Annotated in this window: 50 protein-coding genes, 1 tRNA gene and 3 pseudogenes (1 of these 54 only partly in view); 38 read left to right on the top strand and 16 right to left on the bottom strand. The window is 67.5% G+C overall.

The window, feature by feature from the left end; genetic code table 11:
• Together E3T28_RS05275 and E3T28_RS05270 are read right to left on the bottom strand one after the other, a co-directional pair.
• A protein-coding gene (locus tag E3T28_RS05275) for an ABC transporter ATP-binding protein (RefSeq protein WP_134428618.1) crosses the window boundary here: on the bottom strand, positions 1–789 show its 5' portion. It extends 132 nt beyond the left edge of the window; the window shows 789 of its 921 coding nt (coding positions 1–789); its start codon is at positions 787–789; the stop codon falls past the left edge of the window.
• 338 nt (positions 790–1,127) lie between these two features.
• Entirely contained in the window at positions 1,128–2,330 is a 1,203-nt protein-coding gene (locus E3T28_RS05270; RefSeq protein ID WP_166786928.1) for a pyridoxal phosphate-dependent aminotransferase, read from the bottom strand.
• Positions 2,331–2,501: 171 nt separating this feature from the next.
• Between E3T28_RS05270 and E3T28_RS05265 the strand changes: the two genes are divergently transcribed.
• The 8 genes from E3T28_RS05265 (at position 2,502) to E3T28_RS05230 (ending at position 8,770) form a co-directional block, all read left to right on the top strand.
• Positions 2,502–2,574, top strand: a tRNA-Trp gene (locus tag E3T28_RS05265).
• Between the two features lie 42 nt (positions 2,575–2,616).
• A complete protein-coding gene (gene secE, locus E3T28_RS05260; RefSeq protein ID WP_134428614.1) occupies positions 2,617–2,892 on the top strand; it encodes a preprotein translocase subunit SecE in 276 nt (91 codons plus the stop codon).
• A gap of 134 nt (positions 2,893–3,026) precedes the next feature.
• Complete coding sequence (gene nusG / locus E3T28_RS05255; protein WP_134428612.1) at positions 3,027–4,010, top strand: transcription termination/antitermination protein NusG; 984 nt, start codon at positions 3,027–3,029, stop codon at positions 4,008–4,010.
• Between the two features lie 105 nt (positions 4,011–4,115).
• The gene (gene rplK, locus E3T28_RS05250) at positions 4,116–4,547 is read left to right on the top strand and encodes a 50S ribosomal protein L11 (RefSeq protein WP_134424703.1); all 432 of its coding nucleotides are present in this window, start codon (positions 4,116–4,118) and stop codon (positions 4,545–4,547) included.
• A 93-nt stretch (positions 4,548–4,640) separates the two neighbouring features.
• A complete protein-coding gene (gene rplA, locus E3T28_RS05245; RefSeq protein WP_134428611.1) occupies positions 4,641–5,330 on the top strand; it encodes a 50S ribosomal protein L1 in 690 nt (229 codons plus the stop codon).
• Positions 5,331–5,621: 291 nt separating this feature from the next.
• Complete coding sequence (locus E3T28_RS05240) at positions 5,622–6,842, top strand: CaiB/BaiF CoA transferase family protein (RefSeq protein WP_241979178.1); 1,221 nt, start codon at positions 5,622–5,624, stop codon at positions 6,840–6,842.
• Between the two features lie 26 nt (positions 6,843–6,868).
• Positions 6,869–8,035, top strand: coding sequence for an acyl-CoA dehydrogenase family protein (locus tag E3T28_RS05235; protein ID WP_134428638.1), 1,167 nt, complete (start codon positions 6,869–6,871; stop codon positions 8,033–8,035).
• Between the two features lie 69 nt (positions 8,036–8,104).
• Entirely contained in the window at positions 8,105–8,770 is a 666-nt protein-coding gene (locus E3T28_RS05230; RefSeq protein WP_134428609.1) for a GntR family transcriptional regulator, read from the top strand.
• Here the strand turns inward: E3T28_RS05230 and E3T28_RS05225 are convergent.
• Positions 8,767–9,681 carry an ATP-binding cassette domain-containing protein gene (locus E3T28_RS05225; protein ID WP_134428607.1) on the bottom strand — a complete coding sequence of 305 codons (915 nt, stop codon included), beginning with the start codon at positions 9,679–9,681 and terminating at the stop codon, positions 8,767–8,769. The genes E3T28_RS05230 and E3T28_RS05225 overlap by 4 nt on opposite strands.
• Positions 9,682–9,862: 181 nt before the next feature.
• Between E3T28_RS05225 and E3T28_RS05220 the strand changes: the two genes are divergently transcribed.
• From E3T28_RS05220 to E3T28_RS05210, 3 genes and pseudogenes are all read left to right on the top strand, one after another.
• Positions 9,863–11,545: a circularly permuted type 2 ATP-grasp protein gene (locus tag E3T28_RS05220; RefSeq protein ID WP_134428605.1), complete on the top strand. Its 1,683-nt coding sequence runs from the start codon at positions 9,863–9,865 to the stop codon at positions 11,543–11,545.
• The gene (locus tag E3T28_RS05215; RefSeq protein ID WP_134428603.1) at positions 11,539–12,468 is read left to right on the top strand and encodes an alpha-E domain-containing protein; all 930 of its coding nucleotides are present in this window, start codon (positions 11,539–11,541) and stop codon (positions 12,466–12,468) included. The genes E3T28_RS05220 and E3T28_RS05215 overlap by 7 nt, the downstream gene beginning before the upstream one ends.
• Positions 12,465–13,357: pseudogene (locus E3T28_RS05210) on the top strand (transglutaminase family protein). Before E3T28_RS05215 ends, E3T28_RS05210 begins: the two are co-directional and overlap by 4 nt.
• 242 nt (positions 13,358–13,599) lie before the next feature.
• On the opposite strand, the gene E3T28_RS05205 reads toward E3T28_RS05210, so the two are convergent.
• Positions 13,600–15,030 (bottom strand): NAD(P)/FAD-dependent oxidoreductase, encoded by a 1,431-nt coding sequence (locus tag E3T28_RS05205; protein ID WP_134428601.1) that lies wholly within the window; start codon positions 15,028–15,030, stop codon positions 13,600–13,602.
• A gap of 84 nt (positions 15,031–15,114) precedes the next feature.
• Complete coding sequence (locus tag E3T28_RS05200) at positions 15,115–16,605, bottom strand: helix-turn-helix transcriptional regulator (protein ID WP_134428599.1); 1,491 nt, start codon at positions 16,603–16,605, stop codon at positions 15,115–15,117.
• A gap of 186 nt (positions 16,606–16,791) precedes the next feature.
• Between E3T28_RS05200 and aceB the strand changes: the two genes are divergently transcribed.
• Together aceB and E3T28_RS05190 are read left to right on the top strand one after the other, a co-directional pair.
• A complete protein-coding gene (aceB, locus tag E3T28_RS05195) occupies positions 16,792–18,474 on the top strand; it encodes a malate synthase A (RefSeq protein WP_134428597.1) in 1,683 nt (560 codons plus the stop codon).
• A 123-nt stretch (positions 18,475–18,597) separates the two neighbouring features.
• Positions 18,598–19,125: a GNAT family N-acetyltransferase gene (locus tag E3T28_RS05190; RefSeq protein WP_134428595.1), complete on the top strand. Its 528-nt coding sequence runs from the start codon at positions 18,598–18,600 to the stop codon at positions 19,123–19,125.
• 34 nt (positions 19,126–19,159) lie between these two features.
• Here the strand turns inward: E3T28_RS05190 and E3T28_RS05185 are convergent, their stop codons facing one another.
• From E3T28_RS05185 to E3T28_RS05175, 3 genes are all read right to left on the bottom strand, one after another.
• Entirely contained in the window at positions 19,160–20,614 is a 1,455-nt protein-coding gene (locus E3T28_RS05185; protein WP_134428593.1) for a cryptochrome/photolyase family protein, read from the bottom strand.
• The gene (locus E3T28_RS05180; RefSeq protein WP_241979172.1) at positions 20,611–21,624 is read right to left on the bottom strand and encodes an NADP-dependent oxidoreductase; all 1,014 of its coding nucleotides are present in this window, start codon (positions 21,622–21,624) and stop codon (positions 20,611–20,613) included. Before E3T28_RS05180 ends, E3T28_RS05185 begins: the two co-directional genes overlap by 4 nt.
• A gap of 431 nt (positions 21,625–22,055) precedes the next feature.
• Complete coding sequence (locus tag E3T28_RS05175; RefSeq protein WP_370260536.1) at positions 22,056–22,736, bottom strand: YqaJ viral recombinase family protein; 681 nt, start codon at positions 22,734–22,736, stop codon at positions 22,056–22,058.
• Positions 22,737–22,857: 121 nt separating this feature from the next.
• On the opposite strand from E3T28_RS05175, the pseudogene E3T28_RS05170 reads away from it, so the two are divergent.
• The 6 genes and pseudogenes from E3T28_RS05170 to E3T28_RS05150 all read left to right on the top strand — a co-directional run.
• Positions 22,858–23,069, top strand: a pseudogene (locus E3T28_RS05170) (winged helix-turn-helix domain-containing protein); the annotation flags it as partial.
• A gap of 392 nt (positions 23,070–23,461) precedes the next feature.
• On the top strand, positions 23,462–23,977 hold the full coding sequence (gene rplJ, locus E3T28_RS05165) for a 50S ribosomal protein L10 (RefSeq protein WP_104100771.1): 516 nt from the start codon (positions 23,462–23,464) through the stop codon (positions 23,975–23,977).
• Positions 23,978–24,029: 52 nt separating this feature from the next.
• The gene (gene rplL, locus E3T28_RS05160; protein ID WP_134363492.1) at positions 24,030–24,413 is read left to right on the top strand and encodes a 50S ribosomal protein L7/L12; all 384 of its coding nucleotides are present in this window, start codon (positions 24,030–24,032) and stop codon (positions 24,411–24,413) included.
• Positions 24,414–24,691: 278 nt separating this feature from the next.
• Positions 24,692–24,796: pseudogene (locus E3T28_RS17290) on the top strand (hypothetical protein); the annotation flags it as partial.
• 51 nt (positions 24,797–24,847) lie between these two features.
• Positions 24,848–25,039 (top strand): hypothetical protein, encoded by a 192-nt coding sequence (locus tag E3T28_RS17285; RefSeq protein WP_241979171.1) that lies wholly within the window; start codon positions 24,848–24,850, stop codon positions 25,037–25,039.
• Positions 25,036–25,242 (top strand): hypothetical protein, encoded by a 207-nt coding sequence (locus E3T28_RS05150; protein ID WP_134428591.1) that lies wholly within the window; start codon positions 25,036–25,038, stop codon positions 25,240–25,242. Before E3T28_RS17285 ends, E3T28_RS05150 begins: the two co-directional genes overlap by 4 nt.
• A gap of 17 nt (positions 25,243–25,259) precedes the next feature.
• Here the strand turns inward: E3T28_RS05150 and E3T28_RS05145 are convergent, their stop codons facing one another.
• Positions 25,260–26,309 (bottom strand): LacI family DNA-binding transcriptional regulator, encoded by a 1,050-nt coding sequence (locus tag E3T28_RS05145; protein ID WP_134428589.1) that lies wholly within the window; start codon positions 26,307–26,309, stop codon positions 25,260–25,262.
• Between the two features lie 319 nt (positions 26,310–26,628).
• On the opposite strand from E3T28_RS05145, the gene E3T28_RS05140 reads away from it, so the two are divergent.
• From E3T28_RS05140 to nrdF, 14 genes are all read left to right on the top strand, one after another.
• Positions 26,629–27,945 (top strand): ABC transporter substrate-binding protein, encoded by a 1,317-nt coding sequence (locus E3T28_RS05140; RefSeq protein ID WP_134428587.1) that lies wholly within the window; start codon positions 26,629–26,631, stop codon positions 27,943–27,945.
• A 156-nt stretch (positions 27,946–28,101) separates the two neighbouring features.
• Positions 28,102–29,235 carry a carbohydrate ABC transporter permease gene (locus E3T28_RS05135; RefSeq protein WP_134428585.1) on the top strand — a complete coding sequence of 378 codons (1,134 nt, stop codon included), beginning with the start codon at positions 28,102–28,104 and terminating at the stop codon, positions 29,233–29,235.
• Complete coding sequence (locus E3T28_RS05130) at positions 29,232–30,206, top strand: carbohydrate ABC transporter permease (protein WP_134428583.1); 975 nt, start codon at positions 29,232–29,234, stop codon at positions 30,204–30,206. Before E3T28_RS05135 ends, E3T28_RS05130 begins: the two co-directional genes overlap by 4 nt.
• A 122-nt stretch (positions 30,207–30,328) precedes the next feature.
• The gene (locus E3T28_RS05125; RefSeq protein WP_134428581.1) at positions 30,329–32,299 is read left to right on the top strand and encodes an ABC transporter ATP-binding protein; all 1,971 of its coding nucleotides are present in this window, start codon (positions 30,329–30,331) and stop codon (positions 32,297–32,299) included.
• A 10-nt stretch (positions 32,300–32,309) separates the two neighbouring features.
• Positions 32,310–33,674 carry a cystathionine beta-synthase gene (locus tag E3T28_RS05120; protein ID WP_134428579.1) on the top strand — a complete coding sequence of 455 codons (1,365 nt, stop codon included), beginning with the start codon at positions 32,310–32,312 and terminating at the stop codon, positions 33,672–33,674.
• A gap of 23 nt (positions 33,675–33,697) precedes the next feature.
• On the top strand, positions 33,698–34,852 hold the full coding sequence (locus E3T28_RS05115; protein ID WP_241979170.1) for a cystathionine gamma-synthase: 1,155 nt from the start codon (positions 33,698–33,700) through the stop codon (positions 34,850–34,852).
• A gap of 552 nt (positions 34,853–35,404) precedes the next feature.
• Positions 35,405–36,421 carry a LacI family DNA-binding transcriptional regulator gene (locus E3T28_RS05110; RefSeq protein WP_134428575.1) on the top strand — a complete coding sequence of 339 codons (1,017 nt, stop codon included), beginning with the start codon at positions 35,405–35,407 and terminating at the stop codon, positions 36,419–36,421.
• 476 nt (positions 36,422–36,897) lie between these two features.
• Positions 36,898–38,448: a multiple monosaccharide ABC transporter ATP-binding protein gene (gene mmsA, locus E3T28_RS05105; protein WP_134428573.1), complete on the top strand. Its 1,551-nt coding sequence runs from the start codon at positions 36,898–36,900 to the stop codon at positions 38,446–38,448.
• Positions 38,445–39,779: a multiple monosaccharide ABC transporter permease gene (gene mmsB / locus E3T28_RS05100; RefSeq protein WP_134428571.1), complete on the top strand. Its 1,335-nt coding sequence runs from the start codon at positions 38,445–38,447 to the stop codon at positions 39,777–39,779. The genes mmsA and mmsB overlap by 4 nt, the downstream gene beginning before the upstream one ends.
• Before the next feature lie 49 nt (positions 39,780–39,828).
• The gene (locus E3T28_RS05095) at positions 39,829–40,917 is read left to right on the top strand and encodes a substrate-binding domain-containing protein (protein WP_134428569.1); all 1,089 of its coding nucleotides are present in this window, start codon (positions 39,829–39,831) and stop codon (positions 40,915–40,917) included.
• Between the two features lie 438 nt (positions 40,918–41,355).
• Positions 41,356–41,589: a glutaredoxin-like protein NrdH gene (gene nrdH / locus E3T28_RS05090; protein WP_134363478.1), complete on the top strand. Its 234-nt coding sequence runs from the start codon at positions 41,356–41,358 to the stop codon at positions 41,587–41,589.
• A gap of 85 nt (positions 41,590–41,674) precedes the next feature.
• Positions 41,675–42,079, top strand: coding sequence for a class Ib ribonucleoside-diphosphate reductase assembly flavoprotein NrdI (gene nrdI, locus E3T28_RS05085; protein ID WP_134428567.1), 405 nt, complete (start codon positions 41,675–41,677; stop codon positions 42,077–42,079).
• A gap of 5 nt (positions 42,080–42,084) precedes the next feature.
• A complete protein-coding gene (nrdE, locus tag E3T28_RS05080; RefSeq protein ID WP_134428632.1) occupies positions 42,085–44,217 on the top strand; it encodes a class 1b ribonucleoside-diphosphate reductase subunit alpha in 2,133 nt (710 codons plus the stop codon).
• A 64-nt stretch (positions 44,218–44,281) separates the two neighbouring features.
• Positions 44,282–45,256 carry a class 1b ribonucleoside-diphosphate reductase subunit beta gene (gene nrdF / locus E3T28_RS05075; RefSeq protein WP_134428565.1) on the top strand — a complete coding sequence of 325 codons (975 nt, stop codon included), beginning with the start codon at positions 44,282–44,284 and terminating at the stop codon, positions 45,254–45,256.
• A 502-nt stretch (positions 45,257–45,758) separates the two neighbouring features.
• On the opposite strand, the gene E3T28_RS05070 is transcribed toward nrdF, so the two are convergent.
• Positions 45,759–46,679, bottom strand: coding sequence for a hypothetical protein (locus E3T28_RS05070; RefSeq protein WP_134428563.1), 921 nt, complete (start codon positions 46,677–46,679; stop codon positions 45,759–45,761).
• Positions 46,680–46,998: 319 nt separating this feature from the next.
• The gene (locus tag E3T28_RS05065; protein ID WP_134428561.1) at positions 46,999–47,889 is read right to left on the bottom strand and encodes a hypothetical protein; all 891 of its coding nucleotides are present in this window, start codon (positions 47,887–47,889) and stop codon (positions 46,999–47,001) included.
• Between the two features lie 104 nt (positions 47,890–47,993).
• Here E3T28_RS05065 and E3T28_RS05060 point away from each other — a divergent pair, with 104 nt between their 5' ends.
• Positions 47,994–48,464, top strand: a complete 471-nt coding sequence (locus E3T28_RS05060) for a universal stress protein (RefSeq protein WP_134428559.1) — start codon at positions 47,994–47,996, stop codon at positions 48,462–48,464.
• Positions 48,465–48,507: 43 nt separating this feature from the next.
• Here the strand turns inward: E3T28_RS05060 and E3T28_RS05055 are convergent, their stop codons facing one another.
• On the bottom strand, positions 48,508–48,951 hold the full coding sequence (locus tag E3T28_RS05055; protein WP_134428630.1) for an organic hydroperoxide resistance protein: 444 nt from the start codon (positions 48,949–48,951) through the stop codon (positions 48,508–48,510).
• 90 nt (positions 48,952–49,041) lie between these two features.
• Here E3T28_RS05055 and E3T28_RS05050 point away from each other — a divergent pair, with 90 nt between their 5' ends.
• Positions 49,042–49,563 carry a MarR family winged helix-turn-helix transcriptional regulator gene (locus E3T28_RS05050; RefSeq protein ID WP_134428557.1) on the top strand — a complete coding sequence of 174 codons (522 nt, stop codon included), beginning with the start codon at positions 49,042–49,044 and terminating at the stop codon, positions 49,561–49,563.
• Here E3T28_RS05050 and E3T28_RS05045 read toward each other — a convergent pair.
• On the bottom strand, positions 49,490–49,855 hold the full coding sequence (locus tag E3T28_RS05045; protein WP_134428555.1) for a TIGR02611 family protein: 366 nt from the start codon (positions 49,853–49,855) through the stop codon (positions 49,490–49,492). The two genes, E3T28_RS05050 and E3T28_RS05045, sit on opposite strands and share 74 nt — an antisense overlap.
• Before the next feature lie 316 nt (positions 49,856–50,171).
• Between E3T28_RS05045 and E3T28_RS05040 the strand changes: the two genes are divergently transcribed.
• Positions 50,172–52,295, top strand: coding sequence for a hypothetical protein (locus E3T28_RS05040; protein ID WP_134428553.1), 2,124 nt, complete (start codon positions 50,172–50,174; stop codon positions 52,293–52,295).
• Positions 52,296–52,431: 136 nt separating this feature from the next.
• Here E3T28_RS05040 and E3T28_RS05035 read toward each other — a convergent pair whose 3' ends face one another.
• From E3T28_RS05035 to arsB, 3 genes are read right to left on the bottom strand one after another with little or no spacing between them, the layout of a single operon-like run.
• Positions 52,432–53,115: an arsenate reductase/protein-tyrosine-phosphatase family protein gene (locus E3T28_RS05035; RefSeq protein WP_134428551.1), complete on the bottom strand. Its 684-nt coding sequence runs from the start codon at positions 53,113–53,115 to the stop codon at positions 52,432–52,434.
• Positions 53,116–53,127: 12 nt separating this feature from the next.
• The gene (locus E3T28_RS05030) at positions 53,128–53,538 is read right to left on the bottom strand and encodes an arsenate reductase ArsC (RefSeq protein WP_134428628.1); all 411 of its coding nucleotides are present in this window, start codon (positions 53,536–53,538) and stop codon (positions 53,128–53,130) included.
• Positions 53,539–53,594: 56 nt separating this feature from the next.
• A complete protein-coding gene (arsB, locus tag E3T28_RS05025) occupies positions 53,595–54,791 on the bottom strand; it encodes an ACR3 family arsenite efflux transporter (RefSeq protein ID WP_134428549.1) in 1,197 nt (398 codons plus the stop codon).
• Between the two features lie 161 nt (positions 54,792–54,952).
• Between arsB and E3T28_RS05020 the strand changes: the two genes are divergently transcribed.
• Both E3T28_RS05020 and E3T28_RS05015 read left to right on the top strand, forming a co-directional pair.
• Entirely contained in the window at positions 54,953–55,366 is a 414-nt protein-coding gene (locus E3T28_RS05020; protein ID WP_134428626.1) for an ArsR/SmtB family transcription factor, read from the top strand.
• Positions 55,367–55,816: 450 nt separating this feature from the next.
• Positions 55,817–56,656 (top strand): M23 family metallopeptidase, encoded by an 840-nt coding sequence (locus E3T28_RS05015; RefSeq protein ID WP_166786927.1) that lies wholly within the window; start codon positions 55,817–55,819, stop codon positions 56,654–56,656.
• Positions 56,657–57,009: the final 353 nt, after the last annotated feature.

Here is a 57,009-nt window from a genome sequence, read left to right as displayed (position 1 = left end):
GGCGGGTTCGGCACCGGATGCCGCCACGAGCTCGGCCACGAGTCGCGCCGGTTCCGGTGTGCGTTTTTCCCTGAGTACCCCGGACGGTTCCCGCCAGCGCACGAGCGGCACCCGCGCATCCGCCCCGCCGATCTCACCGATGGCGCCGATGTCGATCAGGAGCCCGTCGTTGATCACGCCGGCCCGGTCACCCAGTTGGGCGGCCTCGTCGAGGTAGTGGGTGGTGAGCAGGATGGTGGTGCCCTCGGCCTTCAGCCGGCGCACGAGGCCCCAGAACTGGTGCCGAGCCTCGGGGTCGAAGCCCGTGGTCGGCTCGTCCAGAAACAGGAGTTCGGGCCGGCCGATGATGCCCAGCGCCACGTCGACGCGGCGGCGCTGCCCGCCGGAGAGTTTGCTGATGCGGGTCTTGGCCTGTGATTCCAGGCCCACGGCCTCGATCACCTCGGCCACGCGACGGGGCCGCGGGTAGAGGCCGGCGAAGTGGGTGAGCTGCTCGGTGACGGTGACGTTGCCGCTCTCCCCGGTGGACTGCAGCACGATGCCGAGGCGCGACTTCCAGGCCAGGCCGCCGCGCTGCGGGTCGACGCCGAGCACGCTCACCTCGCCGGAGGAACGGTCGCGGTAGCCCTCGAGGATCTCGATCGCGGTGCTTTTCCCGGCCCCGTTCGGACCCAGCAGGGCGAAGGTCTCCCCGGCCTCGATATCGAAGCTGATCCCGCGAATCGCCTCGAAGGCTCCGTAGGACTTGTGCAGGTCGCGCACGCGCACGACCGGGAAAGAAAGTTCCATGAGAAAAGAGTCCCATGCCCGGCCCCTCGGAGGAAGCGTCGACGACGAAACGACACCCGTGAGGGGTGCGGATGCACCTGCGCGAACCTGACCTGTCCAGCCTCGACGGCGCAGGGTGGCGGCGAAGCAGAGCGTGACCTCGCCGGCCGGCGAGGGGTTCGACGGCCTGCGTGGGTTCGTGCATGGTGACGCGCGGCATCCGCCAACGAATCAAGTAGTCACCGGCTGCCACCGGTTGGCGCAGGGTCAGGACCGTCGACAGGGCGCACCACGTACGGGCCGGGCTGGTGAACGGCAGGCCGTGCCGGCGCGGCAAGGCGCGGAAAAGCGCCGCCGGGCTACGCGAAGAGTCGCTGGAGGCGCTGCACTCCCTCGAGCAGTGCGGCGTCGCCGAGCGCGTAGGAGAAACGCAGGTAGCCGCTGGGGCCGAATGCCTCGCCGGGCACGACGGCGACCTCGGCCTGGTCCAGGATGAGGTCGGCCAGCTCCAGGGACGTGGTCGGGGTGACGCCGCCCCAGGTGCGTCCGAGCAGGCCGGTGACGTCGGGGTAGACGTAGAACGCGCCCTGCGGCGTCGGCGCGACGATGCCGGGGATCTTGTTCAGCTCGGCGACGATGATCTGGCGGCGGCGGTCGAAGGCGTCCCGCATGGCGATTGCGGCATCCTGAGGCCCAGTGAGGGCGGCGATCCCGGCGCGCTGGGAGATGTTCGACACGTTCGACGACAGGTGCGACTGCAGGTTGGCTGCGGCCTTCATCGCGTCCTGCGGGCCGACCATCCAGCCGAGCCGCCAGCCGGTCATCGCGTAGGTCTTGGCGACGCCGTTGACCAGGATGGTGCGGTCGGCCAGCGCGGGGACGGCCTCCACGATCGAGGTGGCGCGCACTCCGTCATAGGTGAGGTTCTGGTAGATCTCATCGCTGATGATCCAGAGGCCGTGCTCCTCGGCCCACTCGCCGATGGCCTTCGTCTGCTCGGGGGAGTAGACGGCCCCGGTGGGGTTGGACGGCGACACGAACAGCAGCACCTTGGTGCGCGGCGTGCGTGCCGCCTCGAGCTGCTCCACGGTGACGAGGTAGTTCTGGTCGCTGCCGGCGAAGACGTCGACCTGCACGCCGCCGGCCAGCCGGATCGACTCCGGGTAAGTGGTCCAGTAGGGCGTGGGCACGAGAACCTCGTCGCCCGGGTCGAGCAGCGTGGCGAAGGCCTGGTAGACGGCCTGCTTGCCACCGTTGGTGACGACCACCTGGCTGGGTGAGATCGCCAGGCCGCTGTCGCGGAGCGTCTTGGCCGCGATGGCGTCCCGCAGGTCGGGCAGTCCGGCCGCGGGGGTGTATCGGTGGTTCTTCGGGTCGCGGACGGCCAACAGGGCCGCCTCGACGATGTGCTCCGGGGTGGGGAAATCGGGCTCGCCCGCGGCGAAACTGATGACCGGCCGGCCGGCGGCCTGCAGGGCCTTCGCCTTGCCGTCCACCTTGAGGGTCGCGGACTCCGCAATGGAGTCGATTCGGGTAGAGATGCGCTTCGATTCGTTGGCCACGCTTCGAGCATACGGGGATGCCTCGCCCGGGTGGAGCTGTCTCGGCTTTACAGTCGCCGCCGCGTGACCTAGACTCCTTGAGGTAATTGAATTCTGCCATGCTTTTTTGCGCCCGCTTTTTGGTTCATTTCGGGGACTGAGTGCAACGAGGTAGTCTAGATTTCGTTCCATAGGGTGGTGGCTCAATTGGTAGAGCAGCGGTCTCCAAAACCGCAGGTTGCAGGTTCGAGTCCTGTCCGCCCTGCAAGTCGGTGGCATTCCGTCGGCACACGAAAGGTGTAATCAGGTGGCCCGAAAAGTTGTCGACGAACCCAGCGAGGAAATCGTCGCGAACGCGAAACTAGCGCGCGATTCCAAGCGCGGTCCTTTCGCTCGGATGTCCCTGTTCATCAAGCAGGTCATGGCGGAACTCCGCAAGGTTGTCACTCCCACCCGCAAGGAACTCCTGAGCTACACGGGTGTCGTGCTGGTATTCGTCGTCATCATGATGGCGATCGTTTCCGCCTTCGACTGGGTGTTCGCGCTCGCCGTCACGTACGTGTTCGGAACGCCGGGCGGATAGGCAGCTTCCGGTGCCGCGTCCGCTCCCAGCGGTCGCAGCCACGCACCAGTGAAGAAGAGTCACTGCAAAATTCAAGGCAAACGCTGTTTGGGTCACGGTTTCGTGCCCATGCAATAGAAAAGGATTGAAATTTAGTGACTGACACGAATCGCGACGACGTCGACTGGGCCACCGCCGCCGAGCAGTCCTCCACCGAGGACGAGGCGCAGGAGGGCAACACCCTCTCCGCCGAAGAAGACTCCGTAGAGGCCGCCGAGCAGGTCGCCGTGCACGTGTTCGACCCGAGCGTGGGCGTCGAAGTCAACTTGGACGCCGCGCTCGACGCGCTGGCGGAGTCCGCTGACCCGGACGCCGACGCTCTCGTCGACGACGCCCTCGACATCGACTCCGCCGACGAGGCCGAGGCCGCCGTCGAAGCTGTTGAAGACGAAGAGGAAGTCGTCGCCGAAGAGGCAACGGATGCCGCTGCCGACGCTGACCCCGCCGAGGACGAGACCCCCGAAGACCCCTACGAGGAATTCCGCAAGGAACTGCGCTTCCAGCCCGGCAAATGGTTCGTCATCCACTCCTACGCCGGCTTCGAACGCCGCGTGAAGTCGAACATCGAGAACCGTAAGCAGTCGATGGCCATGGAAGATTTCATCTACCAGGTCGAGGTTCCGATGGAAGACGTCGTCGAGATCAAGAACGGCCAGCGCAAGATGGTCACCCGCGTGCGCATCCCCGGCTACGTCCTGGTTCGCATGGATCTCAACGAGGACAGCTGGTCCGTGGTGCGTCACACGCCCGGCGTCACCGGCTTCGTCGGCAACGCGCACAACCCCACGCCGCTCCGTTTCGAGGAGGCCTTCGGCATGTTGAAGAGCCTCGTCGAGATTCAGGATGTCCCCACGGCCAAGACCGGCGGACACGGCGGCAAGGTTCCGACCCGCGCCCTCCCGGCCGAGATCGACTACGAGATCGGCGAGACGATCACGATCAAGGAAGGTTCGTTCGCGGGCCTTCCCGGCTCGATCAGCGAGATCAAGGCGGAGAGCGGCAAGCTCATCGTGCTGGTTTCCCTCTTCGAGCGCGAGACCCCGGTCGAGCTCAGCTTCGATCAGGTCACCAAGCTCTGATCCGCTCCGCACCACACTCCCCACAGTTTTAAGTTCACCGGGGCCCGTCCGGGCCACCGGGAGAGCGGCCCTCGGCTGCTCGTCATTACAAAGTAAGGAAGAACAATGGCACCGAAGAAGAAGGTAACCGGTCTGATCAAGCTTCAGATCAAGGCCGGCGCCGCCAACCCCGCACCGCCCATCGGGCCGGCGCTGGGTCAGCACGGCGTCAACATCATGGAATTCTGCAAGGCGTACAACGCTCAGACGGAATCCCAGCGCGGCAACGTCATCCCGGTGGAAATCACCGTCTATGACGACCGTTCATTCACTTTCATCCTGAAGACCCCGCCGGCGGCGGAGCTCATCAAGAAGGCGGCCGGCGTCGCCAAGGGCAGTGGCACCCCGCACACCGTCAAGGTTGCGAAGCTCACCAAGGCCCAGGTCCGCGAGATCGCCGAGGCCAAGATGGTCGACCTCAACGCCAACGACCTCGACGCAGCGTCGAAGATCATCGCCGGCACCGCCCGTTCCATGGGCATCACGGTCGAGGCCTAACCTCCTCCTCCAGGCATCCCGCCACCAGCAGTACGTGGAAGAGCCCGCCAGGCTCGCACCACACTCTCAATTTCGTTTTACAGGAGATTCAACATGGCACAGAAGTCAAAGGCCTACCGGGCCGCGGCCGAGAAGATCGACGCAGACAAGGTTTACACCCCGACCGAGGCCGTCACCCTGGCCCGGGAGACCGGTTCCGCGAACTTCAACTCGACCGTTGAGGTTGCCCTCAAGCTCGGCGTCGACCCCCGCAAGGCGGACCAGATGGTTCGCGGTACCGTTATTCTTCCTCATGGCACCGGGCGCACCGCCCGCGTCATCGTCTTCGCAACCGGCCCCGCGGCCGAAGCGGCAATCGCTGCCGGCGCCGACGAGGTCGGTGGCGACGAGCTCATCGAGAAGGTGGCCGCCGGCTACACCTCCTTCGACTCCGCCGTCTCGACCCCGGAGCTCATGGGCAAGGTCGGTCGTCTCGGTAAGGTCCTCGGCCCGCGCGGCCTCATGCCGAACCCGAAGACCGGAACCGTGACGCCTGACGTCGCGCGCGCCGTGTCCGACATCAAGGGCGGAAAGATCGCGTTCCGCGTCGACAAGCACGCCAACGTTCAGTTCGTCGTCGGCAAGGTGTCCTTCTCCGCCGAGCAGCTGAACGAGAACATCAGCGCCGCTCTCGAAGAGATCGTCCGCCTCAAGCCCAGTTCCTCCAAGGGCCGCTACATCATGAAGGGAGCCGTTTCGACCACGTTCGGCCCCGGCATCCCGCTCGATGTGAACAGCATCTAGTCAGTTACACCGCAGCCCCGCTGCACCAGGAAGGGCCCGTCGAGAGACGGGCCCTTCCGTCGTTGATCGAGGGTTCCCGCTCCGGTGGAGAGTGACCCGCGGAACGGGCACTCTCGACCGGAACGGGAACCCCGCCCGGTAGACTCGATTTCAGGGCGGCCACGGGCGAGGCCCCGTGGTCCGAGTCGATGGGGACAGAGGTGGGTCGTGCCGCAGGACGCAACCGGGCAGCCGCTGTCGGGCCTGCGCGTCGCCGACTTCTCGCGGGTGCTGGCCGGGCCCTACGCCACCATGATGCTGGCCGACTTCGGCGCCGACGTGATCAAGATCGAGAGCCCGGCCGGTGACGACACCCGGCAGTGGCTCCCTCCGGTCGACGCGCAGGGCGACTCCACCTACTTCGGGTCGGTGAACCGCAACAAGCGCAGCGTCGTCTGCGACCTCGGCACCGACGCGGGACTGGCCGTGGCCCGGCGACTCGCCGAGACCGCCGACGTGGTGATGGAGAACTTCCGGCCCGGCGTGATGCAGCGCTTCGGTCTGGGCTTCGACCAGCTGCGGGCCGTGAACCCGCGCATCGTCTACTGCTCGATCACGGGCTTCGGCAGCGGCGCCGGCGCCCGACTGCCCGGCTACGACCTGCTCGTGCAGGCGGTCGGCGGGCTGATGAGCGTCACCGGCCGCCCGGACGAGGAGCCGAGCAAGGTGGGGGTCGCCCTCGTGGACGTGCTCTCCGGGCTCAACGCGCTCAGCGGCATCCTGCTCGCCCTGCGTGCCCGTGACACAGCCGATGCCGGCCCGAACGCAGCGACCGGCCACCGGGTGGAGGTGGACCTGCTCACCACCCTGCTCTCGGCACTGACCAACCAGGCCGCGGGCACCCTCGCCACCGGAAAGTCGCCGACCCGGATGGGCAACGCGCACCCGAGCATCGCGCCCTACGAACTCTTCGACGCCGCCGACCGGCCCCTGGTGATCGCGGTCGGCAACGACCGCCAGTTCCGCACCCTGGTGCGCCTGATCGGGGCGCCCGGCCTCGCCGACGACGACCGATTCCGCGGCAATGCAGACCGGGTGCGGCACCGGGATCCTCTCAAGACGGCGCTCGAAGACCTGCTCCGGTTCGAGCCCGCGGCGCACTGGGTCCACATTTTGACGGATGCCGGCGTGCCGGCCGGCCAGGTCAACTCCCTCGACGAGGCGTTCGCCTTCGCTGCCGCGCTGGGGCTCGACCCGGTGGTCGAACTCGATGGTGCCGGCCGCACCAGCCGGCAGGTTGCCAACCCCATCCACCTCGCCGGCCGGCCGGCCGCCTACCGCCTGTGCCCGCCGCGGCTGGGCGAGCACGCCGGCGCCGACTGGCTGGCCGCAGCCCCAGACGCAGCACCCCCGGCCGGTGCCCCAGGCGCCGCCCCAGACTCGGCACCTCTCGCCGCTGCCCCAGCCCAAGCACCCCCAGCCGAAGCACCCGCCCTCGATCGTGTTCCGCCGACCCCCGAAGGACTCCCGTGACCGCCGCCGCCCGACCCACCCCGCTCGTGCACAGCCCGCTCGTCGACGCCGTGTTCGACCTCGACGCCCTGCTGGAGCCGGAGGAAACCGTCTGGGCGCGGGCGGCGCGCGCCTTCGCGACCAACCGTATCCTGCCCACCATCGAGGACGACTTCGAGGAGAAGCACTTCCGGGCCGAGCTGATCCCCGAACTCGGGGCGGCCGGGTTCCTCGGCATGCACCTCACGGGTTACGGCTGCGCGGGCGCCGGAGCGGTGAGCTACGGGCTGGTCTGCCTCGAACTGGAGGCCGCCGACAGCGGCTGGCGCACCTTCGTCTCGGTGCAGGGCTCGCTGGCGATGTCGGCCATCCACAAGTACGGCTCCGAGGAGCAGAAGCAGCGCTGGCTGCCGGGCATGGCGGCCGGACGGCTCGTGGGCTGTTTCGCCCTGACCGAACCGACCGGCGGCAGCGACCCGGCCGCCATGACGACCACCGCCACCCGGGATGCCGACGGCTGGGTGATCGAGGGTGCCAAGCGCTGGATCGGCCTGGCCAGCATCGCCGACGTCGCGATCGTCTGGGCGCAGACGGATGCCGGGGTGCGCGGCTTCCTGGTGCCGACCGACTCCGTAGGTTTCACGGCCACCCCCATCGGCGGCAAGCTCTCGATGCGCGCGTCGATCCAGTGCGACGTGCGTTTCGATGCCGTACGGGTGCCGGCCGATGCGATCCTGCCCGGCGCCGCGGGACTGGCCGGGCCGTTCGGCTGCCTCAACGAGGCGCGCTTCGGCATCGTCTTCGGGGCGATGGGGGCGGCCCGCAGCTGCCTCGACGCCGCCATCCTGCGCGCGAAGACCCGCGAGGTGTTCGGCAAGCCGATCGGGGCCACCCAGCTGATCCAGGCCAAGCTCGCCGACATGCTCGTGGAATACGAGAAGGGGGTGCTCCTGGCCCTGCACCTCGGCCGGCTCAAGGAGCGCGGCACGCTGACCCCGGCCCAGATCAGCATCGGCAAGCTCAACAGCGTGCGCGAGGCCATCCAGATCGCCCGCGAGGCCCGGGTCATCCTCGGCGGTGACGGTATCACGAGCGAATTCCCGGTGATGCGGCATCTGGCGAACTTGGAATCGGTGCGCACCTATGAGGGCACCGACGAAATCCACCAGCTCGTGCTCGGACGGGCCCTGACCGGCCTGAACGCGTTCTCCTGAGGCCGCAATGTGACATAGTGACAAGCAGATCGACGGGCCGATCAGGCCGATCGGCGGGGGAGGGACACTGTGGGGGAGACGGGTGGTCAGACCGTGTTCGCGAACCTGCGCGCGCGCATCCTCTCGGGAGCGCTGCCCGCTCGGGCCACGCTGCGGGAGACGGCGCTCGCCCAGGAACTCGGCGTCAGCCGCACGCCCGTGCGCGAGGCGCTGCGCCGGCTCGACGAGGCCGGTCTGGTGGAGTTCGTGCCGAACCGAGGTGCAACGGTCGTGGATTGGACGCCAGAGCAGATCCGCGAGACGTATTACCTTCGCGCCGCCCTGGAGAGCCGCGCGGCGGGGCTCGCGGCGGCCCGGATCGAGCCGGCCGACCTGGACCGGCTGGCCCTCCTGATTGAGGCCATGGAGGAGTTCGTGTGCCGGGCCGACGCCGAGGGCATCGACCGGCTGGGCGTACTGAACGCCGAATTCCACCGCATCGTCGTGGCCGCGTCGGGTGTCACCCAGCTGATGGTCCTGGCCGCCTCCGTCGGCCGCGCACCGATGATGGCCACGCTCTTCCGCCGCGACGCCGCCGCCTTCCGGGCCGGCAGCAACCACCAGCACCGGGACATTCTCACGGCGCTCCGGTCGGGCGACACCCTCTGGGCCGAGGTGGCCATGCGCTCGCACATCCTCGCGGCGCGCAACGCGGTGCGGTCAGGTCCGTCCGGACCGGGTACGGCCCCGGGCTAGCCGGGACCGGCCAGTCGCGGGCGGTGCGCGGTGTCGAGCAGGCTGCGGGTGTGCGGATGCTGCGGGGCGGCGACGATCTCGGCCGCCGAGCCCTGCTCGACGACCCGTCCGGCTTCCATCACCGTCACCCGGTCGCAGGTGGCCGTCGCCACGCCGAGATCCCCGTGGACCACGATGATCGACAGTCCGAACTCGCGGCGGAACCCGCCGCAGAGCTCCAGCGCGGACGACTCACCGGCCGCATCGAGGGTACGCGGCGGCTCGTCCAGGATCAGGATGTCCGGGTGGCCGGAGAGTGCGGCCGCGACCTTCGCCTGGAGCAGCGCGAGCGGGGTGAGCTGCGCCAAGACCTGCAGCGACGTCGCCCGGGGATCGGGCAGTCCGACCAGCTCGAGGAGTTCCAGGGCATGCCGGGCGGCATCCGTTCGGGACAGGCCCCGGTTCCGGCGCAGGGTTCGCGCGAGCTGGCGGCCGATGCCGCGGGCCGGGGACAGCCCCGTCGGCGCGGCCGGGGACAGGAGCGAGATCTTCGAGTCGCGCAGCCGGTTGAGGGTGCGCCGGGATGCACCGACAAGCTCGATGCCGTCGACCAGGATGGAGCCGGCCGCGATCACCGCGGGTTCGGGCAGCCGTGCGGCGAGGGCCAGGGCGATCTCGCGGGTCCCGGAACCGGGGACACCGACCAGGCCGAAGACCTCGCCCCGCGCGACCGAGAGGGAGATGCCCGTGGCCAGCACCGGGGCATCCGTGCGGGTGCTCCCCGCAATCTGCAGACCGCGCACGTCGAGCAGGGCCGTGGCCCGGAATCCGTCGGAGGGGACCGGTTCGTCCTCGGCCGAAATCGAGGCCGACGGGGCGACCGAGGAGGGGGAGTCCGCGAGGGGGTCCCAGGAGGAACGGAAGGCCGCCACAACTCCCCCTTCCGTTCCGAACGCTGTCCAGTGGAATCACTGTATGCAATCTGCTCGAATTTTGGCCGCGAAGAGGCTGTGTTTGACAGAGTTCAACCCCGAATTGGGGGCAGCTTTGCATACAACTTGACTGACGTTTGGCGGAAACATTCCGGCAATACCGGGCCGCTACGCTCCCACCATGGTTGATCTCTTCACGGGCTACGGCGCGAACGCCGCACGGCGGGCCGAACGGGGCGCGCCCAGCGCCTGGGATGAAATGTTCCCCGATCTCACCTCGCTCACGCCGGTGGAGGCGAGGACCGCCTACAAGGACGTCTTCGCCGCCCTGGCGAAAATGACGCAGGAGGAGTTGCGAGGTCGAACGGATGCGCTCGCGAGCTCCTACCTCGCCCAGGGCGTCACGTTCGACTTCGCCGGCGAGGAGCGGCCCTTCCCGCTCGACGCGGTACCGCGAGTGATCGAGCAGGAGGAATGGATCACGGTCGAGTCCGGGATCAAGCAGCGGGTGCGCGCTCTCGAGGCCTTCCTCTCCGATATCTACGGGCCGCAGGCGGCCGTGCACGACGGGGTGATCCCCGCGGGGCTGATCAGCTCGTCGAACCACTTCCACCGTCAGGCGGCCGGCATCGTCTCGGCGAACAATGTGCGCATCCAGGTCTCCGGGATCGACCTGATCCGCGACGAGGTGGGAGCGTGGCGGGTGCTCGAGGACAACGTGCGCGTTCCCAGCGGGGTCAGTTACGTGATCTCCAACCGGCGCGTGATGGCGCAGACGCTGCCGGAACTGTTCGTGTCGATGCGGGTGCGCCCGGTCGGCGACTACCCGAACAAGCTGCTGCAGGCCCTGCGCGCCTCCGCCCCGGCCAGCGTCGACGACCCGAACGTCGTGGTGCTCACGCCGGGGGTGTTCAACTCCGCCTACTTCGAGCACACCCTGCTCGCCCGGCTGATGGGCGTCGAGCTCGTCGAGGGGCGGGACCTGTTCTGCTCCGGCGGACGGGTCTGGATGCGCACGACCGCCGGCCCGACCCGCGTCGACGTGATCTATCGCCGGGTCGACGACGAGTTCCTCGACCCGCTGCAGTTCCGGGCCGACTCGCAGCTCGGCTCGCCCGGCATCCTGATGGCTGCGCGCCTGGGGAACGTGACGATCGCCAATGCGGTCGGCAACGGGGTCGCCGACGACAAGCTCGTCTACACCTACCTGCCCGACCTGATCCGGTACTACCTCGGCGAGGACGCGATCATCCCCAACGTCGACACCTGGCGGCTGGAAGACCCGCTCGCGCTCGAAGAGGTGCTCGACCGGCTCGACGAACTCGTGGTGAAACCCGTCGACGGGTCCGGGGGAAAGGGCCTCGTTGTGGGGCCGGCCGCATCCGCCGCCGAGCTGGAGACGCTGCGCCGGCAGCTGCTCAAGGACCCCCGGGGTTGGATCGCCCAGCCCGTCGTGCAACTGTCGACCATCCCGACCCTCGTCGACGAGGGCATGCGCCCACGGCACGCCGACCTGCGGCCGTTCGCGGTGAACGACGGCAGCGACGTCTGGGTGCTGCCGGGCGGCCTGACCCGGGTGGCACTGCCCGAGGGTGAGCTCGTCGTCAACTCCAGCCAGGGCGGTGGGTCGAAGGACACTTGGGTGATCGGCACGGAGCCCGACTTCTTCTCCGAATCGTCACCGCGCAACATCCAGGGTCTGGTGGCCGACCAGGCCGCCAACACCCGCTCCGCCGGCATCATCCATGCGGTGGACCACTCGCGGCAGGACCAGCCATTCGGCGACAACACGGAACAACAACAGCAGCAACTACAGCAGGCGCCGGCAGCGCCCGCCGGGGAGAGGAAGGCCGGGGAATGTTGAGCCGCATCGCAGAAAGCCTGTTCTGGATCGGACGGTACATCGAGCGCAGCGACGGTACCGCGCGCATCCTCGACGTGCACCTCCAGCTGCTGCTGGAAGATCCCTGGATCGAGGAGAGCCTCGCCTGCCAGTCGCTGTTGCACCTGATGGGCAGCGCCGCCCCCGCCGACCGGCTGCTGACCCGAAAGGATGTGCTCGCCACGCTGGCCGTGGACCGGCAGCATCCGGCCTCGATCGCCTATTCGGTCAAGGCTGCGCGCGAGAACGCCCGCCGGGCGCGGGAGATTGTGCCCACCGAGCTGTGGGAGTGCCTGAACACGACGAGCGCACGGATGCCGCGGAAGGTCGCGACGGAGAAGACGCACGATTTCTTCGGCTGGGTTCGGGAACGCTCCGCGCTCGCCGTGGGTATCGTCGAATCCGGCGTCAGCCGTGACGACGCGTGGCACTTCTTCAATCTTGGCCGCAGCCTGGAGCAAGCGGACATGACCGCCCGGCTCCTTGCCACCCGGTCGCTGACCGTGGCCAGCGGCCCCTCCTGGACCACTATCCTGCGCTCCTGTGGGGCCTACGAGTCCTACCTGCGCACCTACCGCGGCGTGCCGTCCGACCGGAACGCGGCCGAGTTCCTGCTGCTGGACCGGCTGTTCCCGCGGTCGGTGGTCTTCTCCATCTCTCGGGCGGAGCAGTGCCTGCGCGAGATGGAACCGCGCACCGACCGCGTCGGTGTGACCGACCAGGCGCAACGGGTGCTGGGCCAGATCCGCAGCCAGCTGGAATACCGGCCGATCATGGACATCCTGAACGACCTGTCGAATCAGATGGACGTCGTGCAGGCGGCGACCAGCACGGCCTCGGAGGCGATCGGCGACCGCTACTTCCCGACCAGCGCCGTTCCGACCTGGACGGGAGAGGCATCGTGAACCGGCTCCGGATCCGCCACGTCACCGGCTACCGCTACAAGGGTGAGGTCGGCGCGTCGTACAACGAGGCACGGATGCTGCCGGTCAGCTCGGCCGACCAGTTCGTGCTGTACTCGAGCCTGGACATCTCCCCGGTGTCGAGCAACCACGGGTACGTCGACTACTGGGGCACCCAGGTGTCGAGCTTCGAGGTGTTGACCCCGCACACCGAGCTCACGCTCACCGCCACCAGCCTCGTGGAGGTACGGCCGCGCACCCACCTAACCCATCCGATGGGCTGGCCCGAACTGGCCGGCGTCACCGTGCAGAGCACCGCCACGGTGGAGCACATGCGGCAGACCCGCCTCACCGAGCCGCCCGAGGACGTGGCGGCCCTGGCGGCCGAGATCATGGCCCGCCACACCAGCCCGTGCGATGCGGCGCTCGAGATCTGCGCGGCCATCGGCGACCGGATGCAGTACGTGCAGGGCGTCACCGGGGTGCACTCCACCGCCCGTGAGTCGTGGGAGGACGGACGCGGCGTCTGCCAGGACATCACCCACATCGCCCTCGGCGCGCTGCGGTCGGTGGGTATCCCGGCCCGCTACGTGTCCGGCTACCTGCACCCGCGGCCCGACGCCGGGATCGGTGAGACCGTCCGGGGCGAGTCCCACGCCTGGGTCGAGTGGTTCTGCGGCGACTGGCGCGGCTTCGACCCGACGAACTCGATTGATATCGGCGACCGCCACGTGTCGGTCGGCCGTGGCCGCGACNGATTGATATCGGCGACCGCCACGTGTCGGTCGGCCGTGGCCGCGACTACAACGACGTGCCCCCGCTGCGCGGCGTGTTCGCGGGCACCAGCGGCTCCGAGCTCTTCGTCACGGTGGAGATCACCCGGGAAGCCTGAGCCGCGCCGCGGCATCCGTCACCCGTCCGGGTGCCGGCTGCCGCGGCATCCGTTGCCTCGGACCGACGGATGCGGCGGCGCGCCTGCCCCTGCCCCTGCCCCTGCCCCTGCCCCTGCCCAACGAATTCGACGGAGATTTTGGGAAGAGAGCGCTTTCCCGGCCGGTTCAGGCTCGTGTTGGGCAGAATCTCCGTCGAATTCGTTCGGGCCGCGGCCCGGAACCCCGGCGGGCCGTGCGGGGACTAGGAGTCGAAGCCGAGGCCCAGCGCGTCGAGCGTCTTCAGGATGACGTTGCGGCGACCACGGTTGTGGTCGGCGCGGTCGAGTGACCAGCGCGTGGTCTGGATGCCCATCGACGCGAGGGGCTCCGGCGGGAAGGGGAGCGGCCGCCCGCGCACCATCTCCAGCTGGGTGCGCTCGGTCGTGCGCCCCGCCAACTGGTCGAGCATGACCTGCGCCCCGAAGTGGGTCGCGGCCACGCCGAGGCCGGTGAACCCGGCCGCGTAGCTGATCCGCCTGCCGCGGGCCGTGCCGAAGAACGCGCAGAACTGCGTCGACGTGTCGATGGCGCCGGCCCACTGGTGGCTGAATCGCAGCCCTGCCAACTGCGGGAACGTGGTGAAGAAGTGGCTGGCCAACCGCTGGAAGCTCTCCGGCCGGTTCTCGTAGCCACTCCGCACCCGGGAGCCATAGTGGTAGATCGCGTCGTAGCCGCCGAACAGGATGCGGTTGTCGGCACTCAGTCGGTAGTAATGGAACTGGTTGGCCAGGTCGCTCAGGCCCTGCCGGTTCTTCCAGCCGATGGCGGCGAGCTGATCGGGCGACAGCGGCTCGGTCATCAGCACATAGTCGTAGACCGGCACCGTGGATAGCCGGTTGCGGGCCAGCAGCGAGGGGAACACGTTGGTCGCCAGCGCCGTCTTCTGCGCGCGCACCACCCCAGACTCGGTGCGGAGCCGGGTGCCCTGCGCCGGTGAGAGCCCGTGCGTGTCCAGGTTCCTCACCGGGGTGTGCTCGAAGATCTCGACGCCGATTTCGGTGGCCACCCGGGCGAGTTCGGTGGCGAGCTTGCCTGGGTGCACGAGCGCGTTGCTGCGCTGGTGCCAGATGCCGGCCAGGTAGGTCGGTGAGCCGACCTCGGCGCGCAGGTCCGCGGCATCCAGGAACACGCTGTCGGTGCCGGTCGGTTCCTCGCGCAGCCAGTCGACCTGGTGCTCCTCGATGGCCAGGTCGATGGCGCCGGTGCGCTCGAAGTCGCAGTCCAGGCCGAGCTCGGCGACGGCCCGCTCGATCTCGTCGAGGTTCTCGAGGCCCAGCTCGGTGAGCCGATCGATCTCCTTCGGCCAGCGGCGTCGGCCGTTCTCCTCGCCGTGGGTCAGGCTGGCCTCGCAGAAGCCGCCGTTACGGCCCGACGCGGCCCAGCCGATGGTGCGCGCCTCGAGCAGCACCACGCGGGCACCCGGGTTCTGCTGCATGGCGAGCACGGCGGTCCAGAGGCCGAGGTAGCCGCCGCCGACGATGGCGAGATCACAGTCGAGGTCGGCCGTGAGGCGCGGGTAGACGGTCTGCGGCGACACGTCGTCCAGCCAGAACGGCGCGGAACGCGTGTCGGCGAGAGCGCCCGCGATGACGGATGCGGCGGGTCGGGCCCGCTCGAAAATGGTCGTGCCCACGGATCGTCCTTTGTTCGCGGCGGCGCTGCTACCCGTTCATCATGCCAGCCGCCGCCTGCCTCCGCTCATCCTGGCGGCGCACCCTCAGCTCGCCGGCGCGTGCGACTCCAGGAACTGGAACACCTCGGTCTGGTCGACGCCGGGGAAGGTGCCCGTGGGCAGGGCGGCGAGCAGGCTGGTGGGCGTGCGTGCGGCCGGCCAGGACTGCCCGGACCACCGCTCCGAGAGCTCGTCCGGCGCGCGCCGGCAGCACGATTCGTCGGGGCACCGGGACACGGCGCGGTGGGTGGTCTCACGGCCGCGGAACCACTTCACATGCGAGAACGGCACCCCGACGCTGACCGAGTAGTCGCCCTCCTTGGCCTTCTCGATCCGCGAGGTGCACCAGAAGGTTCCGCTGGGGGTGTCGGTGTACTGGTACCAGGGGCTGAACCGGTCGGCGACATGGAAGACGGTGCGCGCGGTCCAGCTGCGGCACACCGTCGTGCCCTCGATCGCGCCGAGGGCGTCGCTCGGGAAGCGCACCGCATCGTTCTCGTACGCCTTGATGATGGTGCCGGACTCGTGCACCTTCATGAAGTGAACCGGGATGTCCAGCCGCGCGGTGGCGAGGTTGGTGAACCGGTGCGCGGCCGTCTCATAGGACACCGCGAACGCGTCCCGCAGGTCCTCCATCGAGATGCGGCGCAGATTCTTCGCCTCGGTGAGCAGCTTCACGGTGTCTTTCTCGGGCAGCAGGATGGCCGCCGTCAGATAGTTGGTCTCGACCCGCTGGGACAGAAATTCCGCATAGTTTCCGGGCTCCTCGTGCTCGCAGAGCAGGGTGGCGAACGCCTGCAGGATGGGGGAGCGGGAGTCGCGGGACGCCGACTGCTCGGTGGGCAGGTAGATTCGCCGGTTTCGCTTGTCGGTCACCGAGCGGGTCGAGTTCGGTAGGTCGCCCACGTAGTGCAGCGAGTAGCCGAGGTGGGTGGCCATGTCGGCGACCACCTGGTGCGAGACCGGCCCGCCGGTGTGGCCGACCGCGGCGAGCAGCCGCTGCGCCTCCGCTTCGAGTTCGGGGAAGTGGTTGTCCCGGGCTCGCATGGTGGCCCGGAGCTCCACGTTCGCCCGCCGGGCCTCCTCCGGGGTTGCCGCGCGCTCCCGGTGCAGGCGCAGGATCTCGCTGTGCAGGCTGAGCAGCGTCTGCAGGGTTTCGTCGCTCGTCCCCCGGCCAACGCGGATATGCGGCAGTCCGAGGGCGGTGAAGACGGGACCCCGCTGTGCCCGTTCGACGGCGATCTCCAGCCCCGCCCGCGCGGACGGGGCATCCGTTTTCAGCAGGTCGTCGACCGTGGTGCCGAGCGCGGTCGCGATGGTGCGCAGCATCGACAGCCGTGGCTCCCGTTTACCATTCTCGATCATCGACACCTGCGAGGGTGCCCGGTCGATGGCGGCCGCGAGGGTGTCGAGGGTCATCCGCCGGTTTGTGCGCAATTCACGGATGCGCCGCCCCAGGGTGAGCGCATCGAGCCCTGCCTCCTCGGGAGGCGCCGCGGACAGGGAGGAGCGGAGGGCGGGATCGACGGTGACCATGCCCCCATGCTCACACACTCCGGGAAGAACTTCTCGTGGGTAGAAGAACTGCCGTTCTTCTGTTACCTAGGCCGCGGTGTGGCGGGGGTCCCGGGCCCAGAGTGGGAATCAGGCAGGCGATGGCGCCGCTCCAGGCGGCGCCGGTCCAGCAGCACTCCCCACTCAACTTCCGAAGGAGCTCAGCCCATGAACACCCCGCCCCTGGCGACAGCCGACCAGGTTTCGACCACCACGTCCACGACGAACACCGGCAGCTTCGCCACCATCGAACCGCACCTGGAGATCACCGGCGATCTCGGTCCGCGCTACGAAGAGATCCTCACGCCCGAGGCGCTGGTATTCCTGGCCGAGCTGCACGACCGGTTCGCCGGGACGCGGCACGACCTGCTGGCGACTCGACTGCGGAAGCGCGTGGATGCCGCCAACGGGCGTGACCCGGGATTCCTCACCGAGACCGCGCACATCCGTCGTGACCTCACCTGGCGTGTCGCCGGCGCGGGCCCCGGGCTGACGGACCGCCGGGTGGAGATCACCGGGCCGACCGACCGCAAAATGGCCATCAACGCGCTGAACTCGGGCGCGAAGGTCTGGCTGGCCGACCAGGAAGACGCCACCAGCCCCACCTGGGCGAACGTCGTCGAGGGCCAGCTGACCCTGTTCGACCAGGTGCGCGGCCAGCTGAGCTTCGAAAGCCCGGAGGGCAAGGTGTATGCCGTCACCGGCGACTCCACCGGCGCCACCCCCACCATCGTGATGCGCCCGCGCGGCTGGCAGCTGGTGGAGAAGAACCTGACCTTCGTCGACCGCGCGAACCGCCGGATGAACGCGTCCGGCAGCCTCGTCGACTTCGGGCTGTACCTCTTCCACAACGCGAAGCTCCTGATCGAGGGCGGCAGCGGCCCGTACTTTTACCTGCCGAAGCTCGAGAGCCACCTCGAGGCCCGCCTCTGGGACGACATCTTCAGCCACTCGGAGGACCGGCTCGGCATCGAGTACGGCACGATCCGGGCCACCGTGCTGATCGAGACGATCCAGGCGGCGTTCGAAATGGAGGAGATCCTCTACGAGCTGCGCGACCACTGCGCCGGGCTGAACGCCGGCCGCTGGGACTACATCTTCAGCATCATCAAGACCTTCCGCACCCGCGGCAGCCGGTTCGTCTTCCCCGACCGCAAGCAGATCACGATGACCGTTCCCTTCATGCGCGCGTACACCGAACTGCTGGTGTCGACGTGCCACCGGCGCGGAGCGCATGCCATCGGCGGCATGAGCGCGTTCATCCCGAATCGGCGCGACCCCGAGGTCACCCGACGTGCCCTCGAGGCGGTCGCCGCCGACAAGAAGCGCGAGGCCACCGACGGCTTCGACGGAACCTGGGTGGCGCACCCGGACCTCATCGCGACGGCGCTGGCCGAGTTCGACCGGGCTCTCGGCGACCAGCCGAACCAGCTGCACCGCACCCGCGACGAGGTGAGCGTCACGGCCGCCGAACTGCTCGACGTGGCATCCGTCGGCGGGCAGATCACGGCCTCCGGCGTGCACGACAACATCACGATCGGGCTGCGCTACATCGAGTCCTGGCTGCGCGGCGTCGGCGCTGTCGCGATCGACAACCTGATGGAGGACGCCGCCACCGCGGAGATCTCCCGCTCGCAGCTCTGGCAGTGGATACACCTGGGCTCGGTCACCGCCGAGGGCATCCGGATCGACGAGACCTGGGTCGAGGAACAGCTCGTCGAGGTGTACGAGGCCCTCGAGCGCACGCCAGGGGACCGGTTCGACGACGCGCTCGAGGTGTTCCGGGCATCCGCGCTCGAGCCCGAGTTCCCGACGTTCCTGACCGTCGGCGCCTACGCCCGCTATCTGTAGCTCGTCGGTCGCCCCAGCCCGGTCGCGAATGCGGGCGAATCGTCGCTATGGCCGTCCCATACCGACGATTCGCCCGCATTCGCGTGGGGTGGTGGGGCCCGCGGGCGTCGCTAGGCTGGGGCGATGATCGACATCCGCACGGCGACGGCGACGGATGCCGCGGCGCTGGCCGAGCTGGCCGCCGCCACCTTCGCGCTGGCGTGCCCGCCGCACACCTCGGCCGAGTCCATCGCCGCGTTCCTGCGTGACGTGCTCGCGGAGGGCAATTTCGAGGCCTACCTGGCCGACCCGGACCGGCTGATCCTCGTGGCTGAAGAAGCGGGGGTCATGTTCGGCTACACGATGCTCGTGTTCGCCGAGCCGGCCGACGACGACGCGCGGGCGGCCGCCACGATCCGTCCCACGGCGGAGCTGAGCAAATGCTACCTGCGCGCCGAGACGCACGGCCGCGGGGTGGCGGCGGCCCTGATGACCGCGACCCTGGACGCCGCCCGGGCACGCGGTGCGGCCGGCAGCTGGCTGGGCGTGAACCAGGAGAACGCTCGGGCCATCCGCTTCTACGAGAAGAACGGGTTCGTCACGGTCGGCGAGAAGCGCTTCCAGGTGGGCGAACGGTACGAAGACGACTTCGTGCTGGAGCGGGCGCTGTAGACGGGCCCCGGTGCCGAAGCCTGCCCGGGCCCGCCTAGGCGTGCGTGCCGGCGTCGGCAGCGGTGCCGTACGCCGCCACCCCGGCCGCGCGGGCCGCGATCGACTGCTCCTTCATCCCCTTGATCTGCTCGTAGGCGGCGAGGGCCGCCCGTCTCGTCTCGCCGAGGTCGACGATCGGGGCCGGGTAGGCATCCGTGCCGTATTCGGGCACGTTCTGACGGATGTACTCCGCGTGGGGATCGAACTTCTTCGCCTGCAGCTCCGGGTTGAAGACCCGGAAATAGGGGGCCGCGTCGGCTCCGGAACCGGCCACCCACTGCCAGCCGAACGGGTTGCTGGCGGCGTCGGCGTCGACGAGGGTGTCCCAGAACCACTGCTCGCCGAGCCGCCAGTCGATCAGCAGGTTCTTGATCAGGAACGACGCCGTCACCATGCGCACGCGATTGTGCATGCTGCCGGTGCGCCACAGTTCGCGCATGCCGGCGTCGACGAGCGCGATCCCGGTGCGGCCCTGCTGCCAGGCCTCGAGCACCCGCTTGTCGAGCCGCGGCCAGGGGAACGCGTCGAACTCGGGCCGCAGGTTGACGGTGGCCAGGGTGGGGTTGTTGAACAGCACGTGGTAGCTGAACTCCCGCCAGCCGACCTCGGTGAGGAACCGGGTCGCACTGGCCTGGGCGCGGCCGGTCAACCCGATCCGGGCCCGCTCGGTGGCCTGCCAGATCTGGAACGGACTGATCTCGCCCCAGCGCAGGTGCGGCGAGAGCCGCGAGGTGACCGCCTGCGCCGGCTCGTCGCGCTCGTCGCCGTACCGGGCGAGGGACTCGGTCAGGAAGATCTCGAGCAGGCGGTGGGCGGAGGCCTCGCCGGGCTGCCAGGCGGACCGCAGCCCGGCCGCCCAGTCGGGCCGGGTCGGCAGGAGACCCCAGTCGTCGAGCAGGTCGGTGGGGACCTCACCGGGGAAGCCGGGGATCGCATCGGGCGCGGGGAAGGGTGCGCGCGGCGGCGGGCCGGCCGTGCACGCCCGCCAGAACGGGGTGAACACCGAGTAGGTGCCGCCCTGGCCGGTCTGGATCGTCCACGGTTCGTGGAGGAGCGAGCCGGCGAAGCTGCGGGCGTCCGCTCCGGTCGCGGCGAGGACCGACTTGATCCGGGTGTCCACCTCGCGTTCGGCGGCGCCGTAGCGGCGGTTCCAGAAAACGGCGTCGGCGCCGACGGATGCCGCCAGCCCGATGACCACGTCCTCGGCCGGCCCCCGGCGCAGGGTCAGCCGGCCGCCGAGGCGCTCCAGCGAGTCGGCCAGGGCAGTCAGGCTCCCGTGAAGCCACCACCGGGCCGCGCCGCCGAGCGGCCGGATCCCGGCGGACTCCTCGTCCAGCACGTACACCGCCACGATCGGCTTGCCACGCTCGAGCGCGGCCGTGAGGGCTGGGTTGTCCGCGAGGCGCAGGTCGTCGCGGAACCAGACGAGGGACGGCCCGTCGCCGCTCACGAGCGAACCCCGGCAGCGTCGGCCGGATCATCCGTCACCCGCAGCACGATCTTCCCGCGCGTGTGCCCCTCCTCGATCAGGCGGTGCGCCGCCGCGCCCTCGGCCAGCGGGAACACCCGGTCTACGTGCACCCGCACGGCGCCGTCGTCGATCAGCTCGGTGATGAAGTCGAGGGTGTGCCCGGACGGCGCCACCTTGAAGCCGGTGGCACGGATGCCCGCCGCCGCCGCCTCCGCCGCCATGGTCGGCCAGCTTCCGGTCGGTGCGTTCACCAGGATTCCGCCGGGGCGCAGCACACCGAGCGACCGGGTGCCGGTGTCGTCGTGCACATTTCCGACCAGGTCGATCACCGCGTCCAGCCCGGAGAGAACATCTTCGAACCGGGTCTGGGTATGGTCGATGACCTCGTCGGCGCCGAGCTCCCGCAGGAAATCGAGGTTGCGGGTCGACCCGGTGGCGGTCACGTGGGCGCCGAAGGCCTTGGCGAACTGCACGGCGAAGTGGCCGACCCCGCCGCTGCCGGCGTGGATGAGCATCCGTTGCCCCGGGGCGGCCGCGGCCAGGTCCACGACCATGCCCCACGCGGTGAGGGCGGCCACCGGCACGGCGGCCGCCTCCACGTGGCTGAGCCGCGCGGGTTTGCGGGTGACGTTCAGGCTGGAAACGGTCAGCAGCTCGGCGTAGCTGCCGGGGGTGCGAGGCACGCGGGCGATGCCGAAGACCTCGTCGCCGGGCTGCAGCGGGAACGCCTCGTAGGGCGCGCTGACCACGATGCCGCTGAAGTCGAGGCCGAGCACGGCCGGGTAGGCGGGGATGGCCTTCGTGACGCCCCCGCCGGCCCTGGTCTTGGCGTCGATCGGGTTGACTCCGGCGGCGACGACCCGCACCAGGAGCTCATCGAAGACCGCGATCGGGGCGTCGACCTCGGCCAGGTGCAGCTCGTCCGCCGGGCCGGGACGGTCGATCACGAGGGCGCGCATGGTCGGTGGCTGTTTCTCGGCGTTTCCCATCTGCCTATTCTCTCGCGGGTTCCGCGTCGCCGGGACACTGCCGGGACCCGGCCGGGACACTGCCGGGACACTTTCGGGACCCGGCCCGTGTGCCTCGATTTGGGGGTACCGCAGGTCGAATCCGGTGTCGGTGCGGTCTGGTCGGATGGGGTGTCGGGCGCATAGTCTGTCCACATAAAGGGGGACCGACCCCGATGCGTGTGAGAAGTCCCTGATCTCCCCGCGTGCGGTCCCTCTTGGGTTCGGGTCAGCCCCGCCGAGCCAGTACTCAGCATTCGGCCAGGCTCATCCCCAGCAGTCGTACCGCACCCGAAGCGGCACGAATTCGCTCGATCAGCCGTGGCGCGACGCCGAGGGGAAAGCCGCCTGCGACACCCGGCATGCGGCTTTCCCGCGGGCGGTCCCGGCGCGGGCATGACCGCGAGACGCGGTCAGGCGTGCACGGGCGGGGGGCCCGAGGTGGTCTGCTGGTTGAGCAGGGCGATCAGGTTGTTGGCGTACCCCACCAGGATCGCGATCTGGTCTTCGTCCCGTTCGATCCACCGGCACTCCGGTTCGACATTGACCGGCACGAAATTCGTGTGTTGCTCCCAGACCAGAAGGGTGCGCTCGGCGCCGAGCACGTACTGCTGCCACCACACCTGACGCAGGTACGAGCGCGGGATGCTGCGCCACGCCTTGCTCGTCGTCTTGATCTCCGCCAGTTCGAGGCCGCCGGAGCCGGAGCCGGTGCCGACGCCGTCGGGGGTGGCCAGGTGCCGCCGGTGGTCGGCCGCGTGGAAGAGGGCGGTGCTGGGCTCGATGCCGTAGCGGCCGAGCACCCAGGCCGCGATCTCCGGTTCCCGGGCGCGCCCGTGGTCCGTGAAGCTGTTGCCGCTGAAGCTGCTGCCGTTGAGCTTGTCGTACACGGCGGTCTGCAGCGATCGGGGTGTGGCGAGTTTGGCGACATCCGTGGCCGTGATCCCCTGGGCGCGGGCCCGCAGCCAGGCCACCCGGTTGGTGGAATCGGCGACGACGCGCCGAAGATGCGACGCGGCGACCGGCGTCACCGGCAAGGCATCAGCGGGCGACGGATGCTCCTCGTCGAACAGGGAGAGCATCTGGTTCGTCACTGTTCCATTGTGCCTGTTCGCCGGGCCGCGGCTCGCAGGGCAGGCCCGCCGCCCACGCCTTGGTTCCTGCCGATGCCACGGCTCATCTGGGGGAGACCGTGTCCGGCACGATCGTGCTGATGATCTGACCGCCACGGAATTCGAGCTGCTGCGCTTCCTGAGGCGGAATCCCCGGCGGGTGCTCAGCACGGCGCAGATCCTGGACCGGTGTGAAGCTCCGACTTCGGCGGCAAGTCCTCCGTGGTCGAGATCTATATCTCCCATCTGCGCAAGAAGGTCGACGACGGCCGCCCGGGCTCCACCTGCTTCCGCGTCTCCCTCTCGCTCGCCTGATGTCCCCGGGTGCCCGTTCACCTGTGTTCGCCGTGCGAATTCGACGGAGATTTTGCCCGAGAACCCGGTTTTGAGACCCAAATCGGTCGTTTCAGCCAAAATCTCCGTCGAATTCGTTCAAGGCGCGGGGCGGCGCGGGGTGTCGGGGTGCGCGGATGTCGATTTGCACTGACCCCCCTTCGTCCCGTAACGTGGGGCAAAGCCAAAGACCGCCGGTTATTGCCCTGCAGAAATGCAGAGGCAATCGAAGGTTCATTCACGTGAACGGCCCGCGCAGGATTCGAAGTCTGATTGCATTCCCACGGAATGCGTTCCCAGCTCCGGCGCCTGCGCCGGAGCTTTTTTCATGTCTGCTCCCCGGGCTACCGGCACATGAAACCAAGAGGAGCGCCATGGCGAACAAGGAAGCAACGGTCGCCGAGCTTACGGAGAAATTCCAGAGCTCGACCGCCGTTCTGCTCACCGAGTACCGCGGTCTCACTGTTGCGCAGCTCAAGTCGCTGCGCGTTTCCATCAGTGCGGACGCCACGTACGCCGTGGTGAAGAACACGCTGACCAAGATTGCGGCCAACAACGCCGGCATCACGTCGTTTGACGACGAGCTTGTCGGTCCGTCCGCAATCGCATTCGTTCACGGAGACCCTGTCGCCGTTGCGAAGACCCTGCGTGCCTTCACCAAGGCAAACCCTCTCCTGGTAGTGAAGGGTGGTTACTTCGACGGTAACCCGCTCACCGCCGCAGAGGTAGGCAAGCTCGCCGACCTCGAGTCCCGCGAAGTGCTGCTGGCCAAGCTGGCCGGCGCATTCAAGGCCTCGCTGTTCGGAGCCGCATATCTGTTCAACGCACCGCTGTCGAAGGCTGTTCGCACCATCGACGCGCTGCGTGAGAAGCAGGAGTCCGCGAACTAGGCATCTGCCTGGCATCGCGGTGAGTAACTAAGAAACTATAGGGAGAATAATCATGGCAAAGCTTTCCACCGAGGAATTGCTCGAACAGTTCAAGGGCCTCACCCTCATCGAGCTCTCCGAGTTCGTCAAGGCGTTCGAGGAGACCTTCGAGGTCACCGCCGCCGCTCCGGTCGCCGTTGCTGGCGCTGCCGGTCCCGCTGCCCCCGCTGAAGAGGTCGAAGAGCAGTCCGCTTTCGACGTCATCCTCGAGGCTGTCGGCGACAAGAAGATCCAGGTCATCAAGGTTGTGCGCGAGCTCACCAGCCTGGGCCTCGGCGAGGCCAAGGCCGTCGTCGATGGCGCGCCGAAGGCCGTCCTCGAAGGCGTTTCCAAGGAAGCCGCCGAAAAGGGCAAGGCTGCTCTCGAAGCTGCCGGCGCCACCGCAGCCCTCAAGTAGTCGGGGCCCCGCAAGGGGTTCTCTGCTTCGAGTGGAGGCGTGACGGCGCAAGCCGTCCACCAGAGAGAAGGCGTCGCATCCATCGGATGCGGCGCCTTCTGTTGTTGACGCCGGTCATTTATATAGCTGAGCCATGTATGCACTCGATGGATGCCTGCTGACCTTTCCGAAATCCTGGGTGACCTGATCACGGTCAACCATCGGCTTACCCGTCTTGCTGCCCATGCTGCGCACAGTGCCGAGCCCACCGGCACCGCGGTGGCCGAGTCTCCCGCGGCCTGGCGTACTCTCAGTGTTCTGCGCCAGACCGGCCCGATCCGGCTGGCGAGCTCGCTGCCCGCAGCCGGGTCTCGCAGCCGACAGCGACCCCGCTCGTCACCCACCTGGCCGAGCGAGGGTGGGCCACCCGTCGGCCTGACCCTCTCGATGCCCGGGTGGCCCTCACCGCGATCACCGGTGCAGGTGAGGATGCTTTGGTCGACTGGCGCCGCCGACTGGCCCTGGCGCTGCTCCCGGTCTTCGCTGATCTGCCGCAGGCCGACACCGACACCCTGGAACGCGCGATCATGATCCTGCGCGACCGGGTCGACGGCACCGAATTCGAACGTGACGCGGCACCCGAATGAGCGGCACCCTCGCGCCGCCGGGGGCGACTCTGCTCGCCGGGGCCTTCGGACCGGCTACGCCGTTCGTCGCGGCCGCCGGTGCGGTCCTTGTGGCCGTGATGATCCTGGTGCTCGGCCATGCCCGCCTTTATCGCGCGAACGGAATCGTCGAGCGCCTCGACAGGCTGGAGAAAGCCGAGGCGATCAACGCGGGGGACAGCTGACCCTCGCCAGTCTGGTCCTACCCGCGGTCGACCCCGTGGGTCAGCCGCGGCCCGCTGGTGCTCGACCGGATGACCAGGTTCGTGGGCAGTCGGGTCAGGTGGTCCTCGTCGCCGCGCGGGGTGGGATTCTCCAGTTCCGCCAGAAGGGCCTGCACCGCGAGCCGGCCCTGGGTGCGCGGGTGCTGCTCGAGGGTGGTCAGGCGGAACATAGCGGCATACGGATGCCCGTCGATGCCGATCACGGACAGGTCGGCCGGCACCTGAATGCCCAACTCCCTCGCGGCGACGATCAGGCCGATCGCGATCTCGTCGCTCGCCGCGAAGACCGCGGTGGGGCGGGTGCGCGGGTCGCCGAACACGGCCAGGCCCACCCCGTAGCCGCCCGGCATCGTGAACTCGCAGGCGTAGAACGACCCGGAGCTGGAACTCGAAGACGACAGCCCGGCGTCCCGCATCGCGGAGTAGAAACCGGTGAGTCTGTTGCTGTGCACCTGGAAGTCCATCTCGTCTTCCTTGCTGCCGCCGATGTGCACGATGTCCGTGTGCCCCAGGCTGAGCAGGTGTTCCGTGGCGAGCCGGGCCGCGGCCACGTCGTCGATGGCGATCGTGTCCACGCCGCGGATGGGGCCGCCGATTCCGACCAGTGGGCGGCCCAGCCGATGCAGCAGGGTGACCTCGTCATCGCTGAGCGCCACACCGACTGAGATCACGCCGTCGAAGCGCTTACGGGCGAGGAAGTAGTCGAAGACCCGCTCCCGCTCGGGCGAGGGGGTCGGCAGGTTGTAGAGGGTCATGTCGTATCCCTCGTCGAGCAGTGCCTGTTCCATGCTCTCCAGGACCTCGGAGAAGTACCAGCGGCTGATGAACGGGATGATCACGCCGATGCTCTTGGTGCGCCCGGTGACCAGACTGGCGGCGTTGGGCGAGGCGACGTAGCCGATCTCCCTGGCCGCGGCGATGACCTTGATCCGGGTCTGCTCCGACACGTAGCCGCGACCGCTCAGGGCGCGGGAGGCGGTCGCCTTTGCGACGCCGGCGAGGCGTGCGACATCCGCGATTGCGCTCACTCCAGCCTCCGCCCTTGGACCCGTTTGGAATACTGTACCGCTCCGGCGGGTCCGCTGGAACCGGTTCCATCAAAACCGTCGGAATGCGACACGGCCCAGAGGCAGACCCGAGAACAGATTTTCGAGGGTTCCGCGGCGGGAGCGCGATCTTTGCCAATCCGTGACAATTTGATCTTGCGATTCGGCCCGCCGTACCGTAACTTATGGTGTGGAACCGGTTCCTTATCTGATCGTTTTCGGCACACAAGCAGTTCCTGCAGCACCGTGGTGTTGTCCGGGTGGTACTCGGCGCACCGTCATCACTCAACGAGGAGGAAAAATGCGGTCTCTCCACCGCCGAATCACAGCACCCATCGCCATTGCGGCGATTGCCGGTCTGACCTTGGCCGGATGTTCCGGTGGGCCCGGTAGCACGAACACCGATGCCGGAGCCGAGGGCGACGGCGTCGTCTCCGTCTACGGCACCATCGGTGACACCGAGGCCGAGCTTCTCGAAGAGTCCTGGGCTGACTGGGAAGCAGAGAACGACATCGACATCCAGTACGAGGCGTCGAAGGAATTCGAGGCTCAGATCGCCATCCGTGCACAGGGCGGCAGCGCTCCCGACATCGCGATCTTCCCGCAGCCCGGCCTGATGGCCGACCTCGCCAGCCGCGACTTCCTCAAGCCGGCCCCGAAGACCGTCGAAGACAACGTCGACGAGTTCTGGTCCAAGGACTGGAAGGCCTACGGCACCGTCGGCGACACGTTCTACGGTGCGCCGCTGATGGCGAGCGTCAAGGGCTTCATCTGGTACTCCCCGGCCAAGTTCACCGAGTGGGGCGTTGAAGTTCCCGAGACCTGGGACGAACTCCTCACCCTGACCCAGACCATCCAGGAGAAGTCCGGCAGCGCCCCGTGGTGCGCCGGATTCGGCTCGGGCGACGCAACCGGCTGGCCGGGCACGGACTGGGTCGAAGACCTCGTCCTGCGTCAGGCCGGCGCGGAGACCTACGACAAGTGGGTGGCCAACGAGATCCCGTTCACGGACCCCGCGATCAAGTCCGCCTTCGACTCCGTCGGAGAGATCCTGCTGAACCCGGCCAGCGTCAACGCGACGTTCGGTGATGTCCGCTCGATCAACAGCACCCCGTTCGGTGACGTGGCTACGCCGCTCGCCGACGGAACATGCGCGCTGCACCACCAGGCATCCTTCTTCGACGGCTTCATCACGGATGCCGGTGGAGAGGTCGGTCCCGACGGTGACGTTTGGGCCTTCATCACCCCGGCCGAAGAAGCCGGCAGCCAGGCCGTGACCGGTGGTGGCGAGATCGTCGCCGCATTCGCCGATGACGCCGACACCCAGGCCGTTCAGACATACCTCTCCAGCGACGACTGGGCCAACAGCCGCGTCAGCCTCGGTGGAGTGATCAGCGCCAACTCGGGTCTCGACCCGGCCAACGCGAAGAGCCCCATCCTGCAGGAAGCCATCAAGATCCTCCAGGACCCGGAGACCACCTTCCGCTTTGACGCCTCCGACCTGATGCCCGGCTCCGTTGGCGCCGGCACCTTCTGGAAGGGAATGGTCAACTGGATCAATGGAGCCCCGACCGACGAGGTGCTCACCAGCATCGAAGCAGGCTGGCCCTCCAGCTAGTTCGAGTGTGAACCAACTCATCTAACAGAACCACAACCGTGCGGGTCGTCCCCCGAGACAAGGGGCGACCCGCACCCCCCTGCTGGTGTACCGTGGCGGTAGTTTTCCGCCCCACCAGCAAACTGTGAGTCCGCAGTCGTACTCGAGAGGTTTCATATGTCGGCATTCCTTGCCTGGCTGGCTGACTTGCCGCCCCTGGTCCAAGTCCCCATCATCATCCTCGCGTTCGTCGCCCTGGTGGCCGCGATCCTGTTCTTCGTCGAGATAGCCCCGCGCAAGGGTGCCGTATACACCGTCATCCGTCTCGCTGTCTGCGTCGCCGCACCGCTGCTCATCCTGCTCGCCGCGGGATCGTACTGGTGGGCCATCGCCGGGGCCGCCGTCCTCGGCGGAGTCTTCTTCATCGTCGACTACCGCTCGCGCTCCGGCGCCGGTTACCTGTTCCAGCTCTTCGGCTTCCTCGCGCCGGCCATCCTGCTCCTCATCGTCGGACTCATCATCCCGACCATCCAGACCACGGTGCAGGCGTTCATGAACTCGCGGGGAACCGATTTCATCGGCTTCGACAACTTCGTCTGGGTGTTCACCCAGCCGGAGGCCATCCGCACGGTGCTCAACACGATCGTCTGGGTGCTCATCACCCCGCTCGTGTCCACCATCGCCGGACTCGCCTACGCGGTCTTCATCGACAAGAGCCGCGGTGAGAAGTACTTCAAGATCATGGTCTTCATGCCCATGGCCATCTCCTTCGTCGGGGCGTCCATCATCTGGCGCTTCGTCTACACGGCCCGTCCGGCCGACCAGAACCAGATCGGCCTGCTCAACCAGGTCGTGGTGTGGTTCGGCGGCCAGCCCGTCGACTTCCTCGCGAACGCACCCTGGAACACAGTCTTCCTGATCGTCGTGCTGATCTGGGTGCAGACCGGATTCGCCATGGTCGTGCTCTCCGCGGCCATCAAGGGCGTGCCGGCCGAGCAGATGGAGGCCGCCGAACTCGACGGCACCAACGCGTGGCAGAAGTTCACCAACGTCACGGTCCCCGGCATCCGCAGCGCCCTCGTCGTCGTGCTGACGACGATCTCCATCGCCTCCCTCAAGGTCTTCGACATCGTCCGGACCATGACCGCAGGAGCCAACGACACCAGCGTCATCGCGAATGAGATGTACACGCAGTTCAAGAACTTCGAGCAGGGCCGGTCCGCCGCCTTCGCCGTGATCCTGTTCCTGCTCGTGCTCCCGATCGTTGTATACAACGCCCGCCAGATTCAGAAGCAGAGGGAAATCCGATGAGTGCGATTCTTCCGGTTGAACTCCCCGTCGACAAGAAGACCCAGACGCAGCTCCGGCGGGGCGAGCGCCGCCAGGAGTTCGCCGCGGCCAAGCGCACCAAGAAACGGCTGACCAGCCGCGGTGCCACGATTGCGGCGCTCGTGATCGCCGTGCTCTGGACGGTCCCGACGTTCGGCCTCTTCGTCTCCTCGTTCCGCCCGGCCCAGGAGGTGCGCACCACCGGCTGGTGGACGCTTTTCTCGAACTGGGGTCTCACCCTCGATAACTACAGTGATGTGCTCCAGGCCGGCAACAGCCAGCTGAACCTGGCCGGTGCGTTCATCAACTCGATCGCGATCACCCTGCCGGCCACGCTGCTGCCGCTGATCATCGCCAGCCTCGCGGCCTACGCGTTCGCCTGGATCGACTTCCGCGGCAAGAACGTTCTGTTCATCGCGGTTTTCGCGCTGCAGATCGTTCCGTTGCAGATGGCCCTCGTGCCGCTACTGCAGTTCTTCTCGCAGGGTGAGGTCTTCGGCGTCCCGGTGGTCTCCGCGATCAGCGACGCCGGCGGCTACTCGCAGGTGTGGATCGCGCACACGATGTTCGCCCTGCCGCTGGCCATTTACCTGCTGCACAACTTCGTGTCGGAGATCCCTGCCGACGTCATCGAGGCGGCACGGGTCGACGGCGCCGGGCACGGTCAGATCTTCTTCCGAATCGTGCTGCCGCTGACCATGCCGGCAATCGCGTCCTTCGCCATCTTCCAGTTCCTCTGGGTCTGGAACGACCTGCTCGTGGCGCTGATCTTCGCGGACGGCGCGGTGGCTCCGATGACCAAGCTGCTGGCCGAGATCACCGGTACCCGAGGCCAGGACTGGCACCTGCTCACCGCCGGTGCGTTCATCTCGATCCTGGTTCCGCTGCTCGTGTTCTTCTCCCTGCAGCGCTACTTCGTGCGCGGCCTCCTCGCCGGTTCGACCAAGGGCTAGCCACTCGTTTCCGCCTCGGTCGGTGAAGTGTTCCCGTTCCGGACAACTGTGCCCGTTCCGCCGGCAACAGTTGTCCGGAACGGGCACATTGGTGTCTCAGCGCGGCAGCTTAGAGTGAATTCATGAGTGGAATGCACGGTGGCGGCGGCGGTCGACGGGGGCGGGTCAGCGGCGCGGATGTCGTGGCCCAGCGGGCCGAGAACGCCGAGGCCCCGCACATCCCGAATCTGCTCCGCCGGATCGCCGGCCTGTTCGCACCTCACCGCGCGGCGCTCACCGTCACCGTGGTGCTCGTGCTCATCAGCGCGGCACTCTCCGTCGTGCCGCCCCTCCTCGTGCAGCGCGCCTTCGACGAGGGACTCTTCCCGCCCGGCGGCACCCCGAACGTGCAGCGCCTCGCCGTGCTCGTGGGCGTGATGATCGCCATCTACCTGGGGTCGCAGCTGCTCGGAGTCTGGCAGACCTGGCTCACCGCCACCGTCGGTAATTCGGTGATGGGGGCGCTGCGCGTTCGCCTGTTCACCCACCTGCAGGCGATGGAGCTGAGCTTCTTCACCCGCACGAAGACGGGTGTCATCCAGTCCCGGCTGCAGAACGATGTCGGCGGCGTTGCGAGCGTGCTCACCAACACCGTCTCCAGCCTGCTGGGCAACGCCGTGACCGTGATCGCGGCGCTCGTGGCCATGCTGCTGCTGAGCTGGCAGCTGGCGATCGTCGCCATCATCCTGATGCCCCTGCTCGTCTTCGCCCAGCGCCGGGTCGGCCAGGTGCGGGCCCGCATCGCGTCCAAGACGCAGGAGTCGCTCTCGGACATGACGGCGATCACGCAGGAGACGCTGAGCGTGTCCGGCATCCTCCTCTCGAAGAGCTTCACCCGGCAGCAGACCGAGATCGGCCGCTACGCGGACGAGAACGCCAACCAGGTGAAGCTGCAGATCAGCCAGCAGATGAGCGGCCAGTGGTTCTTCGCCATGGTGAGCATCTTCCTGTCCAGCATCCCGGCCATCGTCTACCTAGTGGCCGGCCTGCTGATGGGCAGCGGAACGACCGCCATCACGGCCGGAACGATCGTGGCCTTCACCACCGTGCAATCAAGGCTGCTGTTCCCGCTCCTCGGCCTGATGCGCGTCGCCCTCGACCTGCAGACCTCGACCGCCCTGTTCGCGCGAATCTTCCAGTACCTCGACCTCCGGCCGGCCATCCGCGACGCCCCCGACGCTGTGCCTGTCCCCGCCAGCGGGGATGCCGTCGGCCGGGTCGCCTTCGACGGGGTCACCTTCGCCTATCCGGATGCGGGCGCGGACTCGCGTCCCACCCTGGACCAGGTCTCCTTCACGATCCAGCCCGGCCAGTTCGCGGCCTTCGTCGGACCGTCCGGCGCAGGCAAGACCACCGTGTCCTATCTCATCCCGCGCTTCTACGAGGCGTCGGCCGGACGGGTGCTCTTCTCCGGCGTCGACGTGCGCGGCCTCGCGCAGCGTTCCCTGGTCTCCCAGATCGGCATTGTGAGCCAGGAGACCTACCTCTTCCACGCGACCATCGCCGAGAACCTCCGCTACGCGAAACCAGAGGCGACGGATGCCGAGCTGGAGGCCGCCGCCCGGTCGGCGAGCATCCACGACACCATCGCCTCCTTCCCGGATGGCTACGACACCCTGGTGGGGGAGCGCGGCTACCGGCTCTCCGGCGGTGAGAAGCAGCGCATCGCCATCGCGCGGGTGCTGCTCAAGGACCCCGAGGTGCTGATCCTCGACGAGGCGACCAGCGCCCTCGACGCCATTTCCGAGCGAGTCGTGCAGGCCGCCCTGGACACCGCCTCCCGCGGCCGCACGACCATCGCCATCGCACACCGGCTGTCGACCATCGTGTCCGCCGACGTCATCTTCGTCGTCGACGCCGGCCGGATCGTGGAGAGCGGCACCCACACCGAACTGCTTGCCGCCGACGGCATCTACGCGCGGCTGTACACGGAGCAGGTCACGTCGCCGGCATCCGTGTCGCCGTCGCCCACGTCGCCGTCGCCCACGCCCACCACCCCGACCGCGCCGATAGAGTTGACGAGGCTCGAATCCCTGACGAAGAACCCTCGATGAAGGACCCTCGATGAAAATTGCCGACACCGTTCTCGACCTCATCGGTGACACACCCCTGGTGAAGCTGCACAAGGTGACGGTGGGGGTGAGCGCCACCGTGCTGGTCAAGCTGGAGTACCTGAACCCGGGCGGCTCCGCCAAGGACCGCATCGCGGTGCGCATCATCGATGCCGCAGAGCGCGACGGGCTGCTTCTCCCCGGCGGCACCATCGTGGAGCCGACCTCGGGCAACACGGGCGTCGGCCTGGCTCTCGTCGCCCAGCAACGCGGCTACAAGTGCGTCTTCGTGCTGCCGGACAAGGTGGGCGAGGACAAGCGCAACGTGCTCACGGCCTACGGCGCGGAGATCGTGGTGACCCCGACATCCGTCGCCCCCGACCACCCCGACTCGTACTACAGCGTCTCCGACCGGCTGGCCCGGGAGATCCCGGGGGCATTCAAGCCCAACCAGTACTTCAACCCGAACGGGCCGCTCAGCCACTACGAGACGACCGGCCCCGAGATCTGGCGCGACACGGACGGCACGATCACCCACTTCGTCGCGGGCGTCGGCACCGGCGGAACCATCACCGGCACCGGCCGGTACCTGCGCGAGGTCTCCGGCGACGCCGTGCGCATCATCGGCGCCGACCCGGAGGGCTCGGTGTACTCCGGCGGCACCGGGCGGCCCTACCTGGTCGAGGGCGTCGGCGAGGACTTCTGGCCGGGTGCCTACGACCCGGCCGTCGTGCACGAGGTGATCGCCGTGTCCGACGCCGATTCCTTCGCGATGACCCGCCGGCTCGCGCTCGAAGAGGGAATCCTGGTCGGCGGCTCGAGCGGGATGGCTGTCGTCGCAGCACTGCGCGCGGCGGAAACCCTCGGCCCCGACGACACGATCGTCGTGCTGCTTCCCGACGGCGGCCGCGGCTACCTGGGCAAGATCTTCAACGACGGCTGGATGCGCAGCTACGGTTTCGCGAATGCGCCGGCCGGGCACACGGTCAACGATCTGCTCGCATCGAAGACCGGCACCCTGCCGCCGTTCGTCTACGTGAACCCCAGCGCCACCGTGCGCGACGCCATCGGCGTCATGACCGAGGCCGGCGTGTCCCAGGTGCTGGTCCTCACCGCCAAGCCGCCCGTCGTGATGGGTGAGGTCGTCGGCGCGATCGACGAGCGCCGGCTGATGGAGCTCGTCTTCTCCGGCGAGGCACAACTGGGCGATCGGGTGGGCGAATTCGTCGGCGAGTCGCTCCCCTTGATCGGGGCGAACGAACCCGTCGCGACCGCCCGCGCCGCCTTCGCCGGTCACGATGCGCTGCTCGTCACCGACGGTGGCAAACCCCTGGGCGTCATCACCCGGCACGACCTGCTCGCCTATCTGAGCGAATGAAAAGCATGACTAAGGACGAATCAATGGCTCGCACACCCCAATTCGACACCATCGCCATCCACGCCGGGCAGGAATTCGACCCGACGACCGGTGCCGTGATCCCGCCCATCTACCAGACGTCGACGTATGTGCAGGAGAGTATCGGCCACTTGCGCGGCGGCTATGAGTACAGCCGCGGCGGCAACCCGACCCGCACCGTGCTGGAGACCCTGCTGGCCGCGCTCGAGGGCGGCAAGCACGGCCTCTCCTTCGCCAGCGGGCTCGCCGCAGAAGACACCATCCTGCGCGCGCTGCTCGCGCCGGGCGACCACGTCGTGCTCGGCAACGACGTCTACGGCGGCACCCACCGCCTGATCAACCGGGTGCACGGTGCCTGGGGCATCCGCAATTCGACCGTGGAGATGAGCGACCTCGCGGCCGTCGAAGAGGCCATCATCCCCGGCGGGACGAAAGTCCTCTGGGTGGAGACGCCCAGCAACCCGATGATGAAGGTCAGCGACATCGCCGCGCTGGCCGAGATCGGCCACCGCTACGGCGTGACCGTCATCGTCGACAACACGTTTGCGTCGCCCGCGCTGCAGCATCCACTGGACTTCGGCGCCGACGTCGTCGTGCACTCGACCACCAAGTACCTCGGCGGCCATTCCGACGTGCTCGGCGGCGCCCTGATCATCAACGACGATGAGCTCGCCGAGAAGGCCCAGTTCCTGCAGTTCGCTGCGGGCCCGGTCTCGGCCCCGATGGATGCCTGGCTCACCGTGCGCGGCATCAAGACCCTCTCGGTGCGGATGGACCGTCACTGCAGCAACGCCCAGGCCATCGCCGAGCACCTGCAGGGCCACCCGGCGATCGACCGGGTCTACTACCCGGGCCTGCCCTCCCACCCGGGACACGAGCTGGCGAAAAAGCAGATGAGCGGCTTCGGCGGCATGCTCTCGATCTCCTTCATCGGCGGCGCCGCTGCGGCGCGATCCTTCGCCGAATCGACCCACCTGTTCCAGCTGGCCGAATCGCTCGGCGGCGTGGAATCCCTGGTCAACTACCCCTCCGAGATGACTCACGCGTCGGTGCGCGGCACCGAACTCGAGGTGCCGGACAACATCATCCGCCTCTCCGTGGGCATCGAAGACGTCGCCGACCTGATCGACGACATTGACCGGGCGCTCGCGGCCCACTAGCTCCCATCGGCGGTCGGGCCCCGGGCGGCACGGAGTCCCCGGGCACCCCCGGAGGCCCCGGGCGGCACAAAGGCCAGGGCGGCACGGAGGCCCCGGAGACCCCGGGCGCGGCACGTCCCGCCTGAACGAATTCGACGGAGATTTTGCCGATATCGGCCCCGATTCGGCTGAGAGAGCGCTTACACGGCAAAATCTCCGTCGAATTGGTTCGACGCGGGGCGCTGCTGGCACGACGTCAGGCGGCCGGTGCGGCCGGGGACGCGGGGAGATCGGCGCGGGGGAGATCGGTGCGGGGGGAGATCGGCGCGGGGGAGATCGGTGCGGGGGGAGATCGGCGCCGTGGGAGATTGGCGCGGCGGGCAACGTATGCCGTCGCGTGAATCGATTGACTTTCATCATGCCTGTAGCGGCATTCATCGATGGACTGGTGCGTGGATCCGGCTTTCCTTCGGTCAAGGGACCGGATGGTGGTGCGCCGCAGCGGCCTCACCGGAGTGCATACTGGTTCTGCGCTCACAATTGTGACCGTGCACATGCCGACGAGGTCTCTCTGTGACTATCGATCTGCCCAAGGGGCGTGCTCCGAGCATCCGTGATGTGGCGCGCCTGGCGGGCGTTTCGCATCAGACTGTTTCGCGCGTGCTCAACGACCACCCGAGCATCCGCGAATCCACCAAGGCGAAGGTCCTGCAGGTCATGGAAGACCTGCAGTACCGGCCGAATCGGGCAGCCCGTGCGCTCTCGCGAGGGCGTTCGCGCACCATCGGCCTGCTCTCGGCGGAAAGCGCCTATGGACCGGCCAGCAGCATCGCCGCCATCCAGGACGCGGCCCAGGAAGCCGGCTACTACGTCAACACCGCGAATCTCACGACCGTAGATACCGAGTCGATCGAGGCGGCACTGGAGCACCTGATGAACCAGTCCGTGGAGGGGATCGTCGTGATCGCGCCTCAGGTGCGGGTCTTCGACGCCCTCGAACAGCTGTCGATCGATGTGCCGTTCGTCACCCTGCAGTCCACCGGCCGCCTCGACAATTCCCTGTCCGTCGACCAGATGACCGGGGCCAGGCAGGCCACCCGGCACCTGATCGACCTCGGCCATCGGAGCATTTACCACCTCGCCGGACCCCAGGATTGGATCGAGGCCGAGGCCCGAATGCGCGGCTTCCTCGACGAGATGTGGGAGATGGACGTGCCGACCATGGCTCCGATCCTGGGCGATTGGACCGCCGACTTCGGGTATCGCGCCGGGCGGGAACTGCTGCGGAGGCGGGATTTCACCGCGATTTTCGCGTCAAACGATCAGATGGCCCTCGGGTTCATGCACGCCTGCCGGGAAGAGGGCCTCGACCTCCCGCGCGATATGAGCATCGTCGGCTACGACGATATTCCCGAGGCGGCACACTTCTGGCCCCCGCTCACTACGGTGCGGCAGGACTTCGCCGAACTCGGGCGGCGGTGCATCGCGCTCCTTCTCAGCAACCTCAACGGTGGTGTGCCGATTGAGCGAAGCGACCCGATCGTCCCCGAACTCATCGTGCGCGGGTCCACCGCGCCGCCGGCGTTCTAGGGCGCACGCCTGCTCGCGACCGCATCGATCGCCCGTCGGATCCCGCGCTCGCATCCGTGGCTCCTCCCGGAGTACGATGAGCGCGTTCGTGAGTCGGACACCGCTTCCGCACAGACTTTCAGATCAGGTATGCCGCACTGCCGAGACCGCCCGTACGCCGGTCGGGGTCGGCGGAATGTCCCGCCCTCCGACCCGCTCAGGGGCTCAACACCCTGTTACGCAAGCGTGACAAAAGGAGACTTGACACCGGGACCGCCACCAGGTCTATAGTGACAATGTGATCGGTCACATGGACCTGATTCTTGCCATATCTTTCCAAACGCATGACATTGAGGTCAAGCTTGTGAGCACACTTTTCCACCTGCCCGGCAGTTCCACTGCCGCCCTACTGAGCGGGGGCGGGATCAGCCTTCGCGCGTCCATCCCGTCATCGGCATGGGATACCCGCGGCGGTCCCAGGCGTGAGGAGTCCAACGATGTCCACTGACCACGTAATCCTTGAGATGCGATCGATCACCAAGGAGTTCCCCGGGGTCAAGGCCCTGTCGGATGTCTCCATCACGGTGAATCGCGGCGAGATCCACGCGATCTGCGGCGAGAACGGAGCGGGCAAGTCCACCCTGATGAAAGTCCTCTCCGGGGTCTACCCGTCCGGTACGTTCACCGGCGACATCATCTACCAGGGCGAGAATGTGCACTTCAAGGACATCCGCTCGAGCGAAGAAGCGGGCATCGTCATCATCCACCAGGAGCTGGCGCTGATCCCGGAACTCTCCATCACCGAGAACATCTTCCTCGGCAACGAGCCGACCAAGTGGGGCGCGATCGACTGGATCACCGCCAAGAAGACGGCGCTCGAGCTGCTGGCCCGGGTCGGTCTGCGGGATGATCCCGACACCCTGATCAAGAACATCGGTGTCGGCAAGCAGCAGCTGGTCGAGATCGCCAAGGCCCTGAACAAATCGGTCAAGGTGCTGATCCTCGACGAGCCGACCGCGGCCCTGAACGAGTCGGACTCGATGCACCTGCTGGATCTGATCCGCGGGCTCAAGGGCAAGGGCATCAGCTCGATCATGATCTCGCACAAGCTCAACGAGATCGAACAGGTTGCGGACTCGATCACGATCATCCGCGACGGCAAGACGATCGAAACGCTGGATGTCGTGGCCGACGGGGTCAATGAAGACCGCATCATCCGCGGCATGGTCGGGCGCAGCCTGGAGAGCCGCTTCCCTGATCGCACCCCGCACATCGGCGAGGTCTTCTTCGAGGTGCGCGACTGGACCGTGCAGCACCCGCAGGTCGCCGAGCGGATGGTCGTGAAGGGTTCCAACCTGAACGTGCGCAGGGGCGAAATCGTCGGCATCGCCGGCCTGATGGGCGCCGGGCGCACTGAACTGGCAATGAGCATCTTCGGGCGCTCCTACGGAAACTTCATCTCGGGCAGCCTCTACAAGGACGGCAAAGAAATTGTCCTGAAGAGCGTTGCCGACGCGATCGACCACGGCCTCGCCTACGTCAGCGAGGACCGCAAAGCTCTCGGCCTGAACCTGCTCGACGACATCAAGCGCTCCGTCGTATCGGCCAAGCTCTCGAAGATCTCGGCCGGACCGGTCGTGAACGACTCCAAGGAATTCGGAATCGCCGAGGAATACCGCAAGAGCCTGCGGATCAAGACTCCCAGCGTCAACGCGGGTGTCTCCAAGCTCTCCGGCGGCAACCAGCAGAAGGTCGTTCTGGCCAAGTGGATGTTCACCGATCCTGACCTTCTGATCCTGGACGAGCCGACCCGCGGCATCGACGTCGGCGCGAAGTACGAGATTTACGGCATCATCCAGCAGCTCGCCAAGCAGGGCAAAGGAGTCATCCTGATCTCCTCTGAGCTTCCGGAGCTGCTCGGCCTCGCGGACCGGATCTACACGGTTTTCGAGGGCGCGATCACCGACTGCATCCCGGCGGCTTCCGCCGACCCCGAAACCCTGATGAAAAGTATGACCTCCGCACGGAAGAAGGTTCAGAGCATATGAGTGAAGACACGGGTACCCGCACAGGCGGTCTCGGTGATCTGAAGAAGATCTTCGGCAGCGGCAGTTCGAACCTGCGGCAATTCGGCATCCTCTTCAGCCTGATCGCCATCATCCTGCTCTTTCAGTACCTGACCGACGGCCTCACTCTGTCGTCCGGCAACCTGATCAACCTGGTCAGCCAGTACTCCTATATCCTCATTCTCGCCATCGGCATGGTCATGGTCATCATCGCCGGCCACATCGACCTCTCGGTCGGTTCGGTTGCCGCCTTTGTCGGCATCGTGGTCGCCACCGCGATGCGGGACTGGAACTTCCCGTGGCCGCTGGCGATCCTGCTGGGCCTGTTCGTCGGAGCGCTGATCGGAGCCTGGCAAGGTGCGTGGGTTGCCTACGTCGGGGTTCCCGCCTTTATCGTCACCCTGGCCGGCATGCTCATCTTCCGCGGTGGCAACCAGGTCATCGGTAACGCCAACACGGTCCCCGTTCCCGACGGTTTCACGATCATCGGCTCCGGGTACCTGCCCGAGGTCGGCCCGAACACCGGCTATAACAACTTGACCCTGCTGCTTGGGCTCATCATCGTGCTCGCAGTCATCTACTCCGAGTGGCGGGCCCGCCGAGTGCAGTCGATCATGGGTTCGACGCCCGCCCCGCTCTGGGTGAGCATCGTCAAGGTCGTCCTCCTCTGCGCGGTCATCGTCTACGCCTCCATCCTGTTCGCTGGAGGCCGCGTCGGCACGAGCTTCCCGGTCTCCGGAATCATCCTCGGCGTGCTCGTGCTCTTCTACGCATTCGTCACCCGCAACACGATCTTCGGCCGTCACGTCTACGCTGTCGGCGGCAATAAGCTCGCCGCCGAACTCTCCGGGGTCAAGTCCCGCCGGGTGAACTTCCTCGTCATGATGAACATGTCGATCCTCTCCGCTCTGGCCGGGATGATCTTCGTCGCCCGCTCGGTGGCCTCCGGCCCACAGGACGGCCTCAGCTGGGAGCTCGACGCGATCGCCGCCGTCTTCATCGGTGGTGCGGCCGTGTCCGGCGGAATCGGAACCGTCGTCGGTTCCATCATCGGTGGTCTGGTCATGGCGGTGCTCAACAACGGCCTGCAGCTGCTGGGCGTCGGCTCCGACTGGGTTCAGATCATCAAGGGCATGGTGCTCCTGGTGGCCGTGGGCGTCGACGTGTGGAACAAGAGCCAGGGTCGTCCGTCGATCATCGGCCTCCTGACCCGCAAGAAGAAGACCGCCGAATTTCCGGCGGAGCCGCCCCTGGTCGTTCCCGACACGGGCACCCCGGAAAGCGCGCGGCCCCAGGCCACGCGGCCCAACTAGCCCAGATTTTCCCCTTCACCAAACCACAACGAACAGAAAGTAACCCACAATGCGAAAGATTCTCGCGACAACTGCGATCGCCGCAGTGGCCTTGATGGCACTCTCAGGATGCTCCACCCGCACGGACACCGCTGGAGAAGACGGCGCTGCTGCCGGCTTCGCTCAGGACTCGGTCATCGGCGTCGCACTCCCCTCGAAGACCTCTGAGAACTGGGTCCTCGCCGGCGGGCTCTTCGAAGACGGCCTCGAGGAGGCCGGCTACAAGGGCGACGTGCAGTACGCCGGTGCCTCGACCACGGTCAAGGATCAGCAGGACCAGATCTCGGCCATGGTCACCAACGGCGCCAAGGTCATCATCATCGGTGCTGCCGACGGTGGCCAGCTGGCCACCCAGGTGCAGTCGGCCCGCGACGCCGGCGCCATCGTCATCGCCTACGACCGCCTCATCCTGAACACCGAAGCCGTGGACTACTACGTGGCCTACGACAACTTCAAGGTCGGTGAACTCCAGGGCCAGGCGCTCCTGGACGGACTGGCCTCGAGGGGCGAAGCCCCGTACAACATCGAGCTGTTCTCCGGTTCCTCGGACGACGCGAACGCCCCGGTCTTCTTCGGCGGCGCGATGAGCGTGCTGCAGCCGAAGATCGACGACGGAACCCTCGTCGTCGCCTCGGGCCAGACCGACATCAAGCAGACGGCCACCGCCGGCTGGAAGGCTGAGAATGCTCAGAGCCGCATGGACGCGCTGCTCACCAGCACGTACAGCGACATTCCCCTCCACGGCGTTCTCTCCCCGAACGACACCCTCGCCCGCGCGATCATCACCTCGGTGAAGGCAGCCGGTAAGGACATCCCGATCGTCACCGGTCAGGACTCCGAAGTCGAGTCGGTCAAGTCGATCATGGCCGGCGAGCAGTACTCCACCATCAACAAGGACACCCGCGTGCTCGTCGACCAGGCCATCGCCATGGTCAACGCTCTCCAGAAGGGTGACACCCCCGAGGTCAATGACACCGAGTCCTACGACAACGGCAAGATCGTCGTCCCGGCCTACCTGCTTCCCCCGGTCATCGTGACCAAGGAAAACGCGGCCGAGGCATACGCGAACGACCCGACCCTCGCCCCGCTGACCGAGTAACAACCCGGCAGTACCCCTGCATCACAGCATCTCGACGAATGGGTCGGCTCCTCACGGGGCCGGCCCTTTCGCGTGCCCGGCCGCTGCCGTGGCACGTGCAGCGAGCAACGTGCCGCAGGCGGTCCGACACGCCGACAGGGTTTCCACAGGTGCGAGTTCTGCCTCGGAACCGCCTGTGGATAACTCGGACGAATCCCGCGTGATTCGGCTCGACTCGCATCCGGGAGGCTGTGCACAACCGGTGGAATGTCGGTGGATAACTACATACTTGTAACTACTGCATGTAGTGGCCGTTCCCTTTGAGTATCACTAGATGTAGTATTGAAGTTCAACACACAGCACGTCTTGAACTTCAGATTTCACATGAAACCGATTTTGAGCACTGATGTTTGAACCGATTTTGAATACTGATTCCTGAACGACGAGAAAGGCCCCGCCATGGCAATCACGGTATATACCAAGCCCTCCTGCGTGCAGTGCACTGCGACTTACCGCGCCTTGGACAACAAGGGCATCGAGTACGAAATCCTCGACCTCTCGGTCGATGAAAACGCCCTGGAAGCCGTCAAGGCCCTGGGGTACCTGCAGGCACCCGTCGTCATCACCGACGAGGACCACTGGTCGGGCTTCCGTCCCGACAAGATCAACGAACTCGCGCAGCGCCTCGCGTAGCCCCGCGGCGCCGGGGGCGGCGTCGCCCAAGTTCTGCAGGAAGCGTCGTTCGGCGTGCTGATTTCTCAACATCAGGGGGTGTTCCATGACCGATATCGTTTACTTCTCCAGCACTTCGGGCAACACGCACCGCTTCATTGAGAAGCTGGGCCGTCCGGCTGCTCGCATCCCGATCTACCCGCGCGATGAGCCGCTCCAGGTCAGCGAGCCCTATGTGCTGGTCGTGCCGACGTATGGCGGCGGCGACAGTAAGGGAGCGGTGCCCAAGCAGGTCGTCAAATTCCTGAACGACGAGCGGAACCGCTCGCTCATCCGCGGTGTGATCGGCGCCGGCAACACGAATTTCGGCACGGGCTACTGCCTCGCCGGGGACATCATCGCCCAGAAGTGCAAGGTGCCCCACATGTTTCGCTTTGAAGTATTTGGAACTCCGGATGATGTGCGCATCGTCCACGACGGATTGGAATCATTTTGGAAGCAACAGCCGTGAAGACGATGGCTCACCCGGCAGCCGGCCTGGCGATGGATTACCACTCCCTCAATGCCATGCTCAATCTGTACGGCCCGGACGGGGAGATCCAGTTCGACAAGGACCGCGAGGCTGCGCGGGAGTTTTTCCTGCAGCACGTGAACCAGAACACGGTGTTCTTCCACACCCTGCGTGAACGTCTCGACTACCTGGTGGATAAGGAATACTACGAGCAGGCCGTGCTCGACCAGTACTCGTTCGAGTTCATCACAGACCTCAACAAGCTGGCGTACTCGAAGAAGTTCCGCTTCCAGACCTTCCTCGGTGCGTTCAAGTACTACACCTCCTACACGCTGAAGACGTTCGACGGCAAGCGTTACCTGGAGCGTTTCGAAGACCGCGTCGTGATGACCGCTCTGGGCCTTGCCCAAGGCGACGAGCAGCTTGCGATCTCCCTCGTCGAGGAGATCATCGCCGGTCGCTTCCAGCCGGCCACCCCCACCTTCCTGAACTCCGGCAAGGCGCAGCGCGGCGAGCTCGTCTCGTGCTTCCTGCTCCGCATCGAAGACAACATGGAGTCGATCGCGCGCGGCATCAACTCGTCGCTGCAGCTGTCGAAGCGTGGCGGCGGCGTGGCGTTGCTGCTCAGTAACATCCGTGAGTCCGGCGCACCGATCAAGCAGATCGAGAACCAGTCCAGCGGCATCATCCCTGTGATGAAGCTGCTCGAAGACTCCTTCAGCTACGCCAACCAGCTCGGCGCCCGCCAGGGTGCCGGGGCGGTCTACCTGCACGCGCACCACCCCGACATCATGCGCTTCCTCGACACCAAGCGGGAGAACGCCGACGAGAAGGTGCGCATTAAGACGCTGTCCCTCGGCGTGGTCGTGCCCGACATCACGTTCGAGCTGGCGAAGAAAGACGAGGACATGTACCTGTTCTCGCCCTACGACGTCGAGCGCGTCTACGGTGTTCCGTTCGCCGACATCTCCGTGAGTGAGAAGTACCACGAGATGGTCGACGATCCGCGCATCAAGAAGTCCAAGATGAAGGCCCGCGACTTCTTCCAGACGCTCGCCGAGATCCAGTTCGAGTCCGGCTACCCGTACATTATGTTCGAGGACACCGTCAACGCGGCGAACCCGATCAAGGGTCGCGTCAACATGTCGAACCTCTGCTCGGAGATCCTCCAGGTCAACACCCCGACCACGTACAACGAGGACCTGTCCTACGACCAGATCGGCAAGGACATCTCCTGCAACCTCGGGTCGATGAACATCGCCCTCGCCATGGACTCGCCCGACTTCGGTAAGACCGTCGAGACCGCCATCCGCGGCCTCAGCTCGGTGTCGGAGCAGAGCCACATCTCCTCCGTGCGCTCGATCGAAGACGGCAACGACAAGTCGCACGCCATCGGCCTCGGCCAGATGAACCTGCACGGCTACCTCGCCCGTGAGCGCATCTACTACGGCAGCGCGGAGGGCATCGATTTCACCAACATCTACTTCTACACGGTGCTGTTCCACGCCCTCCGCGCCTCCAACAAGCTGGCCGTCGAGCGCGGACACGCCTTCGTCGGCTTCGAGGACTCCACCTACGCGTCCGGCACGTTCTTCGACAAGTACACCGACCAGGTCTGGGAACCGGCCACCGCGCGCGGCGCCGAGCTGTTCGACCAGGCCGACGTGCATATCCCCACGCAGGCCGAGTGGGCCGAGCTCAAGGCATCCGTCATGGAGCACGGCATCTACAACCAGAACCTGCAGGCCGTGCCGCCGACCGGGTCGATCTCCTACATCAACAACTCGACCGCGTCGATTCACCCGATCGCGTCGAAGATCGAGATCCGCAAGGAAGGCAAGCTCGGCCGCGTCTACTACCCGGCGCCGTTCATGACGAACGACAACACCGAGTTCTATCAGGATGCCTATGAAGTCGGCTACGAGAAGGTCATCGACACCTACGCCGCCGCCACGCAGCACGTGGACCAGGGCCTGTCCCTGACGCTGTTCTTCAAGGACACCGCCACGACCCGCGACATCAACCGCGCCCAGATCTACGCGTGGAAAAAGGGCATCAAGACCATCTACTACATCCGACTGCGTCAGATGGCCCTCGAGGGCACCGAGGTCGAGGGTTGCGTCTCCTGCGCCCTCTGAGCGAGTTCGTGCTGAGCCTCCCGACTACTGAATCGCCTGTGAACTGCCGACTAAGGAACAACCAATGATTGACAAGCTCAAGCTCGTCTCCCACGTTGACGCGATCAACTGGAACAAGATCGAAGACGAAAAAGACGTCGAGGTGTGGAACCGCCTCACGAACAACTTCTGGCTGCCGGAGAAGGTTCCGCTGTCGAACGACGTGCAGTCCTGGGCCACGCTCACCCCGGCGGAGCAGCTGCTCACCCTGCGCGTGTTCACGGGTCTGACCCTGCTCGACACGATCCAGGGCACCGTGGGTGCCGTGTCGTTGATTCCGGATGCGATCACGCCCCACGAAGAGGCCGTCTACACGAACATCGCGTTCATGGAGTCCGTGCACGCCAAGAGCTACTCCTCGATCTTCTCGACCCTCGCGTCGACGAAGGAGATCGACGAGGCGTTCCGCTGGTCGACGGAGAACGTCAACCTGCAGCGCAAAGCCGAGATCATCATGAAGTACTATCAGGGCGACGACCCGCTCAAGCGCAAGGTCGCCTCGGTGCTGCTCGAGTCGTTCCTGTTCTACTCGGGCTTCTACCTGCCGATGTACTTCTCGAGCCGCGCCCGCCTCACCAACACGGCCGACCTCATCCGTCTGATCATCCGGGATGAAGCCGTGCACGGATACTACATCGGCTACAAGTTCCAGAAGGGGCTCGAGGCCTCCACGCAGGCGCGTCGAGATGAGATCAAGGACTACACCTTCAACCTCATGTTCGAGCTCTACGAGAACGAGATCCAGTACACCCAGGACCTCTACGACGAGCACGGTCTGACCGAGGACGTCAAGAAGTTCCTGCACTACAACGCCAACAAGGCGCTGATGAACCTCGGCTATGAGGCCATGTTCCCGAAGACCGTCACCGACGTGAACCCGGCCATCCTGGCCGCGCTCTCGCCGAACGCCGACGAGAACCACGACTTCTTCTCCGGGTCGGGCTCCTCCTACGTCATCGGCAAGGCCGTCAACACGGAAGACGCCGACTGGGACTTCTAGTCTCGGTCATGTGACCGCACCAGCGACGTCGACAATTCCGGCCCTGATCGCCCGCTATGCCGGGCGAACAGGGCCGGAACTGTCTGTTTCGGGGCTCAACGAGGTGGGTGCCGGCGGCAGCGGGTCGTCGCCTCGGGACCAGCCGATCGGGACGAGTCGACGCAGCACGTCGGTTGCGTCTTGTTTTCGGCCATGGCGGCAGTATGGCGCGGGGGCCCCAGATGGGGCAGATCGCGCGGTGGGATAGCTCGCGTGGTCGGGCAGATCGCACGGTCGGGCAGATCGCACGGTGGGGCAGATCGCACGGTGGGGCAGATCGCACGGTGGGGAAAATCGCACGTCCGGCCGGACTCCGGCCTTTCGGCAGCGGCTCTGGCCGATCCGGGCGCGGCGGCGCCGGGCAGCAGCTCATGCCGGGGGTAGGCAGGGGGGTGAGTCTGCATTCGGGCAGACGGATGGCCGGAAGCGGTGCGCTCCCGGCCATCCGTTGTGTGCTGCGGTGCTACTTTCCGGCGTGAACGTCCGCCTCGGCACTTACGTCGGCACCCGCGTCGGCTCCGGAACCCACCTCAACACCGGCGTCGGTCTCGGCCGCAACGTGCGCCTGGACCCGCTCAGCGATGTTCTGGACCACGGTGCCGTAATCGCCGTTGAGAGCGGCGGCTTCGAGCGTCTGCGCGGCGGCTTCCTGCTCGTCGGCAGGCGTGCTCTTCAGCTCGGCCAGGTCGGCCTGCAGGTCGGCCGGCAGCTTCTCGAGGAGCGCCGGGGTGTCGGCGAGCTGGAGTGCGAGCTCCTTCACTGACGGAGCGGCATCCGTGGCCGGCTCCTGGTCGGTGCCCGATTCGGCGGTGCCCGAGTCGGCGGTGCCGGATTCGGCGGTGCCCGACACGGTGCCCGAGTCTGCGCTCAGGGCGGCCCGCACGGCGGCAGCCAGCGGGTGCTCCGGGTTGTCCCGCACGGCCTCGGCGATCTTCGTGATCTCCTCGCCGTACCCTCCGGCCAGCGCGGTGGTGCGCACGGTGTCGACGGCGGCGGCCCGGTCGGCCGCACCGGAGGCATCCGTGAGCGTGGTCAGGTCATCCTGCAGGTTCGCGGGCAGGGTGTCGAAAAGCTCGGCGTGTTCGGAGAGGGTGGTGGCCACCTTCTGGGCCTTCACATTCCCGCTCTGCCCGTGGGATAGATCGGCGCGAAGTTCCGCCGACAGCGACGCCAGGAATTCGCCGTTCGAGGTGGCGCCGGCGTCCCCGCTCGCGCCGGCACTGAGGCTGGAGCTCGTCGTGTTCACGGAGCTGAGTGGGGCGGCGGTCGCTCCCTGGGCGCCGACGCCGAGCAGTGCCCCGGCGGTCAGAACCGAGGCGGCGCCGATGGCGACGCGCTTGGTGCGGGAGGGGGCGGTTGCCGGGAAGATCGTGTGCTTGTTCAAAGTGGATCCTTTCGATTGCGGCGGCCGGTCGGTAAGTACCCGATCGACCGTTCGTAGTCATCGGAGGAGTTTAGGTACCGGGAGTGGGTGGGCGGTCCGTGCGGGCTGGGAATCGACGGATTCCCGCGGGTTCCCGGTGGGCGTGTCACCGCGCACTGCCGTCGGCCTGCGCCCAGGAGTTCCGGCGCGGAATGCCGCCTGACCAGGGGCTGAGCCTCTCGGGCCACGAGTCGGATCCGGCCGGTCGGCCAGATCCGGCGGCGGGGGCGCCCCGGCCGATTACGCTCTGCGCGGAGAAACCCTGGAACCGCGGGGGCGCTCAGGGCGTGGGCAGCAGCCCGTGCTCGCGGCAGGGCTGGCCGCCGACAAGGTTCAGGCACGAATTGAACGCCGCGGGATAGCCCACGGCCTCCGACGCCCCGAACCACTGGTTGTAGAACCGCCAGAAGTTCAGGTTGCCGTGGGTTGAGCATCCGTCGCCGTCGAAGGCCGGGCCATCCAGCGCTGCCTCGTTGGGCTGGTACGGCGTGTAGTTGTACAGGTTCGCGGTGGCCTGGTTTTCGATGGTCACACCTGTTGCCCCGCAGCTCGCATCCGGATTGAAAGCCACGCGCACGGTGCCGATCTTGTAGGCCCGCTCGGGCTCCTGGGTGTACTGCCGGAACTGCCAGGCGGCGCGGTAGACCTGATTGAAGAAGCCGAAGTACTGAGTGTCGCAGTCGGCCGTGTCGGGGCAGCCGTAGCCGGTGGCGCGCAGATACCCGGCTGCGCTCGGCCGGGTGAGCAGGGACTGCTCCTTCTGCAGCAGCACCAGCAGCACCTTCGGGCTGATCAGGCAGGCCTCGGACACTTTCGCGATGATGCGGGCGGCCGACTCGTTGCGGCCCCCCGGGTACGCGGAGCAGTGCCCCTCGCCATGCGGCGGTTGGGAGATCGTGTTCTCCGCATAGTCGGCCAGGCACGGCGAGCCGTCACGGGGGATGCAGGAGCGGTCCGCCAGGAACGATTGGATCTCGTTCTCGTTCATGGAGTCGGCGTTGTAGAAGTTGTAGTCGCTGATGATCGCCCCGGGTTCGAAGCGGGCCGGTGCGGTGGCCTCGTCGGTGGGTTGCACCGACGCGGCCAGCGCCAGTCCACCGCCCAGCAGGGCCAGGGCGACGATCATCGCCAGTGCGATCATGCGGCGACGCGGCGTGCCCAGGTCCGTCATAGGGGAGACTTTACCGGGGCTGCGCGGGAAGGTGCTGGGAGCCGGCGGCCGACACGCAACGGCCCAGACCGGCCGGCGCGGGGCCCCCGGAGTAGTTTGGGGGCATGCCTGACACACAGCCAGAACAGACTCCCGTTTCCAGCGACAGCATCGTCGTCGGACACGACGGATCGGGTCACGCCGATCACGCCGTGGCCGTGGCGCTCGACCTCGCCAAGCAACTGCATGCGCCGGTCGTACTGGTGCGTGCGTGGTCCATCGACACGGCTCCGCGCCCGGCCAACTGGGAATTCGGCTACGTCTCCTCGATCGAGGACTATGCCGAGGCGGTGCGCACGGAGCTCGGCGAGGCTGTGATGGCCGAGGTGGCCAAGCACCCCGACGTGAAGGTCGAATACCGGGCCGTCTATGCGAGCCCCCTGAAGTCCCTGATCGACGCGTCCCGGGGCGCACGGATGCTCGTGGTCGGGTCCCGCGGCCGCGGCGGCCTCAGCGGAATGCTGCTGGGCTCCGTGAGCGAGCAGTGCGTGCGGCACGCGAAGTGCCCGGTGCTGGTCGTGCGCCCGAACACGTGAGCCGGGTCGCCCCGGGCCGCGTAGCGCGGCCCGGGGCGACCGGTTACTCCTCGTTGTCGGTGACGACGAGGGTGACGGCGATGTTCCCGCGGGTGGCGCGCGAATAGGGGCAGACCTGGTGGGCTGCCTCGAGGGCAGCGTGGGCGGTCTCCGGGTCGACGCCGGGCAGCTGGGCCTCGATCGTGACCTCGAAGTCGAAGCCGGTGGCCATGCCGCCGACGAGGTTGACGGTCAGGGTGACGGCGGAGTCGGCGACATCGAGCTTCTGCTGGCGGGCGACACCCTTGAGGGCGTTGTGGAAGCAGGCGGCCCAGCCGCTGGCGAAGAGCTGCTCGGGGTTGGTTCCGGGGCCGTTGTCGCCGCCCATCTCGGCTGGGATGGAGAGGTCCAACTCGAGCTTGTTGTCGCTCGTGACGACCTTGCCGGAGCGGCCGCCCCAAGAGGTGGCGGAGGCAGTGTAGACAGGGGTGCTCGTGGTGGTCGGCATGCTCATGGTGTCCTCTTTCGGGCGTCGCGGTGGAGACTGGGGTGAGCTCTCCAGGAAGTGCTTCGTATTCGAAACAACTAGGGACGGTTGATGAGTATTCCCGAATCCGCGGTCACACCCGCCGAGATGCAGGCGTGGGCCGCGATCTTCGAGACGTCGAACACCGTGCAGTACGCCGCCGACCGTGAATTGCGCGGCACCGTGGGCCTGTCACTGGCGCAGTTCGAGATCCTGGCGCGCATCGGCGAAGGGGCGGATGCCGCGCGCCGCATGACCGATATCGCCGACGAGCTCACGGTGTCGCGCAGCGGCCTCACCTACCAGGTCGGCCAGCTCGAGCAGCGCGGGCTGGTCGAGCGCCGCCCGGCCGCCGCTGACGAGCGGTCGGTGATGGCCCATCTCACCCCGGCGGGCCGGGACTGCCTGGCCGAGGGGATCCCCGGTTACGTGCGGCTGGTGCGGGAAATGCTGTTCGACCGGATCAGTGCGGAAGATCTGGCGACGGTGACCAGAATTCTCGGCTCGGTGCGCACCGAGCTCAGGACCCAGCCGAAGCGGTCGACGTTCCGGACGCACGCGCCCGGCGGGAACGCCACCACGCCCAGACCGTAGTCAGGATTCGCTTGAGGACCACCGCGACGCGGTGGGCGGTGGGAAATTCCGTGCCCAGAATCGCGATGCCGAGGAAGACGACCAGCCAGCCGGGCCCGGGCAGGGGCACCAGGATGAGCCCGATCACGGCGACTGTGGAACCGAGCAGGCCGACCAGGGCGCGGTAGAGCCACCGCAGGCGGGGATGCTGGTCCACCCAAGCGCGGCTCCGGCGCAGGAAGCGCCGGATCGGGTGGGCCGGGTGGGCAGTGCCGCGTGCACTGTCGAGATCGCGCTGCAGGGAGACGGTCATTCGTTCAGGTTAAGCTGGGTCGCTGGGAACCGGCTGCGCGGGCATCCGTCGCCCTGGCGAACCGCGGTAAATGCCGATCGCGCGCAGTCGAGCCTGCACCCGCGCGCAGTCGAGCCTGCACCCGCGCGTCGAGGGTCGCCGATTGCACCGAGAGTCCCCATTCCGCGGGCGATGCTCGGCGTGAACGGCGACTCTCGATGGTTGCGGGGTCCTCCCGCCCGACCGGGAGCAATGCGTCGATCCCCTTGACTTGGAGCGCCTTAACCGGTTTAGCTGGCTGTACCAAACCGGTTCAGGCTGAACCAGGAGAGAAGAAATGACGTACAACGCTGTTCGCTCACCGTCCCCCCGTCCACGATCTCTGACAGCCGTGGCCCTCACCGCCGCGGTCTCGCTGCTCCTGCTCGGAGCCGGCACCATAACCGCCGCGGCATCGCCACCCGGCGCACCCGGCGCATTCAGTGGAGCGGCCGATGCCGCCGCCGGCAGCCCGGCCCTGGCGGCGTCGGCACCGCTGACCAACCTGTCCCACCTCACGTTCCTGCTTGACACCGTGCCGCTGCCTGCTGTGGAGGGGCACACCACCTACGAGATCGACGCGCAGCCCACCGCCCAGGCGCCGTGGACCTACGCCGACAAGAAGGCCGACGGCAGCTACGGCCGGGTCGGCGGCGGGTCGCTCGACCCCGCGACCGGGCACTGGAGCCAGGGTGCGTACAACGCCGACGACATCGCCCGCACCGCCGTCGTCTACCTGCGGCACTGGCAGCAGACCGGCAACGAGACCAGCCGCGAGCACGCCGTGCAGACCCTGCGTTCCCTCACCTACCTGCAGACCGCGACCGGCCCGAACGCCGGGAACGTCGTGCTCTGGCAGCAGGCCGACGGCACCCTGACCCCGAGCGCCAGCCCGGTGGAACTGCCCGACCCGAGCGACTCGGCCGAATCCTACTGGGTGGCGCGCACGGTCTGGGCCCTCGGCGAGGGCTTCGCCGCCTTCCAGGACACCGACCCCGAGTTCGCCGCGTTCCTGCAGGACCGCCTGCACCTCTCCCTCGACTCCCTCGAGCGCCAGTCGCTCGGCCAGTACGGCACCTTCGACGTGGCCGACGGCGTGAACGTGCCGGCCTGGCTCATCGCGGGCGGGGCGGATGCCTCGGCCGAGGCCGCGCTCGGCCTCGCCGCCTACGTCACGGCCGTTCCGGACGACTCCTCCGCGCGCACCGCACTGACGCAGCTCACCGAGGGGGTCGCCGGGATGTCCTCCGGCTCCGCCACCGAGTGGCCCTTCGGCGCGATCATGCCGTGGAACAAGTCGCAGACCCTGTGGCACGCCTGGGGCGGACTGGCCCCGGCCGCCGTCGCCACCGCGTCCACGGTGCTCGGCCGCTCCGACCTGCTCGGCGCCGCCGTCACGGACGCCGCCCAGTTCACCCCGCAACTGCTGGCCGCCGGCGGACCGGACAACGCCTGGAGCCCCACCCCCGGTGAGGCCCAGATCGCGTACGGCGTCGACTCCCGCGTGCAGGGGCTGGTCGCCACCGCCGCGGCCGCGAACGCCCCCGGCCTGCTCGACCTGGCCGCCGTGACCGCCGGCTGGTTCTTCGGCGCCAACCCGAACGGAGCCCCGGCCTACGACCCGGCCACCGGCACGGCCATCGACGGCATCGAAACCGACGGCCGGATCAACCCCAACTCGGGCGCCGAGTCCACCATCCACGCCTTGATGACCATGCTCACCCTGGACGCGAATCCGACGCTGAAGGCCACGGCCCTCGGCATCGACGAGACCCTCTCCACCGTGGGGCTCAGCGTCGTCGAGGCCGAGTCCGGCACCATCACGGGCAGCGGATCCGTGGTCACGCCGCCGTCCTCCTGGACCGGCGAGGCCAACCTCTCCGGCGGCGCCTACGTCATGCTGTATGCGGGCGACTCCCTGAGCATTCCGGTTCCCGCCAGCGACCAGGCTCGCAATGTCTTCCCGATCGTGAACCAGGGCGAGGGCGACTCCGGCGCCACGGCCTGGTCGTCCGCGACGTCGGCTCTGGGCAGCACGAGCAACGGTGGTGCGGGCGCGCAGGGCATCACGGATGCCTCGGGACGCCTGTTCCCGCTCTCGCTCGAGCAGGCTCTGCCTGGGGCGGACACCGCGGTCGTCGGCGTCGCCGGAGGGGTGGCATCCGTTGACGCGATGCTGATCCAGCCGTTGGTCTCGACGATCACGGTGACCGGGCCTGCGGGGGAGTCCACGGTGTACGTCAGCGCGGCCAGCGAGACGAGCGCGCGCACGGTCGTCGTGCCGCGCGGCTACCGCTTGGCGCAACAGGCGTTCGACGCGGTCGGCCGGCCCGTCGCATCCGTCGACAAGAAGGCGTCGAAGGCCGGCGCCGTGACGGTCGCCGCCGGAGGGTTCACGGTGGCGAAGCTGGTGCGCAAGTAGGGCTGCAGCCATCGGCGCGTCGAGAGTCGCCAATGATGCCGAGAGTCGCCGTTGCCGGGGCGATTCTTGGCAGAAACGGCGACTCTCGGCCGTGAAAGGGCAGGCTAGGGCAGGCTAGGGCAGCGGGCTGCGCGGGCTACTGGGGCAGCGGCAGCGGCAGTGGCTGCGGGACCACTCCGAGTGTCGTGAGCATGGCCTCGACCCGGTGCCGGATCTGGTCGCGGATGCGACGTACCTCCTCGATCGGCTGCCCGGCCGGGTCGGTCAGGTCCCAGTCCTGATAGAGCTTGCCCGGATAAACCGGGCAGGCGTCGCCGCAGCCCATGGTGACGACGACGTCGGCGGCCTGCACGACGTCATCCGTCAACGGTTTCGGGAACTCCTCCTGGAAGTCGAGCCCGAGCTCGGTCATCACCGCCATCACCGTGGGGTTCAGACCCTTGGCCGGCGCCGAACCGGCCGAACGCACGTGCACGCGGCCAGCGGACAGGGCCTGCGTGAGTACGGCCGCCATCTGTGACCGCCCCGCGTTCTGCTCGCACACGAACAGGACTTCGGGGACGTCCTTTTCGATCGCTCCCTTGGCTTGGGCCAGCGCGGTCAGGCGGTCGGTCGCATAGCGCCCCGTGTTGGTCACGAGGAACGCCGTGACCGTCGACGTGCGCAGCAGTGACGCGTACGACTCGAGCACGTAGCGCTCGATCGTCTCGGCGCCGAAGATGCCCGAGAACCGCTGGGTGAGGTCCGCGGCGAGCCGTCGCAGCGAATCCTCGGGGAAGGCCAGTCCCGGCAGGGACCGGCGCGCGCTCAGATCGCTCATGACGGGGCGGACCTATGCCTGGACGGGCAGGATCTCGGCGAGCAGGGCCTGGATGCGGGCCTTGATCTCGTCGCGGATCGGGCGAACGGACTCGATGCCCTGGCCGGCCGGGTCGGCGAGTTCCCAGTCCTCGTAGCGCTTGCCGGGGAAGATCGGGCAGGTGTCGCCGCAACCCATGGTGATGACTACGTCCGACTCCTTGACGGCCTCGGTGGTGAGGATCTTCGGCACGTTGTTCGCGATGTCGATGCCTTCCTCATTCATGGCCTCAATGGCGATGGGGTTGATCTGGTCCTTGGGAGCAGAGCCGGCGGACAGGACCTCGACGCGGCCCTCGGACAGGGCGGTCATGTAGCCGGCGGCCATCTGAGAGCGGCCCGCGTTGTGCACGCAGACGAAGAGAACGGTGGGCTTTTCGGTCATGATCTGGGGTTCCTTCTTCATTTTCGGGGACGTGAGGGTAGTTCGGTGAAAAAAGACTAAACCGGATCGGGCAGTGAGTCGACGGTGCTTTCCGTGACGGATGCCCGCGGCGCGACCCCCGGGAACAGCCGCGGCCGCAGCCACAGCGCCACGTAGACGAGGGCGACGAGCACCGGCACCTCGATCAGGGGGCCCACGATGCCCGCCAGGGCCTGGCCGCTGGTGGCGCCGAAGGTGCCGATGGCCACGGCGATCGCCAGCTCGAAGTTGTTGCCGGCGGCGGTGAACGCCAGGGTCGTGGTGCGCTCGTATGAGAGCCCGGTGAGCTTGCCGGTGGCGAATCCGGCGGCGAACATGACTACGAAGTAGACCAGCAGCGGCAGGGCGATCAGGGCCACGTCGAAGGGGCGGTCGATCACCTGGCGGCCCTGTAGGGCGAAGAGCAGCACGATCGTGAACAGCAGCCCATAGAGGGCGAACGGGCTGATTTTCGGCAGGAACCGGCTCTCGTACCAGTCGCGGCCGCGGGTGGCCTCGCCGACCCGGCGGGACAGGTAGCCGGCCAGCAGCGGGATGCCGAGGAAGACGAGCACGCTCACGGTGATCGCCCAGATCGAGAACTCGGCGCTCGTGGTCGTTAGGCCGAGCCAGGCGGGGAGGACCTGGAGGTAGAACCAGCCGAGCGCGGCGAACGCGATGACCTGGAAGACGGAGTTCAGCGCCACCAGGAACGCGGCGGCCTCGCGGTCGCCACAGGCCAGGTCGTTCCAGATCAGCACCATTGCGATGCAGCGGGCGAGACCCACGATGATCAGCCCGGTGCGGTACTCGGGTAGGTCCGGGAGGAAGATCCAGGCGAGGGCGAACATCAGGGCGGGCCCCAGCAGCCAGTTCAGCACCAGCGATGAGACCAGAAGGCGGCGGTCGCGGGCGACCGCGCGGGCATCCGTGTAGCGAACCTTGGCCAGAACCGGGTACATCATCACCAGCAGCCCGATCGCGATGGGCACGCTGACCGAGCCGACCGTGAACGTCGCGAGCAGGTCGCCGACGCCGGGGGCGACGACCGCCAACAGCAGCCCCAGGGCCATCGCCGCGAGGATCCAGACCGGCAGGAGACGGTCGACGGCCCCGAGTCGCGCCGGCGCGGGGGCGGTGGTGTGCCCGAGCGTCAGCTGCGCGGTGGGCTGGGCGGCGGGCTGGGCGGTGGGCTGGGCGGTGGGCTGGGCGGTGGTCGGTTCGGGGAAGGGCATCTGGCTCCGTGAGCGGGTGAGGCAAAATCGGCGGGTGGGTCATAACATCAGTGGTGTCGATAGGGAGTCTTCCCCAATACATCGATGGATGTCAATTTATGGGAGATACTGTTCAGATGCCGTTCATTGAGACCCGCGCAGTGCCTGAGGCGCCGACCGTCATGGTCGGCGCAGTCGGCGCGGATGCCGCGCTTGCCTCCGTTTCGGCTGCTTCGGTAGACGCAGTCGGTGTGGCGGATGCCGCCGCCGCCGCGGCTGCTGCTGCCTGCTGCGCCCCAACGGCGCGCGAGGCGATCGGTGCCGATGAGGCGGAGCGGCTCGCCCGGCTGCTGAAAGCCGTGGCCGACCCGGCCCGGCTGCGCCTGGTGTCCCTGGTCGCCGCGCACGACGATCTGGAGGCCTGCGTCTGTGACCTGACCGAGCCTCTCGGACTCAGTCAGCCCACCGTGTCGCATCACCTCAAAGTCCTGGTGGATGCCGGAATCCTGACCCGCGACAAACGCGGAACCTGGGCCTACTACCGGCTCGTGCCCGGCGCTCTCGGATCGCTGGCGGACCGGGTGCTCGGGCTCTGAGTTCGCGGCTCCGCGAGTGCGGCTCTGCGTCGCAGGGTTTGCGGCTCCGAGTTTGCTGTGCTGAGTTTGCGGTGCTGCGCGTGCGCGCTAGGCTGTAAGGCTGAGCTTTTGGGCGATCGCCCGTGGCGGCGATTCTGGGCAGCCGACCGGAATCCGTCAGCGACCTGCGTAAGCCCAGCGCTTTTTCAGGATACCGAGATATCCTCAAGACTTGTGCGCGAAGCCCCACGTCGTGCGTCGCACCTGGCACTTCCTCTGAGGGAGCGTCGTTCCCCGTGGGATTTTATCTGCGCTGTGAGCGCATTCTCCGTCTGAGTGAGGTTCCGGCTCCCCCTCACCCGAACCGCGTAGCCGCGCCGACGAAAGCTCTCACCATGCCCATTTTTCCCCTGTTCCTTGACTGCCGCGTTTCGGCGGAAGGTGCCTATGCAGACGCCTAGGCTCATCAGGTTGCCCAGACTCACCAGATTCACCCTGATCCCGAGTCAGGCCGCCGCCGGCGGCTTCGCGATGCTTTTCGCCGGACTGCTCACGGTGATCCTCGGCATTCCCGCGCAGGCATCGGAACTCGACGACTACAGCTGGCTGCCGCCGGCCGCCCTGGAAGCATCGGTGCGGGCCTCCGCGGAGGCCTCAGCGAATGTCGCCGCGCCCGATCCCACCGCGCGTGCTGCCGCCGCCTCCGATGCCTCCGCCGCCGAAACGACGCTACAGGGCCTGGTGCCGAGTGCGGCGACCACCGCCACCGTGCACCGCGACGGTTTCACGGTCACCGATGCGCCGAAGCCCGTGCCCGTGCCTGCCGCCCCTGCTGCGGTTCCGACCGCCGACGATGCGGCCGCTCCGGCCGCCGCTAATGCAGCCGTGCAATGGCCCTTCCCGGGCTCGGTTCGCCTCTCCGGTCCCTATGGTCCGCGCGATGCCCCCTGCGGGGGCTGCTCGACGTTCCACAAGGGGCTCGATATGCTTCCCGGCGAGGGTGCACCTGCTCTGGCGGTTGCGGACGGCGTCGTGCGTGAGGTCTCGGCCACGGACAACGGCGGCTTCGGCGTCTACGCGATCGTCGACCACACCGTCGACGGACAGCTCGTCAGCAGCGTCTATGCGCACTTCCAGGCCGGCTCGCTGCAGGTCTCCGCGGGAGAGCCCGTGGGCGTAGGCACGCACCTGGGCAACGTGGGCAGCACCGGCCAGAGCACCGGCCCGCACCTGCATTTCGAGATCCTGATCGACGGGATCACCCCGACGGATCCGTACGCTTGGATGTCGCAGCGCGCCGGCCCGATGTAGCTGGGCTGCGGCGCGGGGGTCGGCGGGAGTCGCGCTCGGCTGTGTGCCGGGCGCGGCATTGTGCTGCCCTGCCGAGCGCTGCCTGGCCGAGCGCTGCCTGGCCGTGTTCTGCCTGGCCGAGCGCTGCCTGGCCGAGCGCTGCCTGGCCGTGTTCTGCCTGGCCGAGCGCTGCCTGGCCGTGCCCGCCGCAGCCGCTCGAACGAATTCGACGGGGATTTTGCCGGTTCAGCCCCGAAATCGCCGAGAATCGCCGTCTGGCAACAAAATCTCCGTCGAATTGGTTCACCCAGGGGTCGGGGCTCGCGGCGGGGACGGGTGCCGGCGCGGCGGTGGGCGCGGCGCGGCGGTGGGCG

The organism is Cryobacterium sinapicolor (genome assembly GCF_004403465.1).
Classification (GTDB): Bacteria; Actinomycetota; Actinomycetes; order Actinomycetales; family Microbacteriaceae; genus Cryobacterium; species Cryobacterium sinapicolor.
Note: the sequence above shows the minus strand (reverse complement) of the source record. Positions and strands in the feature narration are given on the sequence as shown.

What these genes read in the sequence shown, in the direction of transcription:
- rplK (WP_134424703.1), top strand. Translation starts at nt 4,116, where the DNA reads ATGGCACCGAAGAAGAAGGTAACCGGTCTGATCAAGCTTCAGATCAAG.
- rplA (WP_134428611.1), top strand. Translation starts at nt 4,641, where the DNA reads ATGGCACAGAAGTCAAAGGCCTACCGGGCCGCGGCCGAGAAGATCGAC.
- E3T28_RS05240 (WP_241979178.1), top strand. Translation starts at nt 5,622, where the DNA reads ATGATGCTGGCCGACTTCGGCGCCGACGTGATCAAGATCGAGAGCCCG.
- E3T28_RS05220 (WP_134428605.1), top strand. Translation starts at nt 9,863, where the DNA reads ATGGTTGATCTCTTCACGGGCTACGGCGCGAACGCCGCACGGCGGGCC.
- E3T28_RS05215 (WP_134428603.1), top strand. Translation starts at nt 11,539, where the DNA reads ATGTTGAGCCGCATCGCAGAAAGCCTGTTCTGGATCGGACGGTACATC.
- E3T28_RS05200 (WP_134428599.1), bottom strand. Translation starts at nt 16,605, where the DNA reads ATGGTCACCGTCGATCCCGCCCTCCGCTCCTCCCTGTCCGCGGCGCCT.
- aceB (WP_134428597.1), top strand. Translation starts at nt 16,792, where the DNA reads ATGAACACCCCGCCCCTGGCGACAGCCGACCAGGTTTCGACCACCACG.
- E3T28_RS05190 (WP_134428595.1), top strand. Translation starts at nt 18,598, where the DNA reads ATGATCGACATCCGCACGGCGACGGCGACGGATGCCGCGGCGCTGGCC.
- E3T28_RS05180 (WP_241979172.1), bottom strand. Translation starts at nt 21,624, where the DNA reads ATGGGAAACGCCGAGAAACAGCCACCGACCATGCGCGCCCTCGTGATC.
- rplJ (WP_104100771.1), top strand. Translation starts at nt 23,462, where the DNA reads ATGGCGAACAAGGAAGCAACGGTCGCCGAGCTTACGGAGAAATTCCAG.
- rplL (WP_134363492.1), top strand. Translation starts at nt 24,030, where the DNA reads ATGGCAAAGCTTTCCACCGAGGAATTGCTCGAACAGTTCAAGGGCCTC.
- E3T28_RS05150 (WP_134428591.1), top strand. Translation starts at nt 25,036, where the DNA reads ATGAGCGGCACCCTCGCGCCGCCGGGGGCGACTCTGCTCGCCGGGGCC.
- E3T28_RS05140 (WP_134428587.1), top strand. Translation starts at nt 26,629, where the DNA reads ATGCGGTCTCTCCACCGCCGAATCACAGCACCCATCGCCATTGCGGCG.
- E3T28_RS05135 (WP_134428585.1), top strand. Translation starts at nt 28,102, where the DNA reads ATGTCGGCATTCCTTGCCTGGCTGGCTGACTTGCCGCCCCTGGTCCAA.
- E3T28_RS05130 (WP_134428583.1), top strand. Translation starts at nt 29,232, where the DNA reads ATGAGTGCGATTCTTCCGGTTGAACTCCCCGTCGACAAGAAGACCCAG.
- E3T28_RS05125 (WP_134428581.1), top strand. Translation starts at nt 30,329, where the DNA reads ATGAGTGGAATGCACGGTGGCGGCGGCGGTCGACGGGGGCGGGTCAGC.
- E3T28_RS05120 (WP_134428579.1), top strand. Translation starts at nt 32,310, where the DNA reads ATGAAAATTGCCGACACCGTTCTCGACCTCATCGGTGACACACCCCTG.
- E3T28_RS05115 (WP_241979170.1), top strand. Translation starts at nt 33,698, where the DNA reads ATGGCTCGCACACCCCAATTCGACACCATCGCCATCCACGCCGGGCAG.
- mmsA (WP_134428573.1), top strand. Translation starts at nt 36,898, where the DNA reads ATGTCCACTGACCACGTAATCCTTGAGATGCGATCGATCACCAAGGAG.
- mmsB (WP_134428571.1), top strand. Translation starts at nt 38,445, where the DNA reads ATGAGTGAAGACACGGGTACCCGCACAGGCGGTCTCGGTGATCTGAAG.
- E3T28_RS05095 (WP_134428569.1), top strand. Translation starts at nt 39,829, where the DNA reads ATGCGAAAGATTCTCGCGACAACTGCGATCGCCGCAGTGGCCTTGATG.
- nrdH (WP_134363478.1), top strand. Translation starts at nt 41,356, where the DNA reads ATGGCAATCACGGTATATACCAAGCCCTCCTGCGTGCAGTGCACTGCG.
- nrdI (WP_134428567.1), top strand. Translation starts at nt 41,675, where the DNA reads ATGACCGATATCGTTTACTTCTCCAGCACTTCGGGCAACACGCACCGC.
- nrdE (WP_134428632.1), top strand. Translation starts at nt 42,085, where the DNA reads ATGGCTCACCCGGCAGCCGGCCTGGCGATGGATTACCACTCCCTCAAT.
- nrdF (WP_134428565.1), top strand. Translation starts at nt 44,282, where the DNA reads ATGATTGACAAGCTCAAGCTCGTCTCCCACGTTGACGCGATCAACTGG.
- E3T28_RS05065 (WP_134428561.1), bottom strand. Translation starts at nt 47,889, where the DNA reads ATGACGGACCTGGGCACGCCGCGTCGCCGCATGATCGCACTGGCGATG.
- E3T28_RS05060 (WP_134428559.1), top strand. Translation starts at nt 47,994, where the DNA reads ATGCCTGACACACAGCCAGAACAGACTCCCGTTTCCAGCGACAGCATC.
- E3T28_RS05055 (WP_134428630.1), bottom strand. Translation starts at nt 48,951, where the DNA reads ATGCCGACCACCACGAGCACCCCTGTCTACACTGCCTCCGCCACCTCT.
- E3T28_RS05050 (WP_134428557.1), top strand. Translation starts at nt 49,042, where the DNA reads ATGAGTATTCCCGAATCCGCGGTCACACCCGCCGAGATGCAGGCGTGG.
- E3T28_RS05045 (WP_134428555.1), bottom strand. Translation starts at nt 49,855, where the DNA reads ATGACCGTCTCCCTGCAGCGCGATCTCGACAGTGCACGCGGCACTGCC.
- E3T28_RS05040 (WP_134428553.1), top strand. Translation starts at nt 50,172, where the DNA reads ATGACGTACAACGCTGTTCGCTCACCGTCCCCCCGTCCACGATCTCTG.
- E3T28_RS05035 (WP_134428551.1), bottom strand. Translation starts at nt 53,115, where the DNA reads ATGAGCGATCTGAGCGCGCGCCGGTCCCTGCCGGGACTGGCCTTCCCC.
- E3T28_RS05030 (WP_134428628.1), bottom strand. Translation starts at nt 53,538, where the DNA reads ATGACCGAAAAGCCCACCGTTCTCTTCGTCTGCGTGCACAACGCGGGC.
- arsB (WP_134428549.1), bottom strand. Translation starts at nt 54,791, where the DNA reads ATGCCCTTCCCCGAACCGACCACCGCCCAGCCCACCGCCCAGCCCACC.
- E3T28_RS05020 (WP_134428626.1), top strand. Translation starts at nt 54,953, where the DNA reads ATGGTCGGCGCAGTCGGCGCGGATGCCGCGCTTGCCTCCGTTTCGGCT.